The 50,402-nt window shown below is 42.0% G+C and carries 45 protein-coding genes, 3 pseudogenes, 1 CRISPR repeat array and 1 riboswitch; of the genes and pseudogenes, 9 read left to right on the top strand and 39 right to left on the bottom strand.

All coding sequences use genetic code 11. The features are described from left to right. Positions 1-81: 81 nt before the first annotated feature. From KTE19_RS02610 to KTE19_RS02600, 3 genes and pseudogenes are all read right to left on the bottom strand, one after another. Positions 82-258 (bottom strand): annotated as a pseudogene (locus KTE19_RS02610) (ATP-binding cassette domain-containing protein); the annotation flags it as partial. Between the two features lie 213 nt (positions 259-471). Beyond that, a pseudogene (locus tag KTE19_RS02605) lies at positions 472-1,330 on the bottom strand (aldo/keto reductase). Between the two features lie 154 nt (positions 1,331-1,484). Continuing rightward, on the bottom strand, positions 1,485-2,624 hold the full coding sequence (locus KTE19_RS02600; RefSeq protein ID WP_430681869.1) for an MFS transporter: 1,140 nt from the start codon (positions 2,622-2,624) through the stop codon (positions 1,485-1,487). A gap of 228 nt (positions 2,625-2,852) precedes the next feature. Here KTE19_RS02600 and KTE19_RS02595 point away from each other — a divergent pair, with 228 nt between their 5' ends. The 3 genes from KTE19_RS02595 (at position 2,853) to KTE19_RS02585 (ending at position 5,694) form a co-directional block, all read left to right on the top strand. Further along, a complete protein-coding gene (locus KTE19_RS02595) occupies positions 2,853-3,332 on the top strand; it encodes a PH domain-containing protein (RefSeq protein WP_217162729.1) in 480 nt (159 codons plus the stop codon). Continuing rightward, positions 3,322-4,767 carry a PH domain-containing protein gene (locus KTE19_RS02590; protein ID WP_217162727.1) on the top strand — a complete coding sequence of 482 codons (1,446 nt, stop codon included), beginning with the start codon at positions 3,322-3,324 and terminating at the stop codon, positions 4,765-4,767. Before KTE19_RS02595 ends, KTE19_RS02590 begins: the two co-directional genes overlap by 11 nt. Before the next feature lie 81 nt (positions 4,768-4,848). Then, complete coding sequence (locus KTE19_RS02585) at positions 4,849-5,694, top strand: aldo/keto reductase (protein WP_217341551.1); 846 nt, start codon at positions 4,849-4,851, stop codon at positions 5,692-5,694. Between the two features lie 176 nt (positions 5,695-5,870). Here the strand turns inward: KTE19_RS02585 and KTE19_RS02580 are convergent, their stop codons facing one another. Together KTE19_RS02580 and KTE19_RS02575 are read right to left on the bottom strand one after the other, a co-directional pair. Next, positions 5,871-6,722 carry a hypothetical protein gene (locus KTE19_RS02580; RefSeq protein WP_217162723.1) on the bottom strand — a complete coding sequence of 284 codons (852 nt, stop codon included), beginning with the start codon at positions 6,720-6,722 and terminating at the stop codon, positions 5,871-5,873. Positions 6,723-6,857: 135 nt separating this feature from the next. Next, positions 6,858-7,490, bottom strand: a complete 633-nt coding sequence (locus KTE19_RS02575; protein ID WP_217341550.1) for a uracil-DNA glycosylase — start codon at positions 7,488-7,490, stop codon at positions 6,858-6,860. 246 nt (positions 7,491-7,736) lie between these two features. Between KTE19_RS02575 and KTE19_RS02570 the strand changes: the two genes are divergently transcribed. Further along, positions 7,737-8,681: a GRP family sugar transporter gene (locus tag KTE19_RS02570; protein WP_217162719.1), complete on the top strand. Its 945-nt coding sequence runs from the start codon at positions 7,737-7,739 to the stop codon at positions 8,679-8,681. 204 nt (positions 8,682-8,885) lie between these two features. Here KTE19_RS02570 and KTE19_RS02565 read toward each other — a convergent pair whose 3' ends face one another. From KTE19_RS02565 to KTE19_RS02545, 5 genes are all read right to left on the bottom strand, one after another. Further along, positions 8,886-9,830 (bottom strand): hypothetical protein, encoded by a 945-nt coding sequence (locus KTE19_RS02565; RefSeq protein WP_217341549.1) that lies wholly within the window; start codon positions 9,828-9,830, stop codon positions 8,886-8,888. A gap of 15 nt (positions 9,831-9,845) precedes the next feature. Beyond that, positions 9,846-10,436, bottom strand: coding sequence for a hypothetical protein (locus KTE19_RS02560; RefSeq protein WP_217162715.1), 591 nt, complete (start codon positions 10,434-10,436; stop codon positions 9,846-9,848). A gap of 5 nt (positions 10,437-10,441) precedes the next feature. Continuing rightward, positions 10,442-10,828, bottom strand: a complete 387-nt coding sequence (locus KTE19_RS02555) for a hypothetical protein (protein WP_217162713.1) — start codon at positions 10,826-10,828, stop codon at positions 10,442-10,444. 171 nt (positions 10,829-10,999) lie between these two features. Further along, positions 11,000-12,619 (bottom strand): peptide ABC transporter substrate-binding protein, encoded by a 1,620-nt coding sequence (locus KTE19_RS02550; protein WP_217341548.1) that lies wholly within the window; start codon positions 12,617-12,619, stop codon positions 11,000-11,002. A gap of 33 nt (positions 12,620-12,652) precedes the next feature. Continuing rightward, positions 12,653-13,555, bottom strand: coding sequence for a proline iminopeptidase-family hydrolase (locus KTE19_RS02545; protein ID WP_217162709.1), 903 nt, complete (start codon positions 13,553-13,555; stop codon positions 12,653-12,655). Between the two features lie 699 nt (positions 13,556-14,254). Here KTE19_RS02545 and KTE19_RS02540 point away from each other — a divergent pair. Continuing rightward, entirely contained in the window at positions 14,255-15,052 is a 798-nt protein-coding gene (locus tag KTE19_RS02540; RefSeq protein WP_217162707.1) for a spore germination YkwD domain-containing protein, read from the top strand. A gap of 255 nt (positions 15,053-15,307) precedes the next feature. Next, a CRISPR array of direct repeats spans positions 15,308-15,827; the repeat unit is 28 nt; unit sequence GGATCACCCCCACATACGTGGGGAATAC. Between the two features lie 742 nt (positions 15,828-16,569). On the opposite strand, the gene KTE19_RS02535 is transcribed toward KTE19_RS02540, so the two are convergent. The 5 genes and pseudogenes from KTE19_RS02535 to KTE19_RS02515 form a co-directional block, all read right to left on the bottom strand. After that, positions 16,570-17,043 (bottom strand): hypothetical protein, encoded by a 474-nt coding sequence (locus KTE19_RS02535; RefSeq protein WP_217165495.1) that lies wholly within the window; start codon positions 17,041-17,043, stop codon positions 16,570-16,572. 180 nt (positions 17,044-17,223) lie between these two features. After that, positions 17,224-17,865 (bottom strand): SDR family oxidoreductase, encoded by a 642-nt coding sequence (locus tag KTE19_RS02530; RefSeq protein WP_217164588.1) that lies wholly within the window; start codon positions 17,863-17,865, stop codon positions 17,224-17,226. A gap of 43 nt (positions 17,866-17,908) precedes the next feature. Next, positions 17,909-18,734 (bottom strand): annotated as a pseudogene (locus KTE19_RS02525) (aldo/keto reductase). 421 nt (positions 18,735-19,155) lie between these two features. Next, positions 19,156-20,430, bottom strand: a complete 1,275-nt coding sequence (locus KTE19_RS02520) for an S-layer protein (RefSeq protein ID WP_217164585.1) — start codon at positions 20,428-20,430, stop codon at positions 19,156-19,158. Between the two features lie 189 nt (positions 20,431-20,619). Continuing rightward, positions 20,620-21,843, bottom strand: coding sequence for an MFS transporter (locus KTE19_RS02515; protein ID WP_217164582.1), 1,224 nt, complete (start codon positions 21,841-21,843; stop codon positions 20,620-20,622). A gap of 384 nt (positions 21,844-22,227) precedes the next feature. Between KTE19_RS02515 and KTE19_RS02510 the strand changes: the two genes are divergently transcribed. Beyond that, the gene (locus KTE19_RS02510) at positions 22,228-23,004 is read left to right on the top strand and encodes an acetoin reductase (RefSeq protein WP_217341547.1); all 777 of its coding nucleotides are present in this window, start codon (positions 22,228-22,230) and stop codon (positions 23,002-23,004) included. A gap of 72 nt (positions 23,005-23,076) precedes the next feature. Here the strand turns inward: KTE19_RS02510 and xylB are convergent, their stop codons facing one another. Then, positions 23,077-24,591, bottom strand: a complete 1,515-nt coding sequence (gene xylB / locus KTE19_RS02505; RefSeq protein WP_217164576.1) for a xylulokinase — start codon at positions 24,589-24,591, stop codon at positions 23,077-23,079. Positions 24,592-25,012: 421 nt separating this feature from the next. Then, on the bottom strand, positions 25,013-26,350 hold the full coding sequence (gene xylA / locus KTE19_RS02500; RefSeq protein ID WP_056983447.1) for a xylose isomerase: 1,338 nt from the start codon (positions 26,348-26,350) through the stop codon (positions 25,013-25,015). Positions 26,351-26,546: 196 nt separating this feature from the next. On the opposite strand from xylA, the gene KTE19_RS02495 reads away from it, so the two are divergent. Together KTE19_RS02495 and KTE19_RS02490 are read left to right on the top strand one after the other, a co-directional pair. Continuing rightward, complete coding sequence (locus tag KTE19_RS02495) at positions 26,547-26,990, top strand: Lrp/AsnC family transcriptional regulator (protein ID WP_217164573.1); 444 nt, start codon at positions 26,547-26,549, stop codon at positions 26,988-26,990. Between the two features lie 417 nt (positions 26,991-27,407). Continuing rightward, a complete protein-coding gene (locus KTE19_RS02490) occupies positions 27,408-28,805 on the top strand; it encodes an amino acid permease (protein ID WP_217341546.1) in 1,398 nt (465 codons plus the stop codon). 135 nt (positions 28,806-28,940) lie between these two features. Here the strand turns inward: KTE19_RS02490 and KTE19_RS02485 are convergent, their stop codons facing one another. After that, positions 28,941-30,107, bottom strand: a complete 1,167-nt coding sequence (locus tag KTE19_RS02485) for an ROK family transcriptional regulator (protein ID WP_217341545.1) — start codon at positions 30,105-30,107, stop codon at positions 28,941-28,943. Positions 30,108-30,881: 774 nt separating this feature from the next. Between KTE19_RS02485 and KTE19_RS02480 the strand changes: the two genes are divergently transcribed. Further along, positions 30,882-32,294: a sugar porter family MFS transporter gene (locus KTE19_RS02480; RefSeq protein WP_249778562.1), complete on the top strand. Its 1,413-nt coding sequence runs from the start codon at positions 30,882-30,884 to the stop codon at positions 32,292-32,294. 245 nt (positions 32,295-32,539) lie between these two features. Here KTE19_RS02480 and KTE19_RS02475 read toward each other — a convergent pair whose 3' ends face one another. The 21 genes from KTE19_RS02475 to KTE19_RS02375 form a co-directional block, all read right to left on the bottom strand. Continuing rightward, complete coding sequence (locus KTE19_RS02475; protein WP_347339393.1) at positions 32,540-33,409, bottom strand: NAD(P)H-dependent oxidoreductase; 870 nt, start codon at positions 33,407-33,409, stop codon at positions 32,540-32,542. 8 nt (positions 33,410-33,417) lie between these two features. Further along, positions 33,418-34,191 carry a tyrosine-protein phosphatase gene (locus KTE19_RS02470; protein WP_347339392.1) on the bottom strand — a complete coding sequence of 258 codons (774 nt, stop codon included), beginning with the start codon at positions 34,189-34,191 and terminating at the stop codon, positions 33,418-33,420. A 44-nt stretch (positions 34,192-34,235) separates the two neighbouring features. Further along, on the bottom strand, positions 34,236-34,679 hold the full coding sequence (locus tag KTE19_RS02465; protein ID WP_217341542.1) for a EutP/PduV family microcompartment system protein: 444 nt from the start codon (positions 34,677-34,679) through the stop codon (positions 34,236-34,238). Between the two features lie 26 nt (positions 34,680-34,705). Beyond that, complete coding sequence (locus KTE19_RS02460) at positions 34,706-34,978, bottom strand: EutN/CcmL family microcompartment protein (RefSeq protein ID WP_217164592.1); 273 nt, start codon at positions 34,976-34,978, stop codon at positions 34,706-34,708. Between the two features lie 70 nt (positions 34,979-35,048). Continuing rightward, the gene (locus KTE19_RS02455; RefSeq protein WP_217164590.1) at positions 35,049-35,372 is read right to left on the bottom strand and encodes a BMC domain-containing protein; all 324 of its coding nucleotides are present in this window, start codon (positions 35,370-35,372) and stop codon (positions 35,049-35,051) included. 117 nt (positions 35,373-35,489) lie between these two features. Then, a complete protein-coding gene (locus KTE19_RS02450) occupies positions 35,490-35,933 on the bottom strand; it encodes a cupin domain-containing protein (RefSeq protein ID WP_217341541.1) in 444 nt (147 codons plus the stop codon). Beyond that, positions 35,923-37,041: an ethanolamine utilization protein EutH gene (gene eutH / locus KTE19_RS02445; RefSeq protein WP_217341540.1), complete on the bottom strand. Its 1,119-nt coding sequence runs from the start codon at positions 37,039-37,041 to the stop codon at positions 35,923-35,925. The genes KTE19_RS02450 and eutH overlap by 11 nt, the downstream gene beginning before the upstream one ends. 28 nt (positions 37,042-37,069) lie before the next feature. Next, entirely contained in the window at positions 37,070-37,342 is a 273-nt protein-coding gene (locus KTE19_RS02440) for a EutN/CcmL family microcompartment protein (RefSeq protein ID WP_217341539.1), read from the bottom strand. Between the two features lie 14 nt (positions 37,343-37,356). Beyond that, positions 37,357-37,980 carry a hypothetical protein gene (locus tag KTE19_RS02435; RefSeq protein ID WP_217341538.1) on the bottom strand — a complete coding sequence of 208 codons (624 nt, stop codon included), beginning with the start codon at positions 37,978-37,980 and terminating at the stop codon, positions 37,357-37,359. 9 nt (positions 37,981-37,989) lie between these two features. Further along, positions 37,990-38,619, bottom strand: coding sequence for a phosphate propanoyltransferase (gene pduL / locus KTE19_RS02430; RefSeq protein WP_217341537.1), 630 nt, complete (start codon positions 38,617-38,619; stop codon positions 37,990-37,992). Continuing rightward, entirely contained in the window at positions 38,588-39,268 is a 681-nt protein-coding gene (locus tag KTE19_RS02425; RefSeq protein ID WP_217341536.1) for a hypothetical protein, read from the bottom strand. The genes pduL and KTE19_RS02425 overlap by 32 nt, the downstream gene beginning before the upstream one ends. 40 nt (positions 39,269-39,308) lie before the next feature. Continuing rightward, positions 39,309-39,617, bottom strand: coding sequence for an ethanolamine utilization microcompartment protein EutM (gene eutM / locus KTE19_RS02420; protein ID WP_217341535.1), 309 nt, complete (start codon positions 39,615-39,617; stop codon positions 39,309-39,311). Between the two features lie 29 nt (positions 39,618-39,646). Beyond that, the gene (locus tag KTE19_RS02415; RefSeq protein WP_217341534.1) at positions 39,647-41,128 is read right to left on the bottom strand and encodes an acetaldehyde dehydrogenase (acetylating); all 1,482 of its coding nucleotides are present in this window, start codon (positions 41,126-41,128) and stop codon (positions 39,647-39,649) included. Further along, positions 41,125-41,730 carry a BMC domain-containing protein gene (locus tag KTE19_RS02410; protein ID WP_217341533.1) on the bottom strand — a complete coding sequence of 202 codons (606 nt, stop codon included), beginning with the start codon at positions 41,728-41,730 and terminating at the stop codon, positions 41,125-41,127. Before KTE19_RS02410 ends, KTE19_RS02415 begins: the two co-directional genes overlap by 4 nt. A 14-nt stretch (positions 41,731-41,744) precedes the next feature. Continuing rightward, positions 41,745-42,398, bottom strand: a complete 654-nt coding sequence (gene eutL / locus KTE19_RS02405; protein WP_217341532.1) for an ethanolamine utilization microcompartment protein EutL — start codon at positions 42,396-42,398, stop codon at positions 41,745-41,747. Between the two features lie 35 nt (positions 42,399-42,433). Next, entirely contained in the window at positions 42,434-43,366 is a 933-nt protein-coding gene (gene eutC / locus KTE19_RS02400) for an ethanolamine ammonia-lyase subunit EutC (RefSeq protein ID WP_217341531.1), read from the bottom strand. 17 nt (positions 43,367-43,383) lie between these two features. Then, complete coding sequence (locus KTE19_RS02395) at positions 43,384-44,748, bottom strand: ethanolamine ammonia-lyase subunit EutB (RefSeq protein WP_217341530.1); 1,365 nt, start codon at positions 44,746-44,748, stop codon at positions 43,384-43,386. A 31-nt stretch (positions 44,749-44,779) separates the two neighbouring features. Then, positions 44,780-46,213, bottom strand: coding sequence for an ethanolamine ammonia-lyase reactivating factor EutA (eutA, locus tag KTE19_RS02390; protein ID WP_217341529.1), 1,434 nt, complete (start codon positions 46,211-46,213; stop codon positions 44,780-44,782). 114 nt (positions 46,214-46,327) lie between these two features. Next, positions 46,328-47,767 carry a histidine kinase N-terminal domain-containing protein gene (locus tag KTE19_RS02385; RefSeq protein WP_217341528.1) on the bottom strand — a complete coding sequence of 480 codons (1,440 nt, stop codon included), beginning with the start codon at positions 47,765-47,767 and terminating at the stop codon, positions 46,328-46,330. Beyond that, positions 47,760-48,335 carry an ANTAR domain-containing response regulator gene (locus tag KTE19_RS02380; protein ID WP_217341527.1) on the bottom strand — a complete coding sequence of 192 codons (576 nt, stop codon included), beginning with the start codon at positions 48,333-48,335 and terminating at the stop codon, positions 47,760-47,762. Before KTE19_RS02380 ends, KTE19_RS02385 begins: the two co-directional genes overlap by 8 nt. Positions 48,336-48,483: 148 nt before the next feature. Continuing rightward, positions 48,484-49,623, bottom strand: a complete 1,140-nt coding sequence (locus KTE19_RS02375) for a 1-propanol dehydrogenase PduQ (RefSeq protein ID WP_217341526.1) — start codon at positions 49,621-49,623, stop codon at positions 48,484-48,486. Positions 49,624-49,890: 267 nt separating this feature from the next. After that, a riboswitch (adenosylcobalamin (AdoCbl) riboswitch) is annotated at positions 49,891-50,034 on the bottom strand. Between the last annotated feature and the right edge of the window lie 368 nt (positions 50,035-50,402).

Raw genomic sequence — 50,402 nt, 5'->3', positions numbered from 1 at the left:
TGAGCGTCAATTAACCACCAGTCTGCAAATGGTCGTTTTAGCGTTTTTAGCACTATTACTTAAGAGATTTTAGACAGCTTCAGAGGACTTGATTAATCCTAAAATCACTCGAATAGTGGTCGACTTCCCAGCCCCATTTGGCCCGATAAATCCTAAGACTTCTCCCGGATGAAGCGTTAAGTTAACATCTTTGAGCGCCTCAAACTTCCCAAATGACTTCTTTAATCCCTTAACATCCATTACTAATGTGTGATTCATCATTCCTCACGCCCCTTTTTAAGCGGATAAGCGAACCACAATTCTGACTCGCTTTCAAAAATCACCCTCAGTATATCATTAATGACTGGATAGTCAATAACCAGGCAGTCATTTTTAATCTCGACTTTTTTGAACGCCACTATTCCTTGCAGCGCCGGCTTTCGGAGACAAAAAAAGGATCGAGTATCAATTAAGATCTCAATCCCATTGTTTCTACGAAAGTGACTTCCCCGTATCATCCCACTGATCAACAGAATCACCAATGTCCGCACTTGGTCGATGCCACTTGAAGTCATCGTACCATAGGCCCCCGTTTGTCTTCGTCCAATTGATTGATGGTTTCAACGTCTTCGTCGCTCAGTTCGAAGTCAAAAATATGGCTATTTTCGATAATGCGTTTTTCATGAACCGATTTAATCACGGTAATGATCTCTCGTTGCCACTCCCAACGCAAAATGATCTGGGCCGCACTACGATGATATTTATCAGCGAGCTTCTCAATCACTGGGTTAGTTAACGATTTGCCACCGCCTAATGGTGACCAGGCTGTCATCGTGATCTTGTGGCTGGTGTCAAATTTGAGAATATCCCGTTCTTGATTGGTCGGATTAAATTCCATCTGGTTGATCGCTGGAATCACGTCGGCAGATTCAATCAGCTTACTCATCCGATCATTATCAAAGTTAGAGACCCCAATCGCTCTCACTTTACTTTCCTTGAGCAATCTTTCCATCGCCTGGTAACTTTCAAGGTAGTAGGCGTCAACCGGCCAGTGCATCAGATAAAGATCCACGTAATCCAATCCCAAGTCCTTTAATTGACCTTCAAAAGCCTTGGAAACCTTATCGTAGTCACCTTGATCACCATTAAACAGCTTAGTGGTCACAAAGACATCTTCACGCTTTAAGCCAGCCTGCTTGAGCCCTAACTTAATGCCGGCGCCGGTTCCCTGCTCGTTACCATATTGTTTGGCGGTATCAATCGCTCGATACCCGTTGCGGATCGCTGCAGCAACTGAGTCACGGGCTGCATGGTTATCACTCTTCCAAACACCAAGGCCGAATCGGGGCATCTTAATCCCATTGTTCAGCGTCATTGTTGAATTTAAACCGTCCAAAAATAACATCTCCGTTTCTGTTAATTGTGTCCACTTCAAGCATAGCAAAAGAGCGGCTGAAAGGAAAAAAAACCATTTGCCCAGCCTCTCACCTATTTTATTTTGTTATTTACAAACTCACCGTAAATTTCTGCTTAACCTTATACGTCATCAGCCACGATGCGACCAAGAAGACTGTCACCACAATATATGGATAGTGGTAATTCATGTCCAGCAATGCCCCAGACATGATTGGCCCAATAATATTTCCCACACTGGTGAGTGACATATTGACCCCGTTGATCAACCCTTGAGCCGTCGCACTTGCCTTTGTCAGCAACGTCGTAATCGCCGGACGGATCAGATCATAGGCTGTAAAGACGATCAACGTCGCGATGATCACTTCCAATTTGGAATGAGCCAACATGATCCAGATGGTGCCAGCAAATGATAGGAAGAAACAATAGCGAATCAGTCGCTTTTCAGTTAGCCAAACGACCAATCGATCAAATAACAATGCCTGGAAAGTTAGTGAAGTCAATCCGTTCAGGGTCAATACCAAGGCAATGTTTTCCATTGTGAACTTGTAGACTTCATTGACATACAGACTATAAATGCTTTCAAAACCGACCAAGCCAAACGATGAAATCAGAATCAGAACGAATAATAAGCCCATCGGTCCAGAAAACAATTTCTTGGTCTGCTCCCACGATGCCTTACTGTACTTGCGTTCAGTCAGCACAGGTGGCACGTCATTTCTACTGGCAATTTTTTTGATTTCCGTTTCACTTGGCAGCATGAAGAGTAGCGATAACATGCTTAAAAAGCCCAGGACGGCCGCAAACCAAAACGGCGTTTTATAGTCAAACTTGGCTAAGATCCCGCCAATTCCGGGTCCTAGAATCAAGCCACCACTAAACGCGGCAGACAGTAGCCCAATGACGCGGGCTCGTTGCCTGGGTGTCGTCAAATCTGCCGCCAAGGCATTGGTTGTTGGGACCACCATTGCTGCTGACAGGCCGCCAATTGTCCGTGAAATATCGAACATCCAGAGCCAGTTGGTGAGCGCAAATAAAACTTCTGACACCATATAGAGCAGCAGTCCATAGACCAGGATGGGCTTGCGACCAATCTTATCCGAGATTTGGCCGACAGTTGGTGAAGCAATCAACTGAGCCAATGCAAATAGTGAGTTCATGATTCCCATGTCAGTCGCAGACAGATGTAATTCGTTTTTAATGAATGGCATGACTGGGAAAATCAGGCTCATCCCAATACAAACCAAAAAGTTCCCAAAAATAAGGACAATAATGGCATTTCTAACCTTTTTTGACAAGTTGATTGCCCCCTTTCGTAATAGTACATAAAAGTTAGTATAACGCTATAAGTCCTGGCGTGTCCATCACAATCCACTGCAACTTTGAGGTGGCGACTGGTAAGATTCCACCCTCATCTGGTACACTATGACTGACAAATATCTAACAGGAGGTTAAGTATCGTGACAGAATCCAATCATTTACCCCAAAAAATTAAAACGGTCTGGCGCATCTCGGCCTTCATTAACTTCACAATCCTTGCAGTCATCGCAATTGGTGGCTTCATCGTTTTCAAGTTCACGAACTGGAGTTGGCTGCCGTATGGTGTCTTCGGCTTCGCAGCCCTGGCAATCATCGACCTGATCGTCGAACTCACTTTGGTGCCCTACCGTTACTCATTTTGGCTGTACACCCTCACCGATGATGCCGTCGAATTACGGTCTGGATTCATTTTCAGAAAATTAGTGTCGATCCCCATCGCCCGGGTTCAAGACGTCACTTTGGCTGCCGGCCCAATTTTACAATCGCAAAAGCTCCAGGAAGTACGGATTACCACTGCCTCAACCTCTCACAAAATCGATGGATTGGAGCCCGAAGTTGGCGACCAACTCCGCAACCAAATCATGAAAATGGCGGTGGAGGTGAACGACCGTGACGTCTGAAACCAAGCATCACTTGAACCCGCTGTCCATGTTCTATTTTTTGTTTCATCGTGTTTGGGACTGGATCATCTACGTTATCTTAACGGTTGGCCCGTTGACTGGTTTACTTAAACACTTCCATATTAATCCGGTTCTGGGGTTTGGCGCCCTACTGGTCCTGATCATCATGCTGATCGTTGTTCGCTACCTTTGTTTCACTTTTGAAATTGCGGCGGACATGCTGACAATTAATTCGGGGATTTTTATCAAAAAGCACACTCACATCCCTTACGGCCGAATTCAAACCATCCAACGCAGCCAGTGGTTTTTCTTAAAACCATTCAAGTTGGAAAAGCTCCAGATTGAAACGGCCGGCCATGACGATAAGACCCCTGAGGCAGTCCTGCCATTGGTACCTGAATCGGTGCGAACAGCAATTGAGGCCAGGCGCGTTACCGGCCCAGAAGCAAAAGCGGATTTAACCGGTACCGACAACCAGAAAACTGCTGAATCAGCGACCACTTACGTCATTAATCCTCACGAGCTCAACGTTTTCGCTCTCACCTCATTGGGCATTCTGCCCCTGATCGGGGTTTTGCTCGCCCTCTATGGCAAAATCCAAGAAGCCATTCCACAACGAGTGATCAATTCAGTTACCAGCGAAATTGTTCATCAATCACTCATTATCATCGTGGTGGTTGGTATCTTAATCATTTTGATCAGTATCGCCGGTTCATATTTATCAATTGTCCAGCGCTACTACAAGTTCACGTTGACAGCTCAGACCAACCAATTGAAAACTTATCAGGGCTTGTTTCAACGAAATTCCGTTACCATCCCTACCGACCGGATCCAAGCCTTGCGCATCAAACAAAACGTGATCCGTCAATGGTGTAAAATCTCAACCGTTCAAGCATTGGCCGCGTCTTCTGCCGGCGATGATGAAAAGAGCAATGACTTGATGATCTTGCCGGTTGTAAACACCCAAACAGTTTTCAAAACTCTCCGGCCCTTTATTGACTGGACACCCACGCAAGCCGTTGCTCTGAATCGCTTAAAGAAAGCGCCTTATTGGTATTTCATCCGAAATGCCATGCTGTTTGCCGCCGTCCCAATTGTAATCTGTGTATATTTTTTCACGGTTTGGGGACTGTTGAGCCTGGCGTTATTGCCGATTGCCATTTTTCTCGGCTGGTATTCTGCCAGCAACACCGGTTGGGTAGTCAGCGGTGACCAATTAATCATGCAGGTTGGTCACTCATTTACCCGCTCACAATACGTCATCCCCAAGAAGAATGTTCAGTCCTTTAGCCTCCACCAATCAATTTGGATGAGTGCCAGAGAGCTTGCCCATCTTGAAGTTAACGTCCGTCACGGCAATCATAATCAGAACATCGAAATTCGCTACTTGCCAAAAGAGGCCGCTCAAGAAATTTTTGACTGGTTGAAAAATTAGCAATTAGCTTTCATCATTATTTTCATAATTTTCAATTCCGCGGTATAATTTTAGTAACAGGTTTAAGGAGGCTATTATTTTATGAGAGAGTTAACGATTGGTGGCACCAAGGTTCCTGCAATTGGCTTAGGTACCTGGCATATGGGGGATCATCCTGCTACTCGGTCACAAGAAATCAAAGCGCTTCAGGCCGGGATTGAGGCTGGTGCAAAAGTCATTGATACCGCTGAAATGTACGGGAACGGTCGCAGTGAAAGCCTCATTGGCGAAGCTATTCGTGATTTGAACCGGGATAACTTATTCATTATTGATAAGGTGCTCCCTTCTAACGCTTCCAGAAATCGACTGGAGCATAGTTTGGACACCAGCCTAAAATTAGTGGGAACAGATTATTTTGATCTCTACCTTTATCACTGGCGGGGCGCCGTACCGTTGAGCGAAACGGTTGAAACGTTGCAAGCGATGCAGAAAAAAGGCAAGATCAAACATTGGGGTGTTTCCAATTTTGCCCTGCCTGATATGGAAGAACTATTCGATCTTCCCGGTGGCAATGAGGTGGCCGCAAACGAGGACCTGTACAACATCGGCAGCCGTGGTGTGGAGTATAGCTTGCTGCCATGGCAACGAGACCAAGGTATCCCCTTTATTGCCTACACCCCAGTTGGTGCCGGTGATGAGCGTGGTCGGTTAACGACCAATAAAGTGGTCAAAGAAATTGCGGCTGCTCATCAAGCAACCCCTTGGCAAATCATCTTAGCTTGGGCAATTCGGGATGGTAACACGTTGGCAATTCCCCAGTCTGGTGATCCCAAACATGCTGTCGACAATGTGAAAGCTGCAAGTTTAGCGCTGGCAGCTGACGAATTGGCCGAAATTGATAAAGAATTTCCCAAGCCAACTTCTAAAGAACCTTTGGATATCCGGTAATTTAAAATCAACTTACACGACTTTATTTTCATAACTTAAAAAGCGTCACGCTTCTCAATCCAATTTCCAGGATTGAGAAGCGTGACGTTTTTTTGATGGCTAAACGTTTGCAAAATTGTGAACCTTTTACCAAAATCAGCATGATTACTGATCGTTTTAACTGAACCAAATCATAATCAATCACTTAAGGGTTTCTCACCTACTTCTGTATAGTAGGTCACCCCGCCAACATCATAATGGGCATAATAAATTCTGGCAACAAACGACTGCTGGCCGTCATCCCAAATTGTTTGAGTTTTAATATCATCCTTATCGGCCACTTTCAACCGGTACTGATATTTTCCGGTCTTATGCACTCGTTTGTCATCTAAGCCGGTCACATGATGGCGATAATACAAATAGCGACTATTTTTCTTGGCAATTGTTTTCGTAATCTTTGCGGATCCCATTGGCTTATTCCCAAATCCTTCTGGACCGACTCCTGCTTGATAGTGATACAACTCAACGTAGCCATCAGAGGTAATCATTAATCGATCACTTAAAAACGTATCTGGATATTCTTTTGGCGAGGTTCCGAGATAGAAGTTGCCATCGCTATATGGAACCATGTATTGGGGCTTTTTCACTTTTTCAAAGCGGGCGTTACTGTACTTAATATCTCCAGTCAGATCCTGCCATGCTTCCAAATAGTAACCCGGCATCACTGCAGCCTTTTTCACTTGATAACTTAAGCTGCTGGCGACCACTGTAATTTTTTTAATTTGTTTATTTTTCACTTCAATCGGGTGACCGGACACAACCGTTCCCTTGGGAATCGTAATCCAGCGACTCTGAAACATGTGGGCAGTCGGATTATCGACACCAATCCAGGTCCTGATTGGTTTCTTGGTTTTGAAGTAATATTCGGATAGTTGGGCGCTCTTTGGCGGGCTAACTTCTTTTTTGGCATACGTTTGAGTTGGGAACATAGCCATTGTGAAGGCTGTCGCTAACAACATCAAAATAAGTCGGCTTGATTTCAAATTCATGGGTTATCCTCTCCTCAGCAATACGAAGATTATTGAGATATTCAAGAGCAGGCGGCAACATATAAAAAATACGTTGTTCACCCCTTCAAGTGAATTGTACAGCGTTACAGCTTAAAATTACTAGCCATTCGTTTTTTATATCACATTAAGAATAATTTGTTTCAATTTGCGTGAATCTTCATCAACAATCGTCTGCATATTCTTAAATCGCTTTGAATACGACGGATGATAAAGTGGGAAAATTCTGCGCTTCTCGGTCGCAAATTTAAATGCGTTGGCGGCTTGATCAAATTGCTGAATGGGGCGTTCCAAAAGTTGACCATGCAGCTCGCCAATCTTAGCGTGATTCCCCAGCAGCCGTTGCAGGCTGGCATTGCCCATCGGAACCAACAGGATTCCCGGGAATTGGGCCAGCTCCCAGTCAAACATCGGTGCCGCCTGCTTCACTTCCGCTTGATTGGGCCGTCGATCCCGCTTGCGGCCGGTTTTACCAATCGAAAACGGGCGAGAATTCACGACTCCCGTGATATAAATATCTTCCCGCGTCAAACCAAGAGATGCCAACCAACGGTCAAGTTCCTTACCAGCGGGTCCCATGAATGGGCGACCCTGTTTGACCTCTTGATCGCCAGGGGCTTCTCCAAGCAATAAAATCTTGGGATGTCGCCCGCCCTCGCTGGGAACAAAGCCTTCCAATCGCGGATTTTCTGCAGCAATGAGTTTGGCATTTTTGACCCAGTCCGGAGTTAAAATTGTATGAAGAACCATGCTGTTGAGCTCCTTTCACTTTATCATTTCAATTATTAGTATAGACCAAATTTAAAAATAATGGTAAAAATTTTCATTTTCATAACTTATCATTAAACGCCGCGAGATCAAGGATTGTCGTCCTAAAGGATTCTTATTCCGCTTCTTTTTAAACTAGATTCATTTTTAAAAGCGCTTTCGTATGTGATATAATCTCACCTGTTATTGTATTTTGAGGGAAATCTGAAACGAATATGGAGAAAAATCATGAGTATTTTATTAGCATTGATTCCACCCCTCGCATGGGGAGCTACTGGAATCATCGGCACAAAAATGGGCGGATCTGCTGCTCAACAAACCTTCGGCGAATCCTGTGGTGCTTTGCTACTTGGAATTGGTGTCTATCTATTCTTTGTGCTGCCCAATGGAGTCGCAGTCACAGGTCGAATTTGGTTAGTTGGGCTGTTTTCCGGATTGTTCTGGTCAGTCGGAACCGCTGGCCAATTTATTGCTTATAAAAAGATGGGCGTCTCGGCTGCCTTCCCACTCTCGACGGCTGGCCAAATCATTGCCAACGCCCTTCTCGCCGCTGCGATTCTCAACGAATGGATCACCTTTAAGATGTGGTTATTTGGAATTCTTTCAATCGCCTTGGTCACGCTTGGCGCATTGCTCATTGCCGCCCGTTCCAAGGCTGAGAAAAAGATTACCAAAAAGCGGCCAGTCTCATACGGTGAAGGGATTGCTGCAATCTTAGCTTCGACGGCTGGTTTTGCACTGTATTTTATTTTTCCAAACATGCTATTCAAGTTCGGCTTTATTAGCCCAGCCATCCATAATGCCAACAACGGCATCAATTACATGACGGCGATTGTGACCCCACAGGCAGTTGGCCAAGTTGTCGGTTCATTTTTAATCGGCTTCTTCTTCCTTCAGGAGCGCAAACTATTAACGAAACCAGCAGCCAAGAACATTGTCACGGGAATCGATTGGGCGATCGGCAATTTGTTTATGTTTATCGCCGCCGCCAACCCAGCAATCGGCCAAGCCACTGCTGCCACCCTTTCCCAGTTGGGAATCATTGTCGGCACTTTTGGTGGAATTTACATCCTTCATGAACACAAGACCGGCGATCAGATGGTCAAGATTGTGCTGGGAACGATTTTGGTGATTGTGGGGAGTATTTTGATTACTAATTTGAAGGTTATTTAGGAAACTTTCTTAACATAAAAGAAAGGCTGGACATATAATAATTTTCCATCAGTAACCATTGGCTTGGATCGCCGCAACTATTCGGTAAGAAACCTGTGACAAATAGTTGCCCCCTGCCATTTAAATAAAAGCGGTGATGCATTCCAAAGTCAGAATGCATCACCGCTTTTAACTAAATTCTGAGATCAAATCCCAGTTTTTTGACTACAATGCGTATGCCGATGGAGATGATGCTTTGTACGACATATTTGACCTACCTAAGCCTGCAAGCAAACCATAAAGATAGTCTTCAGAAAATTGGTCAAGATCCCATGGGTCACCGTTAGCATCATTATGCCTTGTTTGGTAATGATTATATTGGCTTTGTGACCAAGTTGAAATTTCTTTTAACTTGCTGGCATATCGGTCGGCACCTTTTAAGGACTTCATTTCCTGCTTAAATCGTGGCCGGAAATGATGATAAATCTTGTAAAGATCGGCAGCTTGCCAAGTTGGATAAAAGTCCTCATCATCGGTTTCAATTGATGCATCAGGAATGGCATTTTCAATATCAGAGATGATTTGTTCATTGTTCAGTGCCGCCATGAGCTTCTTCATATTTTTGGGCGTCATCCGACCAGACATGTCGCTGTCAGTATAACCAGTATATGCAGTTCCCAAATGGATCTTGGAAAAGATTGGTAAGATCTGTTTTTGAGTGCTTTGGGGCATTGTGTTTACTAATTCTCTGAGATAAGCAAGGTCCCGCTTAGGCTGAGCCTGACTTCTTCGATGATAAAGTTGTCCCTTCTTAATCCAACCGCCTAACGGTTTATAACCAGTTAACCCAGCATTTTGGTCAAGTTGTGGTATCGATGTCCCAATATAATAATAAACTACCTTTTTCCCATTAGGTTGACGAACGAGCGACTTTTGTTGAGTCTCAAACCATGTGGCCTGCTGACGGTACTTGTGCGAAACAAAGCCAGAAAACGACTTTTTGTAAATTTCACCCTTCACGTGATATTGCTGCGGGCTGAAATAATAATTTTTAACAACTTTATATTTATTGTCAGCACTTACTGATGTCGTCGTGGCAACCACCGAAACAAGAACAGCAGTCATGATTGAAACCGATATGAGCACCCGTTTTAATATAGAATTTTTCATTAGACAGTCCCTCGTTTAATCCGGTAACTTTTCATAAAAATTATCTGAAAACGAAACTCGACCATTCTTCATCACAACAGCGTTTCCTTCTGGATTCCCTTTCGGTGCCTCATCCATAACATTCCACCAATATCCAAACGAAAGCAGCGCATTGTGATATTTACTTGGGTTCTTACCGAAGTAAGAAACATTCATGAAAATTGCGTCAGTAGCATCGTTGGTCATCCCTTTAACCGGAGTTGTCTGCTCATTAGCGTAAGATTTACCATAATACCCCATCGTACGATTAAATGTGATCGTGCCTTTATAGTTTTTTCGCAGCAACTTAGCCGTCTTAGAATTAATCACAGATACCTTGGTATAAAATTTTGACCGTTTTTGATAATGCTTCTTATACTTGCTAGTGTTCTTAAGTTGATAAATGACCGAAACAACTTTACTGCCCTTTTTGTGAACGGTAACCGTAGCATTGTCGCGATGATCACGGTATGTTTTTGTACTAGCATTAGCGGTTGTTGAAGTGAAAAATAAGATAATCGCTAGTGTACTTAAGATTGCTAAAGCTGCTCTTCGCAGTTTATTGTTTCCTATGTGAAATTCCCCCAATTATTTTACTTTCGATAATAAAAAGTATCAGTAGTTCCTTGCCAAACATGAATGGCCGAACCATTCACTTTTACAGTAAAATGATCCTTCTCCTTGCCAGCAAAACCAGTTAGTTTATAAGTCGTCCCGCTGCTCTTCTTGTACTTAACATTCTTCCAGTATTCAGAAGACCCATAATCCGCCGCACTTTTATCATTGTTCCACGCTTTGATCTTGGTAGCGGAAAATTTCCAGTTATACCATTGGGACTTTCCGTACCCTCGCCAAGTATGTCTCAACATTTTTGGCGTGCCACTATGCCAGCTGGCAGCATTAACAGGAATAGCCGCTGTAATGCCAAATCCGATTCCTGCCGATAGTAAAACAATCGCAATTAATTTGTTTCCCCTCATAATTGATCCCTCCAATAAATGTAAATTGCTAACCATATTATCAACAGTTAACGATTTAATTATACAGCTTCCAAATATTACCAACACGATCATTTCCCAGTTCGTTAAATTATTTCATGAAAAAAGAAGCCATCTCTGACTTCTCTTTTAAATTTCACTCCAACCAACTATCTAATCACTCAAATAAGCCCGCGTATAATCATCCTCGCCAACTGGATGACGCAAAACGCCTTTCAAATTAGGGTTAACCAAGTGACTTTCAACCATTTGATACAATGGGACAACTGGCATCGTCGTATTCAAATGCTCTTGAAGATTGCGCATGTTCTGCCAATATTGTTTTGGATCCGCAGCATGAAAACTGCTTGCTTCCTGGTATTGTTTATCAAAGTAACTGTCTTTATACTTTCCATAGTCTTGAGGGTTACTGCTCTGCAAGATTCCCATGAAGCTGATTGGATCAGCAAAATCAGCTAACCAGAATGTCTGTTCCATGTCGAAGGCTCTGTTAGCTTCTGCAGATTGTTGACCCTTCGTTGGCAAACTCTTAACCGCAACGTCGGCTCCCGGCAATGATTTCTTAACCGAAGCCTGAACAAATTGCGCAACGTTCTTCGTGATGGTTTGGTCATCGCCAACAACATCCATCTTAACGATTCCTTTTTGACCGGATTCCTTAACCCCCTCTGCCCACAATTTCTTAGCTTTGGCAACATCGTAGGTATCAGCTGGCTTGGTTTCTGTCGCAAAATCTTTACCAGTTGTTGGATCCTTGGTTAAATCGCGTGATGTATAGGTGTAAGCTGGTTCAGAACCGTCTGCAAGAACATCCTTGGTTAATTGTTTCCGATTCAAAACAAGGCTCAGAGCCTGGCGCATCTTTTGATTGGTCAGTGGTCGACCTTTTCGTAAATTCAATCGCAGATAATAGGTGCCTGCTTTTCGTTCATGAATTAAGTCCTTGTTCTTCTGAAGGCCCTTGGCGGTTACCCCGGTAATCGTGGCATCATCCAGCTTTTTTTGGTCAAATAGTTCATGAGCTGTATTGGCATCCTTGACCACACTATATTTCAATTCATTCAAGTGGATGGCTTTCTGATCATAATAATACTTATTGCGCTTTAACGTCCAGTTATCATTGGTCCCATTCCAGCTGGTAACCTTAAACGGCCCGTTGTAATACATATATTTCGATTGCGTGCCGTATTTAGAGCTAAATTTCTTTAATGCCGTTGGGTTCTCGGGGAAGAAGGCTGGCAACACCATCATCTTGTTGAAATAAGGCATTGGGTGTTCCAGTTTAACTTGAAAAGTATGTTTGTTTAAAGCATAGGCACCAAGGGTCTTAGGTGACTTTTTATTTGCTGTAATCGCGTCAGCGTTTTTAATTCCAGAGAATATGTAATTGTATCCGGATTTAGAAGTTGGGGATACCGATCGTCGCCAGGCAGTCACAAAATCCTGGGCAGTCAACGGATCACCATTACTCCATTTGGCATTTTTACGAAGATGGAACGTATAGGTTAACCCATGATCCGTGGGCTTAACCACGGAAGTTGCCGAAGCCGGCACCGGTTCATTTTCCTGGTTAGCCCGATAGAGGCCTTCCATGCTATTTTCCAACGTATTCCAAGTTGTGAAGTCCGCATGCTCCGATGTATCCAGCGACAGAAGTTCCGATGTCTGCATGAGTGAGACTGAATTTCGTTTGGAACTGGAACTTTTGCTGCCACAAGCGGCTAGTAACACCGTTGAGGCCCCAACCATCAAAGTTAATAATAATTTTCTCATCTGTAATCCCTCCAACCATCAATTTTTGAATCATTAATCTTTAAAGTTTCCAGTTTCAACATCCGTGAGAAATTCTCCAAGGGTGCTGAAAAATGCTGTCGGATTGTCGATGCTATGACAATGCCCGCCATCTGGGGTAAGTACCAACCGGGAGTGCGGAATCTGTTTGTGCATTCGTTCGGCGGTCGCTAAAGGCATGGTGTCGTGATCCCCAAATGTTAGTAGTGTTGGTACGGTGATGTTATGAATATCAGCACGGCGGTCCCAACCATTCAAGGTGCCAACCATCACAAATTCGTTGTTTCCCTGAAAATGGTTATACACCGGGGTTGCCATCGTCTCGACTAAATGCTGTGGCGCTCTTTGCGGATGGCGGTTAACATAGATCCTATAAAGTTGGGCAACCAGCTCTTGATACTTCGGATCAGCAAACCGCTCGTGTTCTTCAACATCTTTCATGTAATCAACTTCAAATTTGGAGAATGTTTTTTCGCGAAGCTGATTAATGTGAACCGTGTACTCCTCAATGTTATCGATCATGCTCATAACGACAACGCCTTTGAGATGGTCACCGTATTTCAAGGCATATTCCTGAGCTAACAAGCCGCCCCAGGAATGACCCAACAAGTAAAAGTTGTCCAGACCAAGTTCCTGCCGAACCTCTTCTAATTCCGACAAGTAATAATCAAGGGTCAAATACTTTTGATTCTCCGGCTTGGTAAAATCGGGTTGATCGGAATAAAACGATCCCAACTGATCGTACATCGAAACCTGGACACCATATTTAGCAAGTTGTTCACCAAAGTTTTCGAACTCCTCGTGATTACTACCCGGCCCGCCATGGACGCAGAGCAGCTTCACGTCCCCTTCACCAACTGTTCTTGTGAATAAGTGAAATCCATTAGCCAACGTTAAAATCCGACTATCTTCATGCATCTAACTGCCATCTCCTTTGATCTTGACAAGAAAAAAAGCGCCCTCTCAGAGAAATGAATCTCTGAAAGGGCGCTCAACGCACTGTACCACCTTTGTTTGCTAAAAAAGCCTCACACAAACGGCAATCCCAAATTGCTGGAATTGCAATTTGCCGCATTTATAACGGTTGCGTACCGATGGTTACCTACTTAGTTCAGTCCATAGCTCAAAAGTGATTTTCGTCCACAAATTGTTGTCCCTGCTTTCACTCATCCAGGTTCGCTACCCAACGTCTTCATGCACTACTTTCTTCGTCAACACTTTATTTTTTCTCATTAATATTTAATGTAACCACCATAATCCGTTCCGAATTATCTGTCAACCGTTAATTATATTTGATTGTTTGAACTCAACGTCTTTATTCTTGGTAATTTATAGAAGTAATTTTTGCTACTTGTCTCTTAATTTTAAATGATTATTTTCAAATAAATCTCTAATTTTTATGAATTTAACACCCCTGTCAGAAAATGACGATCACGTTTTTGCACGATAGACAGCTTGATTTCCTGCCAATTATTATCAACATCCCGAGAATATTAGCATCCTTAAAATTCGGGAGGCACTCTCAAATTTATTAGAACGGGACCGGCAGGATTTGCTATAATGAAATTAAATACTGTTTGTGATCATTTATTCATTCTTTCTTTTGGGGGACTTAATATGAAATTAATATGTAAGGTACTAACCTCATTGGGGCTGGCGTTGGGATTCTTATGTGCTTCGGCTTCGGTGGCGAACGCACAGACTATTAAAGCGATGACCGTTAATTATGTTTCAACAACCGGCCAACAAGTTCGCACACCACTCACTTATCATCGGTCGGTCAATGGTGTGTCGGCATTTGGATCTGGTCTGGCTTATTCTACAAGTGGTGGTTATACCTCATCGAAGGGGTATGTTAAAAAGGTAAAAGGCTACGTCCCTTATCAACTTCAGAAAGACTATGCCTACGATCAAATGCCCGCCTCACTGACCGTGAAGTACATAAAAGAATCGACATTGGCACGTCGAGTTGAGAAGCAGTACCTAAAGCAGATCAACGCCTACAGAGCAACCCAAGGCTTGAAGTCGTTCAAGCACAACAAGTCTTTGAAATCAAAAGCAATTGTCCGCTCAAAGGAATTATGGCAAAAGACAAGCCATGTCCGTCCGAATGGACAATCTTACAATGCCAACCTCAGTGGGTACGCCGAAGTTATGGCAGTATTGCCAGCTTACTTTTTGTCGACAGGAATTGCTACAACCAATACCGGCCTAGGAGCAATGCTGGTCTACAACACCAACGGCCTCGTTTCATACAAGAAGACCGCCAAAACTGCCAGCAACGAATTGTTGACTTGTGATCAGGAACATCGAGACACTGAATTAAACAAATGGGCAACTTACAGCGAGCCAGCATTTAGTTTCCACGCGGATGGCTCGGGCATGATGGCCCAGTTGTTTGAACTGGGTAAGTAGGAAAAGTTGTCTAGCTATAAGGTGTTTTTTAAATATGAACTGTCAGCCTCCGCAATAACTGTCAATTCAAACCCATTTCCGCCGCTTAAATCAGCGGCTTTTGTTTTACCTTCATAAACCGAATTGAAGAAAGAAAAAGGCCGGAATCAAAATGCCTATTCCCAGTCTCTGGTGATTAATATTTGTAATAAGTATGATTAATATCCTCACGTGATTGATGCAATTGCTTAAAGTAGGTCTTGTGGCGGTTATAAAGGATCACCCCCACATACGTGGGGAATACTGGGGGGGCTAACTCATAGTCAGCTTCTGGGGTGAGGATCACCCCCATATACGTGGGGAATACATTTGCCGGGGCTAACATCATTGAAGGTGGTTAGGATCACCCCCACATACGTGGGGAATACCCCCAATCACTATCGATGTAGTACCAAACTTTGGGATCACCCCCACATACGTGGGGAATACTTACCGTTAAAAACATGACTTTGGAACAAGTCAGGATCACCCCCACATACGTGGGGAATACGAAATATTTTCTTTAATCGCAACTATGGTATTAGGATCACCCCCACATACGTGGGGAATACTAACATCCGCACTTGGTTCATCATCAATGGCTCGGGATCACCCCCACATATGTGGGGAATACGGGGCACTCATGATGTAGATCTGATGAGTAATAGGATCACCCCCACATATGTGGGGAATACTCAACTGGCCAAACGATAAGAAGCTAATCCAAAGGGATCACCCCCACATATGTGGGGAATACACTAAAGAAAGCCTGTCATCTCGGCATTTGAAAATTCCAATCCAGCTGTTTTTCATTAGTTTGGACTCGAAAGTTCCTTCCTACACCAATCCATACTCCTAACCAATTGGCCACCTTAAGAATAACAAAAAATATTTGCTGATGCTACGAAAATTGGGTTGTTGAAATGGTAAATAGTGGACCACTCACAAAGACCCCATCTCAAATCCCTAATCATTTTACAAAAGCACAAAAAAGCCCCTGCTAACACGCAGGGACTTAAGGGATTTTTTCATATTGAGGGGTAATTCATGAAGTTAAGAAATCGTTGGGGTTTCTTAGTAATTATTTGAGGGGTGAATTATTATATTTGGGTGTATCGTTGCCAATCGGCTTATTGATTCACGGGCATCCCTTCTTTCAAAATAGATTTCGAGTTTCGGCTCACGGACCGGGTTAACTCACTTCGGTTTTAGTAGCAACTCCAAACAATAATCTTTTGATGATTGGAAGTTTCTTGTCGATCATATTTAAAATATAATTTTCGGTTTGTTGTTGTAGGCACTGTGTGCATCCTTCCTTTCGTGTGAATCATTATTGGAGAAGCCGGGTTAGAAATCATGTTGGGTTGTGCTGTTGTTATCGCCTTCCTTCATATTTGATTGTCTATATAATATCGAGTTGAGCTTAACTGAAGCTTAAATCCGGAAAGAATCTCAATAATTTTTTTATTTGGTCATCACCTTTCTTGTTATCTCTGGAATTAACTGGATTGGGTATATCTGATACTGCTTTGGCTGCTATTAACATTGCCATTGTCGGTCAATCCCGAATCAACCGTCTTATATGATGAATTGGTGAGCTTTTCAGGTCGGTGCTCAAAGCCACTGTTATTGGTTAAAGTTTCCGCCGAGGTTTCCGACTGAGTGGTTGCTATTTTTGGTGGTTCAACGTTCTTTAATGAATTGTCTTGGTTGGGTGTGAGATCCACTTTAGCCATCAGGTCAGGATCGAGATGCTGATTTTCAGTTTCAACACTCGGCCGAAACTTTTTGGCCTGTTGAGGTTGTGTCGAGGTGACCGCTGCGTTAGCAGAAATCACCGATCCGAAGATTGTCCCCATCATCACCAAGCTGGCACCTGCTGTAAATAATACTTTCTTCAGTTTAATCGTGTTCAATCTCCCCTTTGTTTCAATATAGGTATTTTGTTTGTTCTCTGCATCCCGTCCTTTCATATTTGATTGTCCCTAGAGTAATTGAACTGACTTAACCGAAGCTTAAAATCGCAAATTAACCCTCAAAATCCTCTTGGGTTTAAGAAAACCGCAAACTTCTTAATGGAAACTGAAGTTTGCGGTCATTTTTGGCTATTCAATTAATGAAGCATCATTGACTTTGCTGGGTTACTTCGCTCACTACATAAACGACGGCTTATCTCCATCTGTATTCGGCTGGTTAACCCCAACCGAATGGCGAACCTGAGCGCTTGGATCATTAATCAAATGCACGACAAAGTCTGCAATACTCTTACGCGACACCTTGGTACCTTTGAATGGCTCACCCTTTTGGGTTGTTTCATAACTCACAATATCATCGTTTGACAACCAGGCCGGCCGGATGATGGTGTAATCCAAGCCCGAGCTTTCGATAACCTTTGCGGCAGCAGCATAGGGCTCAAGATACCCACCGTCTAACTGCTGATGATTCCATTTACCAAAGTTGCCAGGAACTTCATCGTAAATCCCTAAAGTTGAAATCCAAATCAACCGCTTGACGCCGGTTTGATCCATTGCGGCCAATACGGACTTGGCCTCATCCTCAATGTTGTGACCAGCCAAGTTTGCATAAACGATGTCAATACCATCTAAGGCTGCCACAATGTCCTTGACATCAGCGGCATCCCCATCAATCACCCTTTCACGACTCGGATCACTGATCGAGAGCCGTTTAGAATTCCTCAAGAATAACGTCAAATGATGTTCTGTTTCATTTAACAATTGCTTCTCAGCTAGTTTTGCAATCTGACCATTTGCACCTAAAATTAATACATTTGCCATAATTGATTTATTCTCCCCTATTCATTTGTTGATGCTAATACCGTTAACCCATATCGGTTCCAGACATTGCATTCAGTGCCTGCATATCTTCCGGGCTAATTTCAAAATCCAATTTAGTATTGTTTTCAATATGTGCTTGATGAGTTGCTTTTGGTAGTGGTAAAACGCCATTCTGCAGAACAAAATTAATCGCTAGTTGGGCAACGCTCACCCCATATTTGTCAGCCATTTGGGTGATGTCTTCGTTCTCCAAAATCCCTCCGGTTGCTAAAGGTGAATAAGCTTCAACCAGCATTCCGTTCTCCTGGGCAAATTTGGTAATCTGGGGTTCTGTGTACCCCCACAAAATAGCGAATTTGATCAACCATTGGCTTCACATCTGCCACCTGCAAAATATTTTCGAGATCATGCACATTGAAATTGGAAACGCCAATTGCCTTAACATCGCCGCTAGCATAGATATCCTGCATGGCCTTCCACACTTCCACATTCCCTTCATCATAGTTGGCGCCACGTTCATTCCATGGCCACGGCGCATGAATGAGGTACAGGTCAAGATATGAAAGGTTTAGTTCCTTCATGGTTGACCGAAAGTCGGCAATTGCGCCATCGTATGTTTTAGTAGCCGCCGGCAACTTGGAAGTCACAAAAACGTTCTCGCGATCAACATCGGAATCTAAGATTGCTTCACCAACGCTTTTTTCATTGCGGTAAGCTTTAGCGGTATCAATATGGCGGTATCCTGCCTTAAGCGCCAGACTAACGGCGTCGTACGTTTGCTGGCCACCTGGAATTTGCCAGGTGCCAAAGCCAACTTTAGGAATGGTGATTCCGTTATTTAATTCGTAGGTATCAGTTAAGATTGACATGTTCGTCTCCCCTTTTTCATTTAATTGTGATGTGTAACTTTATTATGACGCTTTTAGGAATGAAACGCGAGAATGTCGCACCAAAAAAGACCCAGAAATCGTCATTTTGGGCCTTGCCTCGGAGAATATTTAGCATACAGCAGTTTTGATTTTAGCTGAACAACATTAATCTTGACAGTTGTCAATCCCCCGTAATGATTCAGCCATGTCAAATGAGCATCCCCTGCGTCCCACTGCGTCATGCCGTTATAACAGTCGGGAAAATTAACTACTTACAAACAGAAATTATCCCGATAATCATATTAGCATGTGATAAATGATGTTGTCATTTATTCTGCCTGCAATTTCTGAAAACAAAAACCAACCCCATCAGAATAGAGGTTGGCTTCGCTGTACTCAGATTATTAAAATTACCTAACTGTTACTGTCGTTGCATATAGTACAGTTTCAACGTGTCACCATAACGAGCATTAGCATTTTCGGTAAGTGTTCGATTCTTGTCAAAGTAATAGGTTGTTCCGCCAACACCATTTAACGTAGCAAGCTTACCAGTTGTAAACAACTGATTATCAAATAGTGATGTCGCAATCACGCCCTGGCCGTTACTAGAGAAGAGGACCTTTTCTGAATCGGACAATGCCGGATATGTGTTTCCGACGAGTTGACCAGCGTTAATTTGACTATTGGTGTTAGTCAAATAATAAGTAACTTGTGATGTATATTGGGCATTCGCAGCATCAACATAAACCGAATAGTTATCACTACCAACTGTCAGATTAGCAAGGCTTGTATTAGGTTGGGTCTTGCTTACCACATAACCTGCAGGGACATTCTTGGAAACGGCTGAAGTGAGTGAATCAGTTGTGTTCAAGATGTCGCCTAGCTTGGCACCATATAATAATTTAGCACCACTCTTTAAATCACTTGGTTGGATAATCCACTGGTAACTACCAACTGACTGACCCTGAGCATTAAGATAATTAATCTTTAAGCTGTTGTTGGAAGTTGGCGTGTTGTTATTTACGGGGGCATTCAAGCCACCTGCATAGACCCAACCAGTAATTGCAGTGTTGTTATCGTCAGTCACTTGATAATAGAGATAACCCTCACGAGTCTTGGTAGCAGCACCGGTAATTGTAAATGTATCGCCGGTCTTGTACCCACTCATGTTCGTTTGCTGAGCTTTATACTGTGACCACTTAGGATTAACCCAAAGCGTATTCTTGTTATTATCTTTTAAAGTGTAACCAGTTGTAACTGTTGGCATGTTCGCATTCGTCATGGTATTAGCAGTTGCGAGACCACCACCAAAACTACCAGTGGCCTTACCACCGTAGATCCATCCACGATAATTTCCGTTGAATGAAACCACCTTATAGTAGACAGATCCCTTATTAGTGGTTGCCACTCGATATGCCCGGAAGTATTTAGTTGAGCTCTTGGAATTTCCATAGCTCTGCAATGTGTACTTGGAAGCAATCAAGCGGGCTCCACGCAACGTACCAGCTTTGGTATACAAAGCATTTGATCCATTAGTCGTAACGTTGCGAGTTGCCGGCGCACTTGTCATTGTTTCGTTTGATGTCACTTTTGCATATGATTTGGCACTTGCATTCGTTGTGGCCAAACCTGACGCAGCTAACATTGAAACAGCTGCCAACCCAAAATATAATGATCTTTTTAATCCTAAATTCATAAGTTCAACTCCCCACATATTTTCACGTCCAGAATACTTGACGCTATTTAAATGTTACCACGATCCCGATTGGGGTGGAAAAGTTATGCCTGAAGTTAATCATAAAGTCTTATTGCTGTAATGAATTCGCAACAAAAAAGGATCGGTCTATTGCGTAACCCCCGGGTGAGTTAGCAACTAAACCGATTCTTAGTCAGCGATCGAAGTAACCTTTACTTTATCCTTTTTATAGGCGTAAATCACAACGCCCAAGTTAATCAGGACTAAGATTGTCGTCATCAAGAACACGTACCGGTAATCCAAGACACCAGCAACCACTGAGGCCAACATTGGGCCAACAACCGCGCCTAATGCCTGAAATGACTGGTTATAACTGAAGATTCGACTAACTGATCTAGCCGGGGCTTCCAAGGTCATGACCGTTTGAGTAATTGGCAACAATGCCGCGTTAGCAATGCCAATCAAGAAGCGTAAAATTCCCAACATTAGCACAGTTGTTACAAAGAACATAGGGAAAAAGACGACCGCTGAAAAAATTAAACCAGCTAGTAAAATTTTTTCAGGACCAACGTGATCCCCGAGTCGGCCTAGAGACGGCGCTGTAAACAACGTGGCAATCCCAGGCAATGCGGCGATAATCCCACTGGCAAACGCAATGTTACCGTGGTTGTGCATCAATTCTTTGACAAACAAACTGATAATTGGATTAATCGAGGTTGTTGCCGCCATAATTAACATAGAAGAAATAATCATGGCAACTACGACGCGTTTATGCTCAATACCCACAAACGCATCTTTAATCCCAGTTTTTGCAGACTTCTTTGTCGGCTTGAAATCTTCTTTCACAAATAGCCACGTTGAAAGTGACGCTAAAAACATCATGAAGCCAAACATATAAAAGGGTAGCCGATAACCGAAGATGCCTGAGAGATAGCCGCCAATGATTGGCCCGATGAGTTGACCACCAACGTTTCCAGTCGTTAATGCCCCCATCGTCCGGCCACTTTGTTCACGGGGGACTTCACTAGCAACGAGTGCATACGCATTATTGATATAACCAGAAAACGTTCCTTGGATAAGACGAATGGCAATCAGCATCCACACATTCGTTGAGAGCCCAGTCAACGTGGCACTGATCGTCATTCCAATCGATGCCCGCAGTAACATCGGCTTTCTCCCTGTTCGATCGGCCAAACTGCCCCACAAGGGTGACACGATTGCCTGACTAAGAAACACACTGGAAAAAGCCAGCCCAGCGTAAAGGGTCAGTTGCCATTTGGGAAAGTTACCCATTTCATTGATAAATAATGGTAGAAACGGCATCGACATGCTCGCGCCGGCACCAGTTGCAAAGTTGCCAAACCACAAGGCCCACATGTTTTTTTGCCATTGAGGCCGTTTATTTTTTGTCATATTTCAAGATCCTTACTAAAATCGAATTTTTGCATATGCAGTTCATTATAGCAATTATCATTGTAGGTAGCAACTTGTTGCCGGCGATGAACTTACTTTGAAATCCTTTCCAACTGGTTAAGAAAGTTGCTCAGCTAACAGAAAAAATAATTAATCAGCTCGACCAAAAATTAAAACGTAATTGTGTGCAATCAATTCACAAGCGAGGTATTATGTAACTGTATTCAAATGCTTTAGTTACCTATTAGGACGGCTTTTTCAGGCGGAGATCAACGTGTGATTGTCCATGTGAATTCAGTGGATTCTGGCTTTTTACTTGTGGTGACTTACACTCCGATCTCTAACCGCTTGGATCCGCTCACTTGTTTTGGGGAGGAATTAATCATGGCAGAAAAAGTTGCAGTTATTACTGGTTCAGCAGGTGGTTTGGGGAAAGGCATCGCTGAACGACTGGCAAAAGATGGGTTTGCAATTGTACTTCACGACATTAATAAGGATTTATTAGCTGAAACTGAAAAAGAATTTAAGGATAAAGGAATTGAGGTAACCAGTTTTTCTGGAGACGTCTCCAAACGAGATGACCAATTCGCCTTGGTAAAACATGCGGTTGATACCTTCGGCCGCTTGGACGTATTCGTTAATAATGCTGGGGTAGAAGCGGTTAAGCCATTACTTGAGATTGACGAAAATGAACTTCAACGACTGTTCTCAATTAACGCCTTCGGAATGCTCTTTGGTACCCAGGCAGCCGCCGACCAGTTCATCAAACAAGGTGGTGGCGGTAAAATTATCAGCGCCTCTAGTATTGCCGGCCACGAATCCTATCCAATGTTAGGCACTTATTCTGCTACCAAGCACGTGATTCGTTCATTTACTCAAACAGCCTCAAAAGAGCTCGCTAAATACAAGATTAATGTCAATGCTTATGCACCCGGCGTTGCTAAAACTAAGATGTGGGATCGGATTGACGCCGAGATGGTTAGGAACGATCCATCCCTCAAACCAGGCGACGCATTTGCCCAATACACGGCTGATATTTCATTAGGCCGTTATGAAGTCCCATCAGATGTTGCCAACCTCGTTTCATTCTTAGCATCCCCGGATTCAGACTACATTACCGGTCAAACAATTCTGGTTGATGGTGGGATGGTTTACAGATAATTTCAATAACGATGCAAAAAGAACCGTTTTCCTGAATAGGAAGCGGTTCTTTTTTATTATCAACCTAATGGCTTACTTTTCTTCATTCTTCCGACGATAAGCGACTAACTCATGGGTAATCTGCTTGGTACTTGGATAAATCTGCTTATAAATGTCATGCAATTTCTGATACTTCGCAACGTCGTCTTCTTCTGGCAGGAATACATCCTTAAACTTCACAAAAACTTTAGTACATTCCTGCATATTTTCAAACCAGCCGAGACCAACGGCAGCCAGCATTGCGGCTCCCAAGCCTGGTCCCTGTTCATTTTGCAGGGAAACCACTTTGGTATTGAAAATATTAGCTTGAATTTGTTGCCACAATGGGCTCTTGGCTCCACCACCGATGGAAACCACGGTGTCAAACTTGGCGCCCTCTTTTTCATAGATGTCCAAGATATCCCTGAATGAGAAGATGATCCCTTCCAAGACGGCCCGAACAAAGTCATAGCGTTTGTGAATACCGTCAATCCCGATAAAACTGCCTCGAACATCAGCATCGGCATAAGGGGCCCGCTCACCCACAATGTATGGGGCAAACAATAATCCATTGGCACCAACTGTTGATTTGGCGGCACTGTCTACGACTTCAGTAAAGTCTTCTTTTTCCGCAAATGTCTTTTTGAACCAGCTGAGTGAAAAACCGGCTGCCAAAGTGACACCCATTGAGTAGTAGGCATCCGGAATTGCATGGTCTTCATACTGCAAGACGCCATCATAGTTGGTTTCCTTTTGGGGTTCATATTTCAAAATTACCCCAGAAGTACCAATACTTGAAAGTACCTTAGATGGGCTATCAATTCCAGCACCTACGGCTCCACAGGCGTTATCTGCGCCACCACCAAACGTGACGGTATCGGTCAATAGGCCGGAATACATTGAATACCATTCGTCAATATTACCTGTGTTATCAATGGAACGAACCAACGGTGGGCAGAGACTAGCTGGGATATCGAAGGCGTCTAAGATTTCTTGGCTCCAGGCCTGTTTGTCCACATCCAGCATGACCGTCCCAGTTGCGTCCGAATAATCGATCGCCAACTTGCCGGTCATTCTAAATCGCAGGTAATCCTTGGGCAGTAACATGGTCTTCGCTTTGGCAAAGATTTCTGGTTGATTTTCCTTCACCCAAAGGAGTTTTGGCAGCGTAAAGCCTTCAAGTGGCTGATTATGGGTAATTTGAACAAAGCGGTCACCCATCTTAGCCATAATTTCTTCGCGTTGTTTAGTTGAACGGGTGTCATTCCAGAGCATGGCTGGCCGCAAGACCTTATTATCTTCATCTAATAAGACCAGTCCATGCATTTGACCGGAATAACTGATCCCTTTAATTTGTTCTGGTTTCAGTGAATCATTTAAAATCAATTTTACAATCGCCACAGTCGTTGCGTTCACCCAGTCGTTGGGGTTTTGTTCCGCATAGCCTGGCTTGGGTTGATTAAGTGGGAAATCCATCCCTTCTTGGGCGATAATCTCCCCGGATTGGGTGACAGCCGAGACCTTAACGGCACTCGTGCCGAGATCCACTCCTAATACGCAGTCGGTCATATGTGTTCCTCCTTCATCTAAAAATGGGAATGGAAAATTAATTCCATTCCCATTATACGTTGTGTTCAACCATTATATTGCTGAAAAGTAGAATGACTCAAATGCTGAGTGCTTGTCCGATGCTTTATGGGTTAGGACAGCTGTGTGTTTGCATCCGGTTTCCGTTATACAGTGGAAACGTGCTCCACCAAGCAGAGATCTGCACATAAGCACCATTACCAGAAATTCCAAGCCCAGGAATTTCTGGTAATGGAGACTTATGCTCCGATCTCTAACCGCTTGGTTCCGCACTTGCGTTTTAGGACAGCTCCGCAAAGCAACAATCTGCGTGTAAGCACCTCTCTCAAAAATTCCCAAACCAGGAATTTCCGAGAGAGGAGACTTACACTCCGATTGTTAACCGCTTTGCTCCGCTCACTCTCTACTTTAGTGTCTGAATAATATAATGATTAATCGTATCTTTAATCTCTTCCAAATGATCAGAATGCGTTGCGTCACGCAATTCTTTTTGAGTCTTATCTAATGAGTAGTTTTCAAGGTCAGCCATGCTTGCCTTGCCACTTTCGATGTCGGCACCAATTCCGGAATCAAATGAGCTGTAACGGTTCTTAACAATGTTATCAAGAACGCCATCACTCTTCATGGCAACCGCTACCCGCAAACCAGCGGCAAAGCTATCCATTCCAACAATGTGGCCATAGAAGAGGTCTTCTGGTTCAAATGATGAACGACGTGGCTTAGCGTCAAAGTTCAAGCCACCGCGAGGGCCGATGCTGCCATTTTCAACAACTTCAGTCATTGCAGCGGTTGTCTCGTAAAGGTTTGATGGGTATTCATCAATATCCCAGCCAATTAACTTGTCACCTTGGTTTGCATCAAGGGAACCAAGCAAACCAGCTTCTCTGGCAACACGGATTTCGTGTTGGTAAGTGTGGCCAGCCAAGTTAGCGTGGTTGCCTTCCAAGTTCAACTTGAAGTCTTTGTCCAAGCCATATTCCTTCATGAACGCAATGGTAGTTGCGGCATCAAAGTCATATTGATGAGTGGTTGGTTCCTTTGGCTTTGGTTCGAGCAACATCTGAGCGTCGAAGCCAATTTCGTTGGCATAATCCTTAGCCATGTGGAATAATTTGGCAGCATGCTCTTGCTCACGCTTCATGTCAGTGTTCCACAGTGATTCGTAACCTTCACGACCGCCCCAGAATACGTAGTTTTCAGATCCAACTCGCTTACCAATTTCAAGGCTGTGCTTTAATTGAGCAGCTGAGTAGGCAAAGATGTCTGCGTATGGAGAAGTACCGGCACCTTCAACAAATCGAGGGTTCGTGAACAAGTTTGAAGTATTCCAAAGAACTTTCATTCCGGAAGTCTTTTGGTTCTCAACAATCTTATCAACCACTTTGTCCAAGTTCTTGTTAGTTTCACGAAGGGTGTCACCTTCAGGAGCTAAGTCACGATCATGGAAGCAAAGGAAGTCAACGCCTAATTTGTCGTAGAATTCAAAGGCAGCATCCACTTTTGCCAATGCTTGGTCCATTGGATCCGTATACTTGTCATATGGGCGAAGCGCAGTTCCGTCGCCAAATGGATCGACTAGTCGTTGATCAAATGTGTGCCAGTATGCTACGGCAAAGCGTAACCAGTCACGCATTTTCTTACCACCAACAACTTCATCTGGATTGTAATACTGGAACCCTAATCCTGACTTTTTTTCTCCGGTACCAACGTACTTGATTTTATCGACATTCCAATAACTCATTTAGAAGTCCTCCAATTTTTAATTAGTTTGTTTGCACAACCAACTTACAAACTATATTCTACAACATTAGAATTTATTTGCAAGCCCTTTCACTGATTTTTTGACATAATTCGCTGAAATGCTTAGATCAGCAAACCCAATTTGGTGATGATATAATGTAGTTTAATCATTTGGTTTACAAAGGGAGCCCGATTAGATGGATAAATTAGATCGCAAAATTCTCAATATTATACAAGAAGACGGCCGCGCTTCGGTTAAAAGTATCGCGGAACGCTGTTTCATTTCTGCACCATCGGCTTCCGTTCGACTACAGAACTTGGAAAACCATGGATTTATTAATGGCTACACCGCTAACGTCAATTACGAAAAATTAGGTTACCTCATCAAAGCATTCGTCCGGCTGGATGTCAGCTACAAGCAAATGCCAAAGTTTGTTGACTTTATTTCAAAGGTTCCTAATGTCGTCGAGTGTAACTACATCACTGGGGACGCCGCCGTTCAACTTAAAGTCTTTTACAAGACGATGACTGAACTGAATGAATTTAACGCGTCATTAAAGGAGTTCGGAAATACCCATACGAACGTGGCCTTTACGACCAACATTGGTCCCCGACCGTTAAAACTACCAGAAGATAAGTAGCAGAAATCGGAGCATAAGCACCGCTAACAGGGCCCCAAAACTCGGGATTTCCGTTACCGGAGACTTATGTTCCGACTTCTATCGCTTGGTTCCACTGATCTAAAATGTGTTCCTCCAAGCAGAAGTCTGCTCATAAGCACCGCTAACAAAAATCCAAACCCGGGATTTCCGTTACCGGTGACTTATGTTCCGACTTCTATCGCTTGGTTCCACACTCTGAAAAAACTTTTTCATTTTCATAGGCAGAGCGCCAGATTTGCCTTATTTTCATTAAAAATATTTTAGAATTACAAAATGATGTTAAAACTTTCTCCCGAAAATGCCACCACAATGGTCATCTGTGGTAGGATAATGCCACTTTGATTAGAGATTCTCTAATTTAAGCTATTATTTAAATTTTTGGAAGGAAGTTAGCTCATGGAAAAATCTCAGATTACTGAAAATGCAGATGGCACGATGCGGTCCTTAAGCAATCGCAACGTTCAAATGATTGCGATTGGTGGCACAATTGGTACCGGGTTGTTTCTTGGATCCGGAACCACCATCAGCAAGACTGGGCCCTCTATTTTATTAGTTTACTTAGTGTTAGGGATCTTTTTCTTCTTAATGATGCGATCCATCGGTGAAATGCTTTATTCCGATCCCTCACAACATACATTTGTTGCCTTTATTACCCGCTATTTGGGGCCAACAGTTGGTCACTTCACAGGCTGGACTTACTGGCTGGGGCTTTCATTTTGTGCCATGGCTGAAATCACAGCCATTTCTACTTACATTCAATTCTGGTTCCCCAACATCCCATCGTGGATTATTCAATTAGCCTTCTTGGGAACCCTAGCGTCAGTTAACCTAATCGCCGCCAAAGTGTTTGGCGAGGCGGAATTTTGGTTCGCTTTAATTAAGATTATTGCCATTCTTGCCTTGATCGCTACTGGGACGTTCATGATGTTCAGTCATTCAGTCACCCCACTTGGTCATGCATCCATTCAAAACATTTTTCATAACTTCACAATGTTCCCTCATGGTGGCTTAGGATTTATTTCCGCCTTTCCAATGGTTTTCTTTGCCTTTCAAGGAATCGAATTTGTCAGCATTACCATCGGTGAAGCCGAAACCCCTCACAAGATTATCAAGAAAGCCGTTAATGAAACCTTACTGAAAATCTTGATCTTCTACTTTGGCGCTTTAATTGTCATCATGGGGATTATTCCTTGGACCCACCTCAACGCAGCCAGCAGCCCATTTGTTCAAGTATTCAAATTAGCTGGTTTCCCTGCAGCCGCTGCTATCATTAACTTTGTTGTGTTGACGTCAGCTTCATCATCGCTGAATAGTTTCATCTTCTCAGCGGGACGCCACATGTATCAAATTGCTCAAGAAAATCCGGAAGACAGCTGGATGCACCAACACATTGCCAAGATTTCCAAAAACGGCGTTCCCGCTGCCGCAATCATTGTCTCAGCACTCTTCTTATTGATCACCCCGATCATGAGCTTAACCAGTGCCACTGCTTCCGTCTTCACGATTGTTGCCGGCTCATCTAACGACATGTACATCATCGTTTATGCGCTTGCCATGATCGCTCACAGAAAGTATCGTGAGTCGACCGACTTCTTGCCAGATGGCTTCAAAATGCCTTGGTACTCAGTCACCAGCCCACTCACCATTGCCTTCTTTGGCATTATCTTTATCACGTTGTTCTTCATCCCACAAGATATCATCGGTGCGATCGGCGCAATCATCTGGACCGTCGTCTTCGGTGGCGTGACCTACCTGCATCAACGCAGCTTGGTTACGGCAAATGCGGAACAGTAAATTGATTATCTGATTCTCCTCCAAATATAACAAAATAGCCACCAACCAAGCGACATGTGCCCGGTTGGTGGCTATTTTGGCTTGTTACTTATAACGTACAAGTTTTGAGAGTCGTTCCGACTCGATGGTCGCTCACTACTCTTTCAATTCAAATGCCAAATCATAGTCGTCCATATTCAACACCCGATGGGTCACCAACGAGCAGCAACCCAACAAGGTCGCGTAACCTGAATGCACGATTAACCGAATTGGAATCTTCATCCCCAATTTCTGAGTGTTGGCAACCACATCATCAAAGAGTGATGGGATCGCTTCAATGAGTGGCGAATTGATATACAGCTCCTCGGGGGCAAAGCTAATAGCCACGTTGTAGATGACCCGAGAAATGGCATACGTAAAGTGAACCAATTCTTTTTGAACAATCTGATCACCGGCCTGATTCATCTTAACCAAATCTTCTCTGGTAAGATGTTGCCGCTTTGTTTGAGCTTCCACCTGATCAATAATGGCATCCTCAGAACAAAAATCTTCCACTTTATCATTCTTATTATCCGTGAAATTTTCGGTAAACATCAACGAGCGGCCAATTTCACCCGCTTCACCATTAAAGCCACGATACAACTGCTTATTGAGGACAATTCCGGCACCGATTCCTTTATGAATACTAATGGCCACAATATTATCCTTATCGCGGCCATCGTTGAAATCCCGCTCGTAGATGCCTGAAAGGTTCGCTTCATTTTCCAAAATAACGGGAATATCAAACTTGGTTGAATACCGGTCAACTAAATCCACTCCATCCATATCAATGAACGGTGAATTCAAAATTTGATTATCCTGCACAATCCCGTGAATTGAGAACCCAATTCCAAGCAGGCCGTGCTTAGTTTGATCATTTTGAAACGAGGCCGCCAGTTGCTGGTCGATTATGTCCACAATTTGATGAATATTGCGGCCACCAACCTCAATTCGCTGGTAGTAAAAAACTTCACCATTAACATAATTGCCCATCACGTGAAGGTGACGAAACCCTAGGTCAAAGTTCATCGTGTAGCCATAGCGCTCATTAATTTTAACCAGCACCGGCTTGCGGCCACCGGCGCTGGTAGATTCACCCGAACCGACCTCTTTCAGGATGCCTTTTTCATCCAACTCATTATAAAGGGCCGAAACCGTTGACTTATTTAAATTCAACCTTCGCGAAATATCGATTCGTGAAATATTTTTATTATTAAAAATTTGTTGGAGAACCAAATCCAGGTTTTGCTTGTGAAATAGCTCCCTCCCCGTTGCATTTACCATTGACTTTATTCCTTCCCATTGACGTTTACTAAAATTGCACTCTTCACTAACTCTATACTCTACAACCAATATACCAAGTTTGGCAACAATGATGTTATCAAAAGTATAAGGCATTTATCCCGCTGAAAATTAGTCTAAAATGTAAGCGGTTGCTTTTCAAAAATAAATGTGCTAGTATTTCTTTCGTTGGAAAGTTCATTCAACAAACCAACTATCTCAATCAACTTACATTGTTTGTTTCCCAGTGTCAATAGTTTAAAGCCAAGAGACCTTTCGAACGTTAATAATCAACCAATTGTTGGTTACAAGAATGGCCTCTCGGTGGCAGTGAATTAGGACAGCTGCTCAAAACCTAACCGCTTTGTTCAGCTCACTATTTTTAGGACAGCTCCGTAAAGCAGAAACTTCCACCTAAGCACCTTCTGCAAAAATCCCAGAGACGGGGATTTCTACAGAAGGAGACTTAGGCTCCAGTTTCTAACCGCTTTACTTAGCTCACTTATTTCTAGGACAGCTCCGCAAAGCAGAAGTCTGCACGTAAGCACCTCAACCAAAAATTCCCAAACCCGGAATTTCCGTTTGAGGAGACTTACGCTCCGACTTCTAACCGCTTTGCTCTGCTCACTATTCTTAGGACAGCTCCGCAAAGCAGAAGTCTGCATGTAAGCACCACCGAGAAAAATTCCAGAACCGGGAATTTCCCTCGGTGGAGACTTACACTCCGACTTCTAACCGCTTTACTTAGCTCACTTATCTTTTTAAGAGGTGCAAAATATGGAAAATTCTTCAAAGCCACAAGTTAAGATTCATAAAGTATCAGCCGGATTTGTCTACTTCTTTGGCGCTTTAGGTGGACTACTATTTGGATACGATACCGGAGTTATTTCCGGGGCGATCCTCTTTATTGAAAGGCAACTCCATCTAGATTCATGGCAGCAGGGCTGGGTCGTTAGTGCCGTGTTACTTGGCGCGATCCTGGGAGCTGCCGTGATTGGACCAATGTCTGATCGGTTTGGTCGTCGAAAGCTCGTTTTGTTATCAGCTATTATCTTCTTTGTTGGGGCAATTGGCTCCGCTTTTTCACCAGAATTCTGGACACTGATTCTATCGCGAATTATCTTGGGGATGGCCGTTGGGACCGCCTCTGCCTTGATTCCAACCTATCTGGCAGAACTATCACCTGCCGATAAACGAGGCTCAATGTCTAGTTTGTTTCAGTTGATGGTTATGACTGGAATCTTCCTGGCTTACGTTACTAACTACGGGCTATCCGGTTTCTACACAGGCTGGCGTTGGATGTTAGGATTTGCCGCCGTTCCAGCAGCGTTGCTATTCTTTGGCGCCTTGATCTTGCCGGAAAGCCCCCGTTTTCTGGTTAAGGCAAACAAGCCCGAAGAAGCAAAACAGATTCTTAAGATCATGAATAAAAAGAACCCTGGTGTCGTGGATAGCGAACTTTCTGACATTAAGGAACAGGCAGCCATCAAGAGTGGCGGCTGGAAAGAATTATTTGGTAAATTAGTTCGTCCTTCCCTCGTGATTGGGGTTGGTTTAGCCATCTTCCAACAAGTCACGGGCTGTAACACCGTGCTTTACTATGCCCCAACTATTTTTACCGACGTTGGCTTTGGTGTATCCGCCGCTTTGATTGCCCATATCGGGATTGGAATTTTTAACGTAATTGTAACCGCTATCGCCGTGGCAATTATGGATAAAATCGATCGCCGAAAGATGTTAAACATCGGTGCCATGGGAATGGGCGTCTCTCTATTGGTTATGAGTTTTGCCATGAAGTTCTCCGGTCAAAGTCTGACCGCCGGCGTGATCTGTGTTATTGCCCTTACCATCTACATTGCGTTCTTCTCCGCAACTTGGGGGTCTGTAATGTGGGTCATGATCGGTGAAGTCTTCCCACTAAACATTCGTGGGCTGGGTAACTCCTTCTCAAGCGTGATCAACTGGAGTGCCAATATGATTGTTTCATTAACTTTCCCACCATTGCTTGACTTCTTTGGTACCGGAAGCCTGTTTATTGGGTACGCCGTTCTCTGCTTCGCTTCAATCTGGTTCGTTCAAAAGAAAGTCTTCGAAACCAGAAACCGTTCTCTCGAAGATATCGAAGAAACCTTGCGATCTCGAATGGCAAAATCAGATGCTAAGAATATGGAAGCACACAGTAATAATTAATTTCAATTAAATAATTTTAAAAGGCCGGCAGAATTGTGAGACGATATCGCAATTTAGCTGGCTTTTTTATATTAACTTTGGATTAGGAATTTTGAAGATTCGTTCTAACCAAAGGTTTCAATCATTTGGTTGCCAGGACATCAATTAATAATAACGTATTCAAAACAAAAAAGATTGATACTTGAATATCAACCTTAAAGTTTAAAATATTATATTTCATCAAAATCGATTACTGAAAAATCAACCTAAATAGTCAACGCTTTTAGTTCTGCATAATCTGCGAAGAAGCTTTGAACAAATGAGCAATTTGGCTCAATTACAAGGTCAAATAACGTTGCCAGCATTACTAGTTTCAAAAGAACTTTAGACGCATTGCCTTTTCCAACAAAACTGGGATAGGTACTAATTCTGTTTATAGTTAGAACGCAACCGGTAATCTGATAGCGAGCTTCACAGATGGTTTCTTCATCCTTATTCAGGGCAACCAGTCGATCATTTTGAAAATCAAACTTTTGAATCTTGTTCAATTGTTCATCTTGAATCGAAATTTCACATGATCCAAACACTAAATCTGGATTTATCAATTTCAAAAGTCCTGTAACAGCATTATTTAGCAAATTATTTACAAAATCGTTATTTAGGAAACCGCTGTCATTAAATAGAGTTTGAACAGATCCAAGATAGATTTCGGCAGGTTGAACAAGTTCCATTCCGAGTGATAGGACAATTTGTTTGAGATGCTGACTCGCACCAAACCCTCCCATTTTACCAACAGAGCAGGAAACCACAATCGCCGGTTTCCCAGCAAAAATCTTCTTTTCTGACCTGGATCCAATATCCAAGGCATTCTTCAAGCATCCCGGAACAGATCTATTATATTCAGGGGTTACAAACACTAATCCATCGACATCGTTGACCTGCTCCCTAAATCGGTTCCATGAATTAACTTCTTTACTCTCTAAATCCTCGTTGAACAACGGAAGATCATTAATACCGATTACCTTTGGAATAACTTCTACAGGAAATAACAACGCAATGTTTTTTGCCAACTGCTTTGAATATGATCCCTGTCGCAGGCTACCAACCAACAGACCAACTTTCTTCAAGATAAGCACATCTCCAATCAAAACTCCAGATATATTTGCTGTAACTTTGTTATATCGTCGGCTGTTAGGCCCACCCAATCCTTCAAATATTGCTGGACGCCACCAAAGGTATAATTGATAATTGCAAAAGCAGCATCAAAATAATCCAACGATACCGTTGACAAGGAAAACAATGATGTAATGAACTGAGCATTCATATTTGCTGCAATTGCATGTTCAATTCTCCTTTGAACTCTCGAAAAAATCAGCTTATTTGTTAAAAGATAATCCTGTTTAGTGATCCACTCATCAACTCCGAGGGCACCAAGAATTAATGCAGCAATAATCCCCGTCCTATCCTTTCCAGCTGAACAATGAAAGAGGATATTTTGTCTTTCCCCACTATTCAGTAATAATTGAAAGAACTTTTGATAAGCCCCTTGCGGTTGCTTGCCAATCGCAAGCTTTCGATAAACCTCCATCATCCGAATATGCCCACTATGAGGATCACGTGAATAAAGACGATTCATCTGATTGATTACTTCCGAGCTTTCAGTCTCATCATCATTAAATAACGGTATTTGAACATATTCAATTTCAGATGGCAAAGCGTCTGGAGATTTCAAAATTTCAGCGTCTGATCTCAAATCGATTACACAATTAACACCATAATTGAGTAAGATGTTTTTGTCATCTGAAGAAAGATCAGCCATCTCTCCCGCACGAATTAATTTATTCCACTTGGTATGCTTACCATTAGAGGTAATATAGCCACCAAGATCTCTCACATTGATAGCTTGAGATAGATTTATGAGTCTCTCGTTGATCTTGATTACCCCCTCAAAAGAATAATGACCTATTGTGCAATCTTCAAAAATCGGCTTACCAATTCAACCCCATCATTACACTTTGCTGAAACATATAATACTTTTTCAGCACCTGCAGAAATAAGTTGATTTGACGCCCAATCGATATCATGCTGACTGGTAGCATCATCTAATTTAGTCACAATCCCAATTTTAGGTTTAGGAAACATACTTCCAAAATTTGGTGAGAAAGTCTGTCGATGATCCGCTGCACTTTGCAACAATACAACGACATCAGCATCTACCGCCGTTATTGTCAACGCGCTGTATCTCTCCCTATGCTCCAAGAATTCCCCAGGGGTGTCAATAACTTGATTGCCACGGTAAAATTCAATGGCTTGCGTCTTTTTATAAGAGAGGGCGCTCCCTAATAATCGTTGGCAAAGGGTTGTCTTACCGCAACCAACTGCCCCAATGAAAATTGGTTTCTTCATACGATCGATGTCTCCTTAAAAAATCATTACATATCAAAACTGTCAATAATCCCAACAATCGCAGCATCCATAACATCTTCATGAGGATCCAAATTATCTTGACTATTTCGTGCACCTGCACCACGAACGTATAGCACATATTCCCCGATACCTGCACCGACAGTATCTGCAGCAACCTCTTGACGTTGTCGTGGGGAGCCTGTGTAATCTACTTCCTGGACGATCATCAGTTTACGGCCAACCAATGATTCATTCTTTTGAGTTGAAACAATACTGCCAATTACTTTCCCCATATACATCTTACTCACCTACCTTCTTTACATACTGCCAATTTGGGATTATGCGTTAATACCTACATCCAAAGGTATCTCAAGTTCGGGTTATTCCAGAAACCGAAAAATCAAGGATGCTCCGTAATTTCGACACAACTTGATGAAGTGCGGCATCAACTTCAGATACTTCACCATATACCACTACAGAGCCACTAAAGCGATCGATAAATCCAAGCTTTACGCTTCCGGCCTTGGTCGCAATATCACTTGCTATAATCGAAGCTTCACTAGGAGTAATTGTCAAGATACCCAATGCCGTATGCTGTTCACTTAAGCCTAATTTTTCAAAAATATCTTTATCGGGATTTGCAATGATATGAGCCAATGTAATCTGCTTACCTGGAACATATTCTTGAATCATCCGTTCAGGCTTATGACTTTGATCCCGTATATCAGTATTTTCCAATGTATTCCCTCACCTGAAGCTTCAGCGTACTCTCTAAATTAGAGCTTTCTTAGCACTAACCTGTAAACTCAATTACTTTTGGTCTTCCCAGTCTGCAGGATATGTGATATAGATAAATCTTGATTCTTTTGGTGCAGAAAATTTAATCTGGCTACCTTTGGGAATAAGAATCATTTGCCCAGCGCCGGCAGTTGCCGTTCCATTTCTACCAATCACGCTCAATTCTCCTGAAATGACATAATCAACTTCATCGTAATTAAGCGTCCAATCAAAGGTACTTTCTTTCATCATCATAAGCCCAGCCCCTAACCTTGGGCTTTCTTTTAGATCAAAGAAATCTTTCGTGTAAACTTGATCATTAGGATTACCAGTATCCATTCGATCGCTTTCATCGACATTCCATTCTGGCAAATCTATTGTAATCAGGCCATCAGCAGTAACTTTCTTTTTTGAACTCAATTTTTCCAAAACAATTTGCTGAACCAGGGCTTCAATTTGTTTTCGATCAATGTTCATCGGCTGTCACACTCTTTTCTTTATCTTGTTTACCGAGAACCCGATTAGCCATAAACATTGCAACACCAATGGCTGTAATTCCGGCAACTAGTTTCGACACGATCATTGGGAAAATCATATCTTTGGCAACCCCGGCAGTGAATCCAAGATGATCCCCAAAGACGAAAGCTGCAGAAACAGCAAATGCAACGTTAATAATTTTCCCTCGATCGTCCATATCTTTCATCATTTCGAACATTGGAATATTGTTTGCAAGAGTTGCAACTAAACCGGCAGCTGCGGTCTCATTCATTCCCATTGCCTTCCCCATCTTGATCAATGGCTTATTAAACAACTTGGTAATGACATACACCAGCGTAAATGCACCAGCTAAAGTCAATGCAATACTACCAACAACTTGAATACCACCTCGAACGGAACCAACCCCTGGGATGAGCTTCACACCAACCATTGATTGAACCGCACCAAGTGCTAACCCAAATGTTCCAATCACAACAATTGCCTGTCCAAAGACCGAGAACCCTTTTATCATCGCTTCCGGTTTGAACCACAAACCAAGTGCAATCAAAACAGCAAATAAAATGATTGGTACCAAGTTTTTAAGAACGGCAACAATTGGCATCCCCATGATCAAACCACCCACGAAACAACCAATTGGGATAGTGATCATACCCGATAAAACACCAGTAGCTAAGAATTTATGATCCTTTTTGTCAATAATTCCTAGAGCAACTGGGATAGAGAATACAATAGTAGGCCCCATCATTGATCCAAGGATCACTCCAGCAAATAATCCAGCTTGAGGATCTAATGCCATTTTTGCTGCAAGCTGAAATCCACCCATATCAATTGCAATTAGACTTGTTGCAAACATTGATGGGTCTGCACCCAAAAATTGGTAAAATGGCACAACAACTGGCGACAAAATTTTTGCCAGGATTGGAGCCAAAATGATAATACCAACCATAGAAAGCGCCAAAGAACCCATTGCCATAATACCTTCATCAAACTTTGCACCTAATCCAAAGTGATTTCCAAACATTTTGTCAAGAGCTCCCAAAGCCATAAAGAGCACCATGATATACATAATAATTTCATTAATTCCCATAAATAACGACCTCCTCTCAAAATTCAAATCAATGTTCATCAATTGAATCAATAATTCCAATAATTGTTGCATCTATTGGGATCATCTCTTCTGAAGCAATCATTCTCGCTCCTGGACCTTCAACAATCAATACTTGTTCACCATATCCTGCGCCAACCTCATCTCTGGCAACAATCCTTCTTGTTTGCCAGTCAACTCCAACTTGTTTATCAGCAACATCGACCAGCATAAAGCGTGATCCAGACAGACTTTCCACCTTTTTAGTTGACCATAAATTACCAACCACTTTTCCTGTAACCATGCACTGGCCTCCTACTACCTGTTTTCCATATTTATTTGATGTTGCTTAAACCAATCTGATGCTAGCGACGTTAGCAATTCCCCTGAGTTAACAAGGTTTTCATTATTCAGCAATCTTTCTATAAGAACTGATTCTGTAATGAACTTCTTTTTAACCTGTGTAGGCCTGGTCAGTTTTTCAAGCTTGACCAAAGCCTCCTTTAACTGTTCATCACTATTGATAAATTGAATATCAAACTTATTAAGGCGCTCTAAAGCTCGTTGAAGCAAACGCCACACCTCAAATCGAGTTGTGTGCCGATACTTACTCAATTTAGGAGCATCATCAAATATCCAAATCGGTTTCCCAGCAAGTAAAAAACTAATGACCTGTTTCGTCAGAGAATCAACAACATTTAAGTTACTAATCGCTAACAGTTGAGTTAATGTTGCCTCACGAAGACAAAGCAGGATAGCATCGCTATCCTGCTTTGTCCCAAACTCTAAATGATAGTCAGCTGAAAGTTTTTGCAGATACTGTGCAGGATACGTTTTATTTTCTCCTCGACAGAGAATCTTATCTTCTGTAACTGCTTCAAGTTTTTTAATCACTTGATCCGTTATAACTTGAATAATCTTATCTATTTCAGTAGACTGCATTTTTAAGACCTACTTTTTATATATCGTGCCTCGCATTCCTTTGCCTAAATTACAAGCATTGGCTTCATCAAAATCTACATGCATCCGGGTTGCAAACTTTTTACTCACTCTAATAACCACATTTTCAAAAATCAATCCACGTGAACCAGGAGTTTTCACACTCACGATATCGCCATTTGCAACACCAAATAAATGAGCATCTTCAGGAGTCATGTGAATATGTCGTTGAGCAACAATGACCCCACTATCCAGATTTATTCTTCCACCTCGACTAATCAAGGTTATTCCAGGGGTTTGATCCAAATCCCCGCTTTCTCGTATTGGCGCTAAAATACCAAGTGTTCGAGCATCCGTTAATGAGACTTCAACTTGTGATTGTTTCCGAACGGGTCCCAGAACAGCAACGTTTTCTAATTGTCCATTAGGTCCAAGAACTGTTACCCATTCTTTACTGACAAATTGTCCCGGCTGAGATAATGGCTTAACCGGTGTTAGCTCATGTCCATCTCCAAACAACGCTTCAACAGTTTCTTGATCCAAGTGAACGTGTCGCGCGGAAGCCTCAATAATAAATGAAGTCTTGTTACGAAGTTCTTTTACGATTTCCTCAACGATTACGTTTAAATTTTGCGTTTCCATCACCGCCCTCCAACATTAGTTTCGTCCAGTCCTGAAGCATATTCTCCCAGGACACAATCGTCTGACAATATGTTGACTCAGCCATATTTGGTTGAACCAGTATATAAGCATTTAGGATTGTCGCCGTTTCAGCCAAACTCTCTTGAATCATTTGTATACCCAAAGTATTTGGCTCACTTAGGTTCAATTCTATTAATTTCAAATTTAAAACCGAATAATCATCATTTGCTATAATTTGATCATAATCAACTGTGACAATCTCATTAACGAACTTTACTAGATCTGTCACAATTTCTAGGTCAACATCTTTTTTCTGCTGATCAAGCAAGGTTAAAACTAATAGAAATTGTTTGCGAAGACAATACTGTAAGCTAATAAGAGGGGTGGCAAAATGATTGATTTTATTAAAGTCGATAGATGGATAATCAACTTTAATGTCATTCATCCAAGGATTCTTAGCATCAACTTGACGTTGTGTTTCAACAACATCTGATTTACCTTGTTCAATTTTGATCTGATGTTCTCCCAAAAAGCTACGGGCAGAGGGAGTTAAAATCGTACCCCTTGGTAAAGTAATCTGTGCATTATCGGTCAATTTATTTTGTTTCATTAATTGGCGAACAGAATATTCAGTTAGTAGTTTGTCCAAGAGGCACCCCCTTTCGTATAAGACTTACGAGTTGCCGTTATTAATCCTCGCTGAGGTTAGCTTTGTCATTTAACATATGTGGTAATATTTCATCAACTTCGTTGTGTGGACGTGGGATTACATGAACCGAAATCAATTCACCAACCTTTTCACTTGCTGAAGCACCAGCATCTGTAGCTGCTTTAACGGCACCAACATCCCCACGAACCATAACTGTAACAAGCCCAGCACCAATTTGTTCTTTACCAATCAAAGTAACATTTGCAGCTTTAACCATTGCATCGGCTGCTTCAATTGCACCAACTAAACCTTTTGTTTCGATCATTCCAAGAGCGTTTGTGTTTGACATAATAATTTCCTCCTAAATTTCTATCTGTATTATTTAATCTGCGCTAAAACTTGTCGAACAAGTTCTTCAACCAATTGTTCATGATCCAAATCACCGCTTGATTCAATACTATGAGTTTGACTAACGCTACTATCTGCCTTAATATCTTTGAGCTCACGCATACCGACTGCAACTCGTTTCAAGTTCATTAAGTTCATTGGGCTGATGTTATCAGAAGTAGCACTGCCACCAATTGCACCACATCCCAAAGTCAATGCTGGATTCAAATCGGTCGTCGCACCAATTCCACCTAAAGCCCCTGGTGTATTAACCAATACACGTGAAGCAGGCACTAGAGAGGCATATTGGCGAATCAATTTTTGATTTTCAGAATGTAAGATTGCGGTATGACCTGCACCTTCATTTAGCAACAATTTAGTTGTAAGAGCTGCAGCTGCATTACAATCATCAACTTCAAAGTAAGCTAGGATTGGCGTTAACTTTTCTCGAGAATATGGATCATCCGGACCAATGTTTTCCTCGGAATCCCTGGCAATTAATACTCGGGTCCCCGCTGGAACATCAATATCTGCTAAATCAGCGAGTTGTTTAATGGATTTCCCAACAATTTGTGGATTCATTGTGCCATCAGCTCGAAGAATAAACTTGGAAAGTTTGCCAATTTCATCGGAAGTTAAGAAGTAACCACCCTGGTTTTCCAATTCTCTTCTAACTGCATCTTTATTGGCTTCTTCAACAATAATCGATTGTTCAGAAGCACAAATTGTCCCGTTATCAAACGTTTCAGAATCCATAATTCGCTTAACAGCCTGAGCAACGTCAGCACTCTTTTCAATATATGCTGGACCATTTCCTGGGCCAACGCCTAGTGCAGGTGTTCCCGATGAGTAAGCTGCATGAACCATTGCACCCCCACCAGTAGCAAGAATTAATTTAGTTTCATCATGGCGCATCAACTCATCAGTACCGGCAAGCGTTGGAATTGTAATTCCAGAAATCAATCCAGCTGGAGCACCGGCTTTATAAGCCGCTTCACTGACAACTTTAATGGCTTCCAGCGTACATTCCTTAGCCTTAGGATGAGGTGATATAACGATTGCATTCCCAGATTTTACTGAGATAATTGATTTGTAAAATACGGATGAAGTTGGGTTGGTTGATGGAATCAATCCAGCAATGACACCAACTGGAACAGCCATATCAATGATTTTATGTTCTGGATCCTCTGATAAGATTCCTACCGTTTTCATATCACGATAACGTTCATTAACTGTTTTTGAACCGAAAATATTTTTTAATACTTTATCCTGCCAGATACCATAACCCGTTTCCTTTTGTGCCATCTTAGCCAATCGTTCGCTGGCTTCTACACCCGCGTCTGCCATTGCTTGGCAAATTGCATTCACCTTTTCTTGTGAAAACTGACTAAAGATCTTTTGCGCGCGGGTTGCTTGATGCAATAGCGTTCTAACTTCCTGGATTGAAGCTAGGTCCTCATCTGTTAAATTCAAATGTTATCCCTCCTTTGTAAATCTTTTAAGATGGCCTGGATTAATACTCGTTTTGTGCCCATCTTAATTTGCTTCTTTGTTAATGTCTTGATCTCCATTCGATATGCTTGTTTTCTTAAGTCAACAACTCGCATCCGTTCTAATGCTTTTGGATCAGTTACCCACTTAGGATCTACTTTGGATTGTGTTTTCGTATTTGTTGCCCCATCAGCATCATCACTGGTATCGCTTACATTTTTTCTAATTGACGCTGGCTTTTCATTCGTTTCTATCAACTTAGCTTGCGCCTCATTCATAGTTGGCTTTGCTTGAGATAGCTTTTCAGGAGTAGGTGGCTGGGATAATCCAATCACTTGCTGGTCTAATCGAGCAATTACTCGATTAGAGATCAAGCAATTAAATTGTTCGATGCTTGAAACTCCAGCATCAACACCGGCATTCACAGCTGCAACATCTCCAGTCATCAGAACCGTCACAAGTCCTCCACGAGTGATGTGGAGATCTTGCAAGCGCACTTCCGCCGCCTTCAACGCGCTATCGGCTGCAACCACAGCTCCCAAGAAGCCTCTCACTTCAATCATTCCGAGACTTTCAATTTCCACAATTTGTCACATCCTTAATCCACCTTTGGCACTGCGGCGATTTCTTTAACTGCGTTTGCAAAGGCGTCACAGGCAGCCTTACATGCTGATTGGCTTCCGATTAACAATCCGCCACCAAAGTTGGTTTCCGAAGGTGGGCCATAGAGTACCCCCATATCTACATCGGCCGCCTTCATAGCAGCATCAATGCCATAAATCGATTCAAGTGGTGGTGCAATGAGGTAGGCGATTGCGCCACCCTCAGCAACACCTGCAACTTTTGATAAATAACTTCCAGTTCGAGAAATTGTATGAGCAAAGTAAACAATACTGTCATCATCATTCGCACTCACAAAGTGAGCTTCCTCTTCAATAACTTGAACACAAGTATCAAGACCACTTCTAACTTCTGCCGGATTTGGTCCACCGAGGATACCGATAACCTCTCCAGCCAATTTTGTTGATGCATTTCCTGCACCTGCATACATACTCTTCCCATAAACAATTTCCACATCAGCAGTTTTGGTTGCTTCATCCAGGGCAACATATGTCACATCATCACAATCTGATGTTATGAGGCCAAGACTTTTGATATGATTGGGTAAATCTAATGATGTTGCGAGTGCTTCATCGACGTTGGGAATCAACCTCGTACTTAAAACATTTGCTTTAATGAAATCATCTTTCAATGTGCGATTCCTCCTTTCATTTTAGAAGAATTCAATTAATTACCTGCATTTTCTGCGGCTTTCAGGTCAATACCAGACTTCTTGAGTCGTAACATCTTGTCCAACATTTCCGCAATGTAGGCACCCGCTTCAACGGCAGGCAACCCACCATCATGGATATTTGATACAACCGTACGATTAGCTTCCGGCATTCCGATCTTCGGCTTATAAGCAATGTAAGCACTCATAGACTTAGCAGTTACCAGACCAGGGCGTTCGCCAACCAGCATACATACAACATCCGCATTGGTAATCTCACCAATCTGATCCTCCGCACCAACTCGAGCATATTTAACAAAAATAACATCTTTGGTTTCAAAGCCAAGGTTATATACTTTTAGACCTTGTTGGATAGCTGGAATAATATCTTTCACATTTGCCTCAATAGCTGCAGAACTAAGGCCATCACCGACAATCATTTGAATTTTTGGGTTTGGTGTCACCCCATTTTTTATCTTAGCTACCATTTCATCAGAGAATTTTCTCCCATAATCTGGTCTAGTTAAATACTCGTCCTTTGACGTACACGTGGTTTGAGTTTCCAAGAAGCCCATTTCCTTAGGCAGATTCGGATCAACATCACTAAATACGGCATCTTGAGCAGCAGCATGATCAGCTCTAAATCGAAGAACTGAAGCGGTTTTATAACGACAGCCTGCCCGCCACATCCCCAAACGAGCGGGAGTAAATGATTTAATCTTTAGATAACCCTCTCGATCGTGTGGATGAGGAACTAGAAATTGTTTACGTAAGTCAATTTTCGTAATGTCATCCAACACTTCACCCGATGCAACAGAACCAGCAGTTGTACCAGAAGCGATGTTGCTACCCTGAGTGTTAGAAATTGCTTTCTTTTCTGAAGAACCTTTACCTGAAGTCATATCTGTTAAGATACCTTCGATCATTGTTTTCAAATCTTCTTCATTCATGTCATATCACCTTCTTCTTAGTTTAAGAAAATCGAAGCATCACCAGCACGTTCGGTTAATTTGCCGTTATGGCTGAGATCCATATTCTCCATCCATTCTTCAAATTCTTTAATTGGATGATAACCAAAGATTTCACGAATTGTTGCGGTTTCTTGATATCCAGTTGACTCATAGTTCAACATAACATCATCAGCATGAGGAACCCCCATAATGTAGTTACAGCCGGCTGCACCAAGAAGAACTGCAAGGTTTTCCGCATCATTTTGATCTGCTTTCATATGGTTGGTGTAACAAACATCACATCCCATTGAGATTCCTTGTAATTTACCCATGAAATGATCCTCTAGCCCTGCTCGAATAACTTGTTTTGAGTTATATAAGTACTCAGGGCCAATGAATCCAACCACAGTGTTTACAATATATGGATCAAACTTCTTCGCGAATCCATAACAACGTGATTCCATCGTTAACTCATCAGCGCCAAAGTTTGCTTCTGCTGATAATTCAGATCCTTCACCAGTTTCAAAGTACATCACATTAGGTCCAGCAGCTTGTCCCTGATGAAGCGTTAGATCACGAGCTTCACTGAGCATATCTGCTGTAATACCGAACGCTGTGTTCCCTTTTTCTGAACCAGCAATAGATTGGAAACAAAGTCCAACAGGTGCCCCACGCTTGAGAGCTTCCATTTGAGTTGTAACATGCGCTAAAACTGAACATTGTGTTGGGACATCCCACTGTGCCCGGAATTCTTCAAATTTGTTCAGGATCTTAACAACATTATCTACTGAGTCATCATTAGGGTTTAAGCCGATAACTGCATCCCCAATGCCCATACTCAATCCTTCCATCACTCCGGCCATAATACCGTCAATATCGTCAGTTGGATGATTTGTCTGAAGTCTTGAAGAGAATGTACCTGGACGACCAATCGTTGTATTAGCAGTCTTCTCAACATCAATTTTCTTTGCTGCAACAACCAAATCCATATTTGTCATTAGTTTCGTAACTGCAGCCGCCATTTCAGACGTAATCCCTTGGCGAATTCGTTTGATTTCGTGATCTTGCGTATTATCATCCAAAATCCATTCGCGGAAATCTGAAACCGTCCAATTCTTAATTTCTTCGTAGATGCGCTTATTAACACCATCAATAATAATCCGAGTAACCTCATCATCTTCATACGGAACAACTGGATTGTTATATATGTCTTGAAGTGTTAAATTACTCAACACGACTTTTGCAGCAACTCGTTCAGTTGCGTCTGTCGCAGCTACACCAGCTAACTCATCTCCTGATTTAACCTCGTTGGCTTTTGCCAGGACTTCCTTTACTGATCCAAAACTATACAAATGATCAAATAACTTCGTCTGTAAAATCATTCTGTTGCCTCCTTTTACTACTTAATATTTGTTAACCGAAAACTAAAGTCTTCACGATAACCGGCAATACCTCTCCCCCAGCAATTGGTTCTCCAATATCGATGTAATCGCCATTTTCAACTTTGACACTATCAATGCATACAAACGGGTAATGCGCCGGTAATCTCGCAAACATACTATGCCCTAAAGCCTTTGCCATATCTTCATGGATCATGATAATCAGTGGCTCATGTTTAGCTATCAATACCTGAGCGCCTTTAACAATCCCTGCAGCATAACGCTGAACATCATCGAATGATGGGCTATGTTTCCCAACTAATGCAATTGCCACGTTATTGAGTTCGTTTTCAACCTGATACCAGCTAATCTTTTCACTTATTTTTTCTGATAGGTCCTCAGACTCTAGTAGCTCATCACTCTGAGCAATTTTGAGAATTGGTAAATTCCGTAAGGGCAGGATACCGTCTGTATAAGCAATTGTGCTACCAGTTACGTCAGTTGTATGAGATCCTGCACCAACAACTGTTGCCCTAATTGTTTCAATCGATGGATAAACTGTTTTCTCTTTGAAAATGAGAGAATTGCGAACGCCACTTCCCAATAGCAACCCAATATCCCCATATCGAAACTCATCGGCAGGCATTGTTTCATTCAAACAATCGGCTACACCTCCTGAGAATGTAACGCCGTCAATCCTATTTTCAGGATGAAGAGGATGATTGGTGATGAACGTATCAAAGTATGGGCTCTTGGTTCCTAAGCCGATTGAATTTTCTAACACTTGAACTAAACAATTGATAATTGGCTTTAGCTCATCAGCAGTTACAATCATTTCTTCTTGGATATTTAATTCAAGAGAACTGATTAATTCCTTTACCTTAGGAGAAATATAGGTAATTCTGTGTTCTTTAGGTGTAACTTTTATAAGTCGTCCGCCAACGTCAAAGCACGCGGTATCAATAATGTCTTCATCGCTGAACAACCCCAGGTTACTTGTTCCACCCCCAATATCCATATTGACAATATTTTTTCGATGTTCTTTAGCTAGCAGGTTCGTACCAGCCCCTTTCCCTGCAATGATACTTTCTAAATCAGGTCCAGCCGTTGCAACAACAAAGTCACCTGCATATCCGCTCAGTGCTTGAGTGACTGCGCTCGAATTTTGTTTTCTCGCAGTTTCACCTGTTATAATGACGGCTCCCATTTGAATATCCTGCTTGTCAATTCCAGCTTTTTGATACTGATTAGCAACAAATCTCTTTATAGCATTTGCATCGATTTCAGTTTGAGTTGATAATGGCGTAAAGATAATATCGCTTTTATATATAACTTCTTTTTTTGAAATATTAATTCTTGGAACTGAAAATGCTGATGCAAAATTTTTAATCGTTAATCGAGATAATACAAGTTGCGTAGTTGATGTTCCCAAATCAATTCCAACGCTCAAAATTTGATCATCTTTCATTTCGCCCCTCCTTTCAAAAAAATGGAGCTCAAGATCAAGCCACTATTACTTCTAGAAGACATCTTCTAGAAGAATCGTAGGTTTGATCTTGAGCTCCATTGCTCCTTCGCAACTTCAGTGTTGCGTTTTTTGATCAAATGAGAAACTAACGTCCGTTCCCTTTTGTGATGATTCAATTTTCAAACGACCTAATAACTTATCGGAAACATAACTACGGATTATTGTTAACCCTAAACTACCAGTACGGGTGTGGTTCAAATCAAATCCAATTCCGTTATCTTTTACTCTTATGGTAATTATCCCATCGGCTTCTCGACCTTCAATTAAGACTCTGCCGGTGGAAATAGTCTTTGCTGAAAAAGCGTGCGAAACAACATTTTGAAGGAGTTCATTAATGATGATCGAAACCGTCACAACTTGATCACTATCGATTTGAATTGACGGATCAACATCTAGTTCAATGTTCAGTTGATCTGCTCGATCATTTAATTGAACAAAGTGAGAAATTAATAGCTGAATCGATTCTTTTAAATTTGTCGCGTCTCCAAGTTGTTTGGACATCAACTCATAGGTCGATGCAATTGCCATAATTCGGCTAACACTTTCATTGAGAACTTTTTTTGCCTCCGCACTTTTCAGACGACGTTGCTGAATTCGTAACAGAGAAATAACAGACTGCAAGTTATTCTTTACTCGATGATTAATTTCGCGAAGCATTACTGACTTTGAAACAATCTCCGCTTCCTTAATTTTAACCTCCGTTCTGTCCTGAATCAGGATAACCAATTGCTTACTTTTTTTATTCCAAAATTTTCTAGACAGGAAAAAATAATTTAAATAATTAAAATTCGTAATCATTGGTTGACTAGCCTCTGGCATTTGTCGTAGTTGCTGATACACGTGGTCAAAAGTCGTGCCATCAAGAGAAAGGTTTTCGTAAGTTTGACCGATAACGTTTCCAATATAGCCAACCTTTTTATACAGAGCTAATGCAGTCTGATTGGCAAGAACCAATTTGCCACTCTGATCAAACCCCAAAATTGCATCACCCAGCTGATCAGCAACATGTCGATCTAAGCGCCCAAACATTTGAATTGCGGCCGATATATCGTTGTAACGTGTCTTTCCGTTTTCACCCTCAAAATCATTTAATACATCATGTGAAACATCGGACTCAACAATCGTTGTCCCAATAACTTTGTCACCATTCAGAATCGGAAAAATCTTTTGATGAATAAGCTTTTGTTCTTGAGTTTTTGCCAACAAATTTACTGATTTCAGCTTTGTCCCAAATGTATGGAATACGCCAGGCTCGTTTTCTCTCAAGGCAGCCTTGCCAACAACTACTTCGTGATAAAGGGAAGGCACATTTTGGGGAAGCTTATGATAAACAACCAATGCATTAGTGTTGAAATCATTTAAAACATCAATGAAGACATCAAAATCTTCAAAATTTCGATTATTTTCAATTGACTTGATCTCTGTTACTAATCGGCCAATATCTTTTTCGCTTAAACTTGTATATTCGCGACACATTTCTATTAGTTTATTCATTAGGCATCGACACTATCAATTCGGCAATATCATTCATTGGTCGTCGTTTACTCATACTTAATTTACGTAGCATTTGATAAGCAGCATCTTCTGACAAATGATTCTCCTGCATTAGAATTCCTTTTGCCCGTTCAATAATCTTTCTTTGCTCTAATTTCGTATGGAGTTGTTGAACCTTTTCATTCAATTTGTTGGAACGTTTACCATATGCAAGTCCAACTTGTATTGTAGTGAGCAAAGAGCGCTCTGATAGCGGTTTCACGAGATACCCGATTGCACCAATTTGACTTGCAGTAGAGGTGTCCTCCTCATCGCTATATGCAGAAAGGTAGACAATTGACTCTGCCAACTGTTCATCCAAAATCTTTCTCCCAGCCTTTAATCCATCAAGCAAAGGCATCCTAATATCCATAATCACAACATCCGGTTTTTCCTGTTGGCAAATGTCGATAGCTTCGAAACCATCCCCACCTTCACCAACAACTTCATATCCAGCTTGTTCAACTATGTCCCGGATATCCATTCTTGTGATTGGCTCATCATCTACAATAGCTATTTTTTCTTTCATGGTAAACACTCCTTATTGAAACGCCAATTTCTAAATGTACAACAACGCAATATCTTGGAATCCAATTGTTAACAATTGAGCAAAGCGAATTAAAACAAACCTTCGTAAATCCTTTTAAAGTATAAAGCATTTAGTACAATGGCGTCAATTAGGAATAACTTTTTTCTAGTATATCCAAAACTTGTTCTTGGCTCGGCTTTCTTGGATTAGTGACCGTTGTCCCATCTTTCAAAGCGGCAGCGGAAATTTCATTCTTCGTTTCATCAAACTTTTGTCGATCCAGTCCATACTCGGCAAAACTTGCTGGCATTTTAAGCCTCTTTCGTAATTGAACAATTGTTGTAATCAATCGTTTTACAGCAATTTTGGGATTATTAACAGGAATTCCAATCAAGCGAGCCAAATTTGCATACTTAGTAGCGGCTCGATTAGGTTGTTCCATAATTCCTTTATCCAATTCTGAATTAAAAGCAATAATTTGTGGCATCAGGATTGTATTCAACCGACCATGGGCAATATGATATTGAGCACCAGCAGCGTGGGCAATCCCGTGGTTCAACCCAAGATTAACTAGGTTAAATGCCATCCCGGCAATACAAGAAGCATCATGCATCTTTTGTCTGGCTTCCATATCTTTTCCATCTTTGCTGACACGCTCCAAGTACTTAAATACCATTTGGAACCCTTTTTCGGCGAGGGCATCCGAAAAATCGTTTGCATCAGTAGAAACGTAAGCCTCTAAGCAGTGGGTCAATACATCCATCCCAGTATCAACCGTAATGTTTTGTGGAGCCGAGGCAACAAGTTCCGGATCTAGCAAAGCAATTTTAGGTAAAATGTCATCCGTCACTAATGGATATTTAATCCCTTTATCGGTATTGGTAATGACAGCAAAATTCGTAACTTCTGAGCCAGTACCACTCGTCGTCGGAATAGCAATCAAATCCAAAGTTTGATCATCCTTGGCCATCTGTTTGGCAAAATATTTCATTCCTTTACTTGCATCAATTGCCGAACCACCGCCAACAGCTACCAACAATGTAGCACCGAATTTCTGAAGTGCTTCAATACCTTCAACAATTGTTGAAATTGATGGATCTGGATGAATGTCTGAAAAGATTTCGATTTTGTTGTTACTTTTCAGATGATCAGTAATTTGATCCAAATTACCTGATTTCACCATGAATGGATCTGTTACAACAAAGATTCTTTGATCATTAATCTTATTCAATCCAGCAAGGGACCCATCACCTGTCCAGATCTGAGTTTTAAACTGTATTTTTTCCAATCAGCAAACCTCCTTTATAAACATTTAGTTTATAAATAAAAACAAAACGACGCTTCGGGACACCTATGATCTAGGTATCCCAAAGCGTCATTGCTTTTTTAGTACGCCATTGTACTAGTATTATTTTTATTTACGAATGAAGTATAGCGCTTACATTTATGAATGTCAACAATTTCTCTTAACAAAAAAAGCCGCTATTTGGCGACTTCCCATAAACGCCGTTGTTCATGTTATTGCACGCCTTTGTACAATAATTTGTTGATATGAAAAGCACTCCATCTAGGCTCGAGACAGAATGCGATGCGGGCAACAAATAAAAAGATCTGACTTATAGCATATCGCTAATTACAGTGGCGAGACCGTACCGGAATTACACCGGTTTCCATTTATCCGTTGCACTTATTCAAATCAACAATCAAACGATATCATAATTAACATAATATAGTCAACATTATTTATCTAATCAACCCAATATCTCATCATAATTAAAAAGCTTCCATGAACTCGCAATATTTAAAGCTTGAATTATGTAAATGTAAGCGTTACACTTATCACAAATGTTTGGCAAAGGCGCCAAATAATCTACTCATGGTTGAGCAGGTTATTTGGCGTCTTTCTTTGCGTACTAAGGAGGGAACTTACATGCAACTATATACTAAAGTTGGCGATAAAGGTATGACTAAATTGGTCAATGGTAGCTGGATGTAAGCTGATTCCTGAGACAACTTTTAAGAGAGCGTATAATGAATAAATCGTCTCTCAAAAGGAAGGAATTTTTA

The sequence above is a fragment of the Lentilactobacillus dabitei genome (assembly GCF_019061365.1).
In the GTDB taxonomy this organism is placed as follows: domain Bacteria; phylum Bacillota; class Bacilli; order Lactobacillales; family Lactobacillaceae; genus Lentilactobacillus; species Lentilactobacillus dabitei.
Note: the sequence above shows the minus strand (reverse complement) of the source record. Positions and strands in the feature narration are given on the sequence as shown.

What these genes read in the sequence shown, in the direction of transcription:
- KTE19_RS02600 (WP_430681869.1), bottom strand. Translation starts at nt 2,624, where the DNA reads ATGAGCCTGATTTTCCCAGTCATGCCATTCATTAAAAACGAATTACAT.
- KTE19_RS02585 (WP_217341551.1), top strand. Translation starts at nt 4,849, where the DNA reads ATGAGAGAGTTAACGATTGGTGGCACCAAGGTTCCTGCAATTGGCTTA.
- KTE19_RS02580 (WP_217162723.1), bottom strand. Translation starts at nt 6,722, where the DNA reads ATGAATTTGAAATCAAGCCGACTTATTTTGATGTTGTTAGCGACAGCC.
- KTE19_RS02575 (WP_217341550.1), bottom strand. Translation starts at nt 7,490, where the DNA reads ATGGTTCTTCATACAATTTTAACTCCGGACTGGGTCAAAAATGCCAAA.
- KTE19_RS02570 (WP_217162719.1), top strand. Translation starts at nt 7,737, where the DNA reads ATGAGTATTTTATTAGCATTGATTCCACCCCTCGCATGGGGAGCTACT.
- KTE19_RS02565 (WP_217341549.1), bottom strand. Translation starts at nt 9,830, where the DNA reads ATGAAAAATTCTATATTAAAACGGGTGCTCATATCGGTTTCAATCATG.
- KTE19_RS02555 (WP_217162713.1), bottom strand. Translation starts at nt 10,828, where the DNA reads ATGAGGGGAAACAAATTAATTGCGATTGTTTTACTATCGGCAGGAATC.
- KTE19_RS02550 (WP_217341548.1), bottom strand. Translation starts at nt 12,619, where the DNA reads ATGAGAAAATTATTATTAACTTTGATGGTTGGGGCCTCAACGGTGTTA.
- KTE19_RS02545 (WP_217162709.1), bottom strand. Translation starts at nt 13,555, where the DNA reads ATGCATGAAGATAGTCGGATTTTAACGTTGGCTAATGGATTTCACTTA.
- KTE19_RS02540 (WP_217162707.1), top strand. Translation starts at nt 14,255, where the DNA reads ATGAAATTAATATGTAAGGTACTAACCTCATTGGGGCTGGCGTTGGGA.
- KTE19_RS02535 (WP_217165495.1), bottom strand. Translation starts at nt 17,043, where the DNA reads ATGAAAGGACGGGATGCAGAGAACAAACAAAATACCTATATTGAAACA.
- KTE19_RS02530 (WP_217164588.1), bottom strand. Translation starts at nt 17,865, where the DNA reads ATGGCAAATGTATTAATTTTAGGTGCAAATGGTCAGATTGCAAAACTA.
- KTE19_RS02520 (WP_217164585.1), bottom strand. Translation starts at nt 20,430, where the DNA reads ATGAATTTAGGATTAAAAAGATCATTATATTTTGGGTTGGCAGCTGTT.
- KTE19_RS02515 (WP_217164582.1), bottom strand. Translation starts at nt 21,843, where the DNA reads ATGACAAAAAATAAACGGCCTCAATGGCAAAAAAACATGTGGGCCTTG.
- KTE19_RS02510 (WP_217341547.1), top strand. Translation starts at nt 22,228, where the DNA reads ATGGCAGAAAAAGTTGCAGTTATTACTGGTTCAGCAGGTGGTTTGGGG.
- xylB (WP_217164576.1), bottom strand. Translation starts at nt 24,591, where the DNA reads ATGACCGACTGCGTATTAGGAGTGGATCTCGGCACGAGTGCCGTTAAG.
- xylA (WP_056983447.1), bottom strand. Translation starts at nt 26,350, where the DNA reads ATGAGTTATTGGAATGTCGATAAAATCAAGTACGTTGGTACCGGAGAA.
- KTE19_RS02495 (WP_217164573.1), top strand. Translation starts at nt 26,547, where the DNA reads ATGGATAAATTAGATCGCAAAATTCTCAATATTATACAAGAAGACGGC.
- KTE19_RS02490 (WP_217341546.1), top strand. Translation starts at nt 27,408, where the DNA reads ATGGAAAAATCTCAGATTACTGAAAATGCAGATGGCACGATGCGGTCC.
- KTE19_RS02485 (WP_217341545.1), bottom strand. Translation starts at nt 30,107, where the DNA reads ATGGTAAATGCAACGGGGAGGGAGCTATTTCACAAGCAAAACCTGGAT.
- KTE19_RS02480 (WP_249778562.1), top strand. Translation starts at nt 30,882, where the DNA reads ATGGAAAATTCTTCAAAGCCACAAGTTAAGATTCATAAAGTATCAGCC.
- KTE19_RS02465 (WP_217341542.1), bottom strand. Translation starts at nt 34,679, where the DNA reads ATGAAGAAACCAATTTTCATTGGGGCAGTTGGTTGCGGTAAGACAACC.
- KTE19_RS02460 (WP_217164592.1), bottom strand. Translation starts at nt 34,978, where the DNA reads ATGTATATGGGGAAAGTAATTGGCAGTATTGTTTCAACTCAAAAGAAT.
- KTE19_RS02455 (WP_217164590.1), bottom strand. Translation starts at nt 35,372, where the DNA reads ATGATTCAAGAATATGTTCCAGGTAAGCAGATTACATTGGCTCATATC.
- KTE19_RS02450 (WP_217341541.1), bottom strand. Translation starts at nt 35,933, where the DNA reads ATGAACATTGATCGAAAACAAATTGAAGCCCTGGTTCAGCAAATTGTT.
- eutH (WP_217341540.1), bottom strand. Translation starts at nt 37,041, where the DNA reads ATGGGAATTAATGAAATTATTATGTATATCATGGTGCTCTTTATGGCT.
- KTE19_RS02440 (WP_217341539.1), bottom strand. Translation starts at nt 37,342, where the DNA reads ATGGTTACAGGAAAAGTGGTTGGTAATTTATGGTCAACTAAAAAGGTG.
- KTE19_RS02435 (WP_217341538.1), bottom strand. Translation starts at nt 37,980, where the DNA reads ATGCAGTCTACTGAAATAGATAAGATTATTCAAGTTATAACGGATCAA.
- pduL (WP_217341537.1), bottom strand. Translation starts at nt 38,619, where the DNA reads ATGGAAACGCAAAATTTAAACGTAATCGTTGAGGAAATCGTAAAAGAA.
- eutM (WP_217341535.1), bottom strand. Translation starts at nt 39,617, where the DNA reads ATGTCAAACACAAACGCTCTTGGAATGATCGAAACAAAAGGTTTAGTT.
- eutC (WP_217341531.1), bottom strand. Translation starts at nt 43,366, where the DNA reads ATGAATGAAGAAGATTTGAAAACAATGATCGAAGGTATCTTAACAGAT.
- KTE19_RS02395 (WP_217341530.1), bottom strand. Translation starts at nt 44,748, where the DNA reads ATGATTTTACAGACGAAGTTATTTGATCATTTGTATAGTTTTGGATCA.
- eutA (WP_217341529.1), bottom strand. Translation starts at nt 46,213, where the DNA reads ATGAAAGATGATCAAATTTTGAGCGTTGGAATTGATTTGGGAACATCA.
- KTE19_RS02385 (WP_217341528.1), bottom strand. Translation starts at nt 47,767, where the DNA reads ATGAATAAACTAATAGAAATGTGTCGCGAATATACAAGTTTAAGCGAA.
- KTE19_RS02380 (WP_217341527.1), bottom strand. Translation starts at nt 48,335, where the DNA reads ATGAAAGAAAAAATAGCTATTGTAGATGATGAGCCAATCACAAGAATG.